Raw genomic sequence first — 56,745 nt, 5'->3', positions numbered from 1 at the left:
TTCAAGAGCCATGGCTCGGCCGACGAAGTGGCTTTCGGACATGCGCTTGATCGCGCTTATGATGCCGCTCGCAACAACCTGCTCGATCGCGTGCGGGCCCGCATCGCTCACGCCGCGCCTTTGCTCGCGCGGCAGGAACCGGCGGTGCCGGTCGACGCGACGGCCCTTCACGTTTGATGACCCCTTTTTCACGCATCACCGGCACCGGCAGCTATCTGCCCCCACGCCGAGTGACCAATGACGATCTCGCCAAGGAATTGGCGTCGCGCGGCATCGAGACCTCCGATCAGTGGATCGTCGAGCGCACCGGCATCCATGCGCGTCACTTTGCTGCCCCCGATATCAGCAGCAGCGATCTCGGGCTCGAGGCCGCGAAGCACGCACTCGAAGCGGCGGGCCGCAAGGCCAGCGATGTCGACCTGATCATCGTCGCGACCTCGACGCCCGATATGGTGTTCCCATCGTCGGCCGCCATTCTCCAGAACAAGCTCGGCATCGCCGGGTGCCCGGCGTTCGATGTCCAGGCGGTGTGCAGCGGCTTCGTTTACGCGCTGACAGTGGCCGACGCCATGATCCGCACCGGTACCGCGCGCTGCGCGTTGGTGATCGGCGCCGAAGTCTTTTCGCGCATCCTCGATTTCAACGATCGCACCACCTGCGTGCTGTTCGGCGACGGCGCCGGTGCCGTGGTCCTCGAGGCCAGCGACGAGCCCGGCATCCTGTCGAGCGACTTGCATGCGGACGGCAAGCATGTCGGCATCCTGTGCGTGCCGGGTCATGTGTCCGGCGGCAACGTGCTGGGCACGCCGCTGCTGCACATGGACGGCCAGGCGGTGTTCAAGCTTGCGGTCCGCGTGCTCGAAGAAGCGGCGCGCACCGCGCTGGCCAAGGCCGGCAAGACCGATGCCGACATCGACTGGCTGATTCCGCACCAGGCCAACATCCGCATCATGGAAGGCACGGCCAAGAAGCTGAAACTGCCGCGCGAAAAGCTGATCGTCACGGTCAACGAGCACGGCAACACCTCGGCCGCCTCGATCCCGCTGGCCCTCGACGAAGCGGTGCGCTCCGGTAAGGTGAAAAAGGGCGAAACCCTCATGCTCGAAGGCGTGGGCGGTGGTTTCACCTGGGGCGCCGTGCTATTGAATCTGTAGCGTATTGCGGTCTCCTGCGGAGGCTGCGATGCGATATGACGCATAGAACAATGAAATCCTTTGCTTTTGTTTTTCCGGGCCAGGGCTCGCAGGCTGTCGGCATGCTCGACGGCTGGGGCGACCATCCAGCGGTGGCCGAGACGCTGCGCGAGGCTTCCGATGCGCTGGGCGAAGACGTCGGCGCCCTGATCAAGAACGGTCCCAAGGAAGATCTGGCGCTCACCACCAACACGCAGCCCGTGATGCTGGTCGCCGGCGTGGCGGCATGGCGCGCCTGGCTGTCCGAAGGCGGCGCAACGCCTTCCGTGGTGGCAGGTCATTCGCTGGGCGAGTACTCGGCGCTGGTGGCTTCCGGCGTGTTGACGCTGGCGCAAGCCGCGCCGCTGGTGCGTTTTCGTGCGCAGGCCATGCAGCAGGCCGTGCCGGTCGGCGTCGGCGCAATGGCTGCCGTGTTGGGCATGGAGTCCGGCAAGGTCGTGGCAGGCTGCGCGGAAGCATCGGCCTCTTTCGGCGCAGGCAGCGCTGAAATCGTCGAAGCCGTGAATTTCAACGATCCCGCGCAGACGGTGATCGCCGGCAGCAAGGCTGCGGTCGATAAAGCCTGCGAACTGCTCAAGGCCAATGGCGCCAAGCGCGCGCTGCTGCTGCCGGTGTCGGCGCCTTTCCATTCAAGCCTGATGAAGCCCGCCGCCGAGGCGCTGCGCGAAAAGCTGGCTTCCCTCACGCTTGCCGCGCCGCAGATTCCGGTGCTGAACAACATCGACGTGGCCGTCGAGACCGACCCGGACCGCATTCGCGACGCCCTGGTGCGTCAGGCGGCCGGCCCGGTTCGCTGGGTCGAAAGCGTGCAGGCCTTGAAACTGCGCGGTGTAGCCGCCATCATCGAGTGCGGGCCTGGCAAGGTGCTGGCCGGCATGGTCAAGCGCATCGCCCCCGATCTCGAAGCTGCGTCGGTGTACGACCCCGCAACGCTTGCGGACACCCGACAATCGCTCGCCGGCTGAACGGCGCAAGGCCCCGATACTTTTTATATGAGCATTCCCAAATTCGAAGGGCAAGTCGCCCTGGTCACCGGCGCGTCGCGCGGCATCGGCGCGGCGATTGCCCTCGAGCTGGCGCAGCGCGGCTTGAAGGTTGTCGGCACCGGCACCACCGAAGACAGCGCCGCGAAGATCACTTCGGCCCTGAGCGCGTTCGACGGCCGTGGCCGTGCACTCAATGTGAACGACGCTGGTGCCGTCGAGGCACTGATCGACGAGATCGTCCAGGCCTACGGCGCGATCCACGTGCTGGTCAACAATGCCGGCATCACGCGCGACACGCTTGCCATGCGCATGAAGGACGACGACTGGGATGCGGTGCTCGACACCAATCTCAAGGCCGTGTTTCGTCTCTCGCGCGCGGTGATCCGCCCGATGATGAAACAGCGCTACGGCCGCATCATCAGCATCACGAGCGTGGTGGGCGCCTCCGGCAATGCCGGGCAGGCCAACTACGCGGCCGCCAAGGCCGGCGTTGCGGGCATGACCCGCGCGCTCGCCCGCGAACTGGGCAGCCGCAACATCACCGTCAACTGCGTCGCGCCGGGCTTCATCGAAACCGACATGACAGCGAGCCTGCCCGAGGCGCAGCAACAAGCACTCCTGCAACAGATCCCGCTGGGCCACCTGGGCAAGCCGGCCGACATCGCGCATGCGGTGGCGTACCTGGCATCGCCCCAGGCGTCCTATGTGACCGGGCAGGAGTTGCATGTGAATGGCGGCATGCACATGTAGCCGCAAGGCGCAATCTTTTCCCGTACCGGGGGTGAGGCAAATGCCACTATCCGCCCGGCTAAAATCCACCGATTACCTACAACCCTCAGAGGGAACCAAATGAGCGATATCGAAGCACGTGTCAAGAAAATCATCGCCGAGCAACTCGGCGTGGAAGAGTCCCAAGTGACGAACGAAAAGGCTTTCGTGGCCGACCTCGGCGCTGACTCGCTCGACACGGTCGAACTCGTGATGGCACTCGAAGACGAGTTCGGCATCGAGATCCCCGATGAAGATGCCGAGAAGATCACCACGGTGCAAAACGCCGTCGACTACGCCACCAAGAATCAAAAGGCCTGATTGGCCAGCTGACATTGCGACTGCGGCCGGCGGCTTTTTCCTGAACCGCACGCGCCGACCAGCAACTGTTCAGCGCTTCCAGAAAGGTTTGCCGGCATGACCAAACGCCGCGTCGTCGTGACCGGACTCGGTTGCATCGCTCCTGTCGGAAACACCGCAACCGAATCCTGGGCCAACTTGTTGGCCGGGAAGTCGGGCATTGCGAACATCACCGCGTTCGATGCAAGCGCCTTCGCTTGCAAGTTCGCCGGTGAGGTGAAGGGTTTCGACATCACCCAATACATCTCGGAGAAAGAGGCGCGTCACATGGACCGCTTCATTCATCTGGGGCTCGCCGCCGCCATCCAGGCGGTGCAGGACAGCGGACTGCCGACCGGCGAAGCGCTGTCCTATGAAGAGGCCGTTCGCATCGGCTGCAACATCGGCTCGGGCATCGGCGGCCTGCCGATGATCGAAGAAACGCACGGCGAATACGCGAGCCGCGGCCCACGCCGCATTTCGCCGTTCTTCGTTCCTGCATCGATCATCAACATGATCTCCGGCCACGTGTCGATCAAGTACGGTTTCAAGGGCCCGAACATCGCCGTGGTGACCGCCTGCACCACGGGTCTGCATGCCATTGGCACGTCCGCACGAATGATCGAGTACGGCGATGCCGACGTCATGATCGCGGGCGGCGCCGAGTCGACCATTTCTCCGCTCGGCATCGGCGGCTTCACCGCGCCTCGTGCGCTGAGCACGCGCAACGATGATCCCGCCACGGCCTCGCGCCCGTGGGACAAGGACCGCGATGGCTTCGTGCTGGGCGAGGGCGCCGGCGTGCTGGTGCTCGAGGAGTACGAACACGCCAAGGCGCGCGGCGCCAAGATCTACGCGGAAGTCGCGGGCTTCGGCCTGACCGGCGACGCGTACCACATGACCGCGCCCGACGTGGACGGCCCCCGCCGCTCGATGTCGCTGGCGCTGGCAAATGCAGGCGTCAACGCTGACCAGGTCCAGTACCTGAACGCGCATGGCACCTCGACGCAGATCGGCGACCTGAACGAGACCAATGCGGTCAAGCTCGCTTTCGGCGATCACGCGAAGAAGCTGGTCGTGAATTCGACCAAGTCCATGACCGGCCACTTGCTGGGCGGCGCGGGCGGCATCGAATCGGTGTTCACGGTGCTTGCACTGCACGAGCAGAAGAGCCCGCCGACCATCAACATCTTCAACCAGGATCCGGAGTGCGATCTCGACTACTGCGCCAACGAGGCGCGCGATCTGAAGATCGACGTCGCGGTCAAGAACAACTTCGGCTTCGGCGGCACCAACGGCACGCTGGTGTTCAAGCGCGCTTGAGCATTGCTCTCCCATGCACAGCGCGCCGTCGGTGACCTATCCGGTGGGGCGCTCTCGCGGCGCGACCCGGATTCTTGTCGTTCTCTGGACACTGGGCGCCTGCTGCGCCGGCGCCTCCTGCTATCTCTTCGATAGCGCTGGATGGCGTCAGCTGCTGCTGGTTCTCAGCGTCGTTTTCTCTGGCGTGGCTGCAGGCTTCGGCTTGCGGCGCGATGGTTTTGCCACGCTCCATTTCGATGGGCTCCATTGGTCCCTGACAGGGGCCGATCCGACCCGCGGCGTTCATGCGGCGCGGGCCACGGTGGCGCTCGATTTCCAATCGCTCATGCTGGTCAGGCTCTCGGATTCCGGCCGCGCTGCGCGCTGGGTCTGGCTAGAGCAGAGGGCCATGCCGGAACGCTGGCGCGATGTACGCCGGGCAGCCTATTCGCGCGCTCCAGCCGCCGAGGCTGCGGGCGATCCGTGGCGCGCGACGGCACCTGCCGACGCGCCCTGAAACCCCTCGATGACAACTTCTCCCCCGCCTGTGCCACCGGAATCCGGCCTGACCGATGCGTCGGCCGAGGCGCCGCGCCCGGGCGAGGTCGATTTCCAGCTGGTCCAGCGCACTGTCGCGGGTGACCAGAAGGCCTTCGAACTCCTGGTCATCAAGTACCAGCGCCGCATCGAGCGGCTGATCGGCCGGATGGTGCGCGATGTCGACCTGGTCGAGGACATTGCCCAGGAAACCTTCATTCGCGCCTACCGCGCGCTGCACCAGTTCCGCGGCGAGGCGCAGTTCTACACCTGGCTCTACCGGATTGCCGTCAACACCGCCAAGAAGGCGCTGGTGGACATGAAGCGCGATCCGACCATCTCCGAAAGCGCCCTGAGGCCTTCTTCTGAGGACGACGATGAAACTTACCGTCCCGGAAACGAACCAATCAGCGACGAAACCCCCGAATCGGTCATGGCAGCGAATGAAATCGCCAGCGCCGTCGAGGCAGCCATGGAAGCGCTCCCCGCGGAGTTGCGCCAGGCGGTCACGCTGCGCGAGATCGAGGGGATGAGTTACGAAGAGATTGCCGAGGTCATGGATTGCCCTATCGGCACGGTGCGCTCGCGTATTTTCCGGGCGCGCGAAGCCATTTCGGCCAGGGTCAAGCCGCTTCTGGACAACCAGTCCGGCAAGCGTTGGTAAGTAAGCAGGTGAATGAAATGAATCAGACGATGACGGTTCGGGAACAGGTGTCCGCACTTGCGGATGGTCATTTGCAGGGCGAGGCGTTCGCGCAGGCGATCGAAGCGGTCTGCACCGAGGGCGATTCGCGCGCGGCCTGGCACACCTACCACGTGGTGGGCGACGTGTTGCGTTCGGGCTCGCATTCCGCATGCAGCGACAGCTCGGCGTTTCTCGCGCGCTTCCAGCAGCGGCTTGCCGCGGAGCCGGTGGTCGCGATGCCGGCGCTGGTGCCGGTTGCCGCACCGGCCGCCGTCCAGGTCCATCGCAGGGCCGATGCGGCCAATGAGCCGGTCTTCCGCTGGAAGCTGGTGGCAGGCGCCGCTTCGATGGTCGCCGTGGCCGCCATCAGCTGGACGCTGATTGGCAGCGGCACCACCAGTCCTCAGTCCGGCGCGCAGATCGCAGCCCAGCAGCAGCCCGCGGTGAATTCGGTTCTGGCGGCAGCTGCCGTCAACAGCCAGCAGCCGGCGAGCAACACGCTCACGCCTACGCGCGTGATGGTGGGCAACGGCAATCCGCAAGTCATGCTGCGCGATCCGCGCCTCGATCAATTGCTCGAAGCACACCAGCAGGCTGGCGGCGCTTCGCAAATGCCTTCCGGTTTCCTGCGCAACGCCACCTTCGAGGGACCTACGCGCTGATGGCGCGTCCGTAACTGCCCGCAATGACCGTTCAGATGCCGATCTCCGCACGCGCGTTCGTGCTTGTGTTTGCAGCCTTCTGCTTCGTGCAGGTTGCCACCGCACAAAACCGCTCCGGCCCGGCGACCGTCAAGGGCGCGGCTTCGGCGCAAACGGACGAGCCACCGGCGATGAGCGTGGCCGACTGGCTGCAACGCATGCACACCGGCGCGCGGCAACGCAACTACGTGGGCACCTTCGTGGTGTCGGCGCCGGGCGGCGACCTGTCGAGTGCGCGTATCTGGCATGTGCGCGACGGCGATCACCAGATCGAGCGCATCGAGGCCCTCTCGGGCCCGCCGCGCTCGACCTTCCGCCGCAATCGCAACGTCATGACCTTCCTGCCCGAGGCAAAGGTCGTGAAGGTCGAGAAGCGCGAAAACCTCGACCTCTTCCCCAATCTGCCGGACAAGACCGATTCGTCGATCGGCGACTTCTACGACGTGCGCGCGATCGGCAAGGACCGCGTTGCCGGCTTCGACGCCGACGTGGTGCAACTGGTGCCCCACGACGGCCTGCGTTTCGGCTATCGCATCTGGAGCGAACGCCGTTCGGGCCTGGTGGTGAAGCTGCAGACCATCGACGGCGAATCGAGGGTGGTGGAGCAATCGGCGTTTTCCGAGCTGCAGCTCGATGCGCCCGTGAAGGCTCAGGCGCTCGCGCAGATGATGACCAACACCACCGGCTATCGCATTGAAAAGCTGGAGCTCGAGCGCACCACGGCGCAGGACGAGGGCTGGACGCTCAACTCGCCCGTGGCCGGCTTCAAGCCCCGAAGCTTCTTCCGCCGGCCGGCAGCCAGTGCCGATAAGGCCAAGCCGGATGCGACGACCGTTCAGTGGACTTTCTCCGACGGCCTGGCTTCGGTATCGCTTTTCATCGAACGCTACGACGCCGCACGTGCGCCGCGCGACGGCGTGCTGACCATCGGTGCCACCAATGCGATCCGCCGGCGACTGCCCGAGCCCGCGAGCGACTGGTGGCTGACCGCGGTGGGCGAAGTGCCGCAGCAAACGCTCAACGCCTTTGCCCAGAGCCTCGCCCGCACACGCTGATTTGCCCTTGGCGCAGATTGCGCTGAACCAAGTCGTTGATGCTGACTCACAGCCTTTGTTGTTTTCGCCGCTCTCCTCTGTTCTTCTGAAAGAAAACCGATGATGTTCAAAGTCGAGGGACACAAGCTCCGTTCCTATCTCTTCGCATTCGGCATGGCCTGCACGGCCGCCGTGGGTTTCATGCCGGCCACGCCGGTCATTGCACAGACGCGCGGACTGCCCGATTTCGCCGATCTCGTGGAGCAGGTAGGCCCCGCGGTCGTCGGTATCCGCACCGTCGAGAAAGTCTCCACGCGTGGGGGCGGCAGTGGCAGCGGAGAAATGGACGAAGAGATGCAGGAGTTCTTCCGGCGCTTCTTTGGGCAGCCCGCACCGGGCAATCCGCGTCCGGGGCCGCGGCCGAATCGCCCGCAGCAGCCTCAGGAAGAAGAGCGTCCGCGCGGCGTGGGCTCGGGCTTCATCCTGACTGCCGACGGCTATGTCATGACCAATGCCCACGTGATCGAGGATGCGTCTGAAATCATCGTCACGTTGACCGACAAGCGCGAATTCAAGGCCAAGCTGATTGGCGCGGACAAGCGCAGTGACGTCGCTGTCGTCAAGATCGATGCAACGAGCCTGCCGGTGGTGAAGGTGGGCGACATCTCCAAGCTGCGCGTCGGCGAATGGGTGATGGCCATCGGCTCGCCTTTCGGCCTCGAGAACACCGTCACCGCGGGCATCGTGAGCGCAAAACAGCGCGACACGGGCGAACTGGTGCCGCTGATCCAGACGGACGTTGCGATCAACCCGGGCAACTCGGGCGGTCCGCTGATCAACCTGCGCGGCGAAGTGGTCGGCATCAACAGCCAGATCTATTCGCGCTCGGGCGGCTACATGGGCATTTCGTTCTCGATCCCGATCGACGAAGCGATTCGTGTCAGCGACCAACTGCGCGCGACCGGCCGGGTCTCGCGCGGGCTGATCGGCGTTTCCATCGGCTCGGTCTCGAAGGACGTGGCCGAGTCCATCGGCCTGGGCAAGGCGCGAGGCGCGCTGGTGAGCAGCGTGGTGCCGGGTTCTGCGGCCGACAAGGCGGGCGTGCGCGAGGGCGACATCGTCACCAAGTACGGCGACAAGGTCATCGAGACGCCGAGTGATCTCTCGCGTTCGGTGGCCAGCACCAAGCCAGGCGTCAAGAGCACGCTGACCGTGTTCCGCAACGGCAGTTCGCGCGAACTCTCGATCACCGTTGCCGAAGGCGATCCTGAAGCCAAGCCGTCCAAGCGCCAGCCTGACCGCGAAGAGCCGCAACCCAAGCCTTCGGCTGCGGGAAAGTCGCTCGGCCTGGCAGTCAGCGACCTGACCGACGCCCAGAAGAAGGAACTCAAGGTGCGCGGAGTGCGCATCGATGCCGCAAGCGATGCCGCTGCGAAGGCCGGCCTGCGCGAAGGCGATGTGATCCTGTCGGTCGGCAACATCGAAGTCGCGAGCGTCAAGGAGTTCGAGGCCGCGGTCGCCAAGTCCGACAAGAGCAAGGCGCTCAGTGTGCTGTTCCGTCGCGGGGAGTGGGCGCAGTATGCCCTGATCCGTCCCGCACGCTGATCCGGCGCCGCCGTCAAGTGGCCCCACCCGGCAGTCGGGTTTGGGGCCGTTTTTTTGAGGTGTTTACGACGTTCGGGCGCCGGCCCCTAAAAAAATCTGAGGGCGCAAAAGCCGCCAGATTTGTTTGCGAACACTAACTTAGTTGAGGGCTAAGGACGGTTTTCGGTAGAATAGGGCACTCGCGGCGGCCGGTCAGCGCATAAGGAGTGCAACGACCTTCACGATGCGAGATGTCAGACAGCAGTCCACCGGTGCTCCACAGATCGCCCACAAGTTGTTCATAGACTGCTCCACCGATCCTGTTGATAACCTGTTTATATCTTTGATGTTGTGGACCCGCAACGAGCCCTTTGGACCCTGTTCCCGGATGTACGTGCCTCCCTTTTTGCCTACAATGAAGTTCCAACTACTGCAGTTGCCATTGCTTGTTGGTTCAGGGCGCGTCTCCAGAAGACGCGCCCTTTTTTCTTGCCCGCTCACTGCTGGGCACGAGCCAATTCAAGTACTTAAGCGTTCCCGTTGATGAATCACATCAGAAATTTTTCGATCATTGCGCACATCGATCACGGCAAGTCGACGCTCGCAGACCGTTTGATCCAACGTTGCGGCGGCCTCGCGGAACGCGAGATGGAAGCGCAGGTGCTCGACTCGATGGACATCGAAAAAGAGCGTGGGATAACCATCAAGGCACAGACCGCCGCGCTGCACTACAAGGCACTCGATGGACAGGTTTACAACCTCAATCTGATCGACACGCCGGGTCACGTCGACTTCTCTTATGAGGTGAGCCGCTCGCTGTCTGCATGCGAAGGCGCGCTGCTCGTCGTCGATGCATCGCAAGGTGTCGAAGCGCAAACGGTGGCCAACTGCTACACCGCGCTGGACCTCGGCGTCGAAGTGGTGCCGGTGCTCAACAAGATGGATTTGCCGAACGCCGATCCCGACAACGCGCGCACTGAAATCGAAGACGTGATCGGCATCGACGCGACCGATGCGATTCCGTGTTCCGCCAAGACAGGCCTGGGCATCGACGAGATCCTCGAAGCGATCGTGCACAAGATGCCGGCGCCGCGCGGCAACCCCGACGGCCCGCTGCGCGCAATGATCGTGGACAGCTGGTTCGATCCGTATGTGGGCGTGGTCATGCTGGTGCGCGTGGTCGACGGCCGGCTGGTGAAGGGCGAGCGCATCAAGATGATGGCGTCCGGTGCCATGTACAACGCCGACAACATCGGCGTCTTCACGCCGGCCACCCAGCCGCGGGCTTCGCTCGAGGCGGGGGAGGTGGGCTTCATCATCGCGGGGATCAAGGAACTGCAGGCCGCCAAGGTCGGTGACACCGTCACGCTGATCAAGGCGGGCACGGGCGGAGCGGCCGCGACGGCCACCGAGGCGCTGCCGGGCTTCAAGGAAATCCAGCCGCAGGTGTTTGCCGGTCTCTACCCGACCGAAGCGAGCGAGTACGACTCGCTGCGCGACGCGCTCGAAAAGCTCAAGCTCAACGATTCGTCGCTGCGCTACGAGCCCGAAGTGAGCCAGGCGCTGGGCTTCGGTTTCCGCTGCGGCTTCCTCGGCCTCCTGCACATGGAGATCGTGCAGGAGCGCCTGGAGCGCGAGTTCGACCAGGACCTGATCACGACCGCGCCGAGCGTGGTCTACCAGGTGGTGCGCAACGACGGCGAAGTCATCATGGTGGAGAACCCGTCCAAGATGCCCGACGTCGGCAAGATGAGCGAGATCCGCGAGCCGATCGTGACCGTGCATCTCTACATGCCGCAGGAATACGTCGGCGCCGTCATGACGCTGGCCAACCAGAAGCGCGGCGTGCAGATGAACATGGCCTACCACGGTCGCCAGGTCATGCTGACCTACGAGATGCCGCTCGGTGAGATCGTGCTCGATTTCTTCGACAAGCTGAAGTCGGTGAGCCGCGGCTATGCCTCCATGGACTACGAGTTCAAGGAGTACCGCGCCTCCGACGTGGTCAAGGTCGACATCCTGCTGAACGGCGAGAAGGTCGATGCGCTCTCGATCATCGTGCACCGCACCCAGTCGCAGTACCGCGGCCGGGCCGTGGTCTCCAAGATGCGCGAGATCATTTCGCGGCAGATGTTCGACGTCGCCATCCAGGCAGCCATCGGGGTCAACATCATTGCGCGTGAGACAATCAAGGCCCTCCGCAAGAACGTGCTGGCCAAGTGCTACGGCGGCGACATCACCCGCAAGAAGAAGCTGCTCGAGAAGCAGAAGGCGGGCAAGAAAAGAATGAAGCAGATCGGTTCCGTCGAGGTCCCGCAAGAGGCCTTCCTCGCGATTCTGCAAGTCGAAGACTGATCAAAAAATGGCACTCATCACTTCCCTGGTCCTCGCGGCGTTCGCCAGCTATGTCGGCGCCTGGTATTTCGGCGCGATCGAGGGCAACTTCGCATTGCTGCTGTTCGTGGCCACGGTGGTCACCGGCCTCTATTGGCTGGCAGAGCGCTTCTATTTCCTGCCCCGACGCGAGCAAGCGGCCGCCAGGCTCGAAGCCTCGATGACCGAGCGCAATGCGCGGCTGGCCGGCCAGGGCATCACGCAGGTCGACACCGTCGACGCCAAGGCCAGCGAGCGCCTGTTGATGCAGCCCTGGTGGCTCGACTGGACCGCGGGACTCTTTCCCGTGATCCTGGTGGTGTTCCTGCTGCGCTCGTTTCTCTACGAGCCCTTCAAGATTCCCTCGGGCTCGATGATGCCCACGCTCCTGACCGGCGACCTGATCCTGGTCAACAAGTTCACCTATGGCCTGCGCCTGCCGGTCGTCAACACGAAGATCACCGATGGCACGCCGCTCGCGCGCGGCGACGTCGTGGTGTTCCGCTACCCGCCCAAGCCCAGCATGGACTACATCAAGCGCGTGGTCGGCATCCCCGGCGACGAAGTGGCCTACCTGAACAAGAAGCTCACGATCAACGGCCAGCCGGTGTCGAAGGCTCCGGCGCCCGACTACCTGGACGGCGAATCGATGCGCCTGCTCAAGGAGTTCGACGAGAACCTCGGCGGCAAGCAGCACAAGATCCTCAACGACGAAGGTGCGCCTTCATTCGTGCCGGGGGCCAGCGACTTCCCGTTCCGCGAGAACTGCCGCTACTCCGTCGAAGGCGTGGTCTGCAAGGTGCCCGCCGGCCAGTATTTCATGATGGGCGACAACCGCGATAATTCGGCGGATTCGCGCTTCTGGGGCTTCGTCCCCGACAAGAACATCGTGGGCAGGGCATTCTTTGTCTGGATGAACTTCGGCGATTTTGGTCGTATTGGTCCATTTCAATAAGCAGTCAACACTGTTCGAGGGGTAAGAGGGCATGAGAGCAAACCGGTCCATCCGCAGCAGGGCCGCGCATCAGCGCGGCATCTCGTTCATCGGCCTGCTGTTCGTCGCGGTCGTGGTCGGGGGGCTTGGCGTGGTCATCGCGCAAGTCATTCCGACGCTGATCGAGTGGCAAGCCATTGACAAGGCCGCCAACAAGGCCAAGGAGGGCTCCACCGTGCCCGAAGTGCGCGCCATCTTCGATCGCGCCCAGGCCATCGACGACTTCAAGTCGGTCACAGGCAAGGACCTCGACATCAGGAAGGTCGGCGACAAGGTCGTGGTCTCGTATGCGTACGAGCGCGAGATCCCCCTGTTCGGCCCGGCTTACCTGACGCTCAAGTACAAAGGCGAGACCCGCTGAACGCGGCGCTGAAAAAGGTGGACGGCAGCCTCGTCGCGCTGCAGGCGCGCCTCAAGCACTCGTTCTCCGACGCGCGGCTGCTCCAGCTCGCGCTCACGCATCGCAGCTTCTCGGCCGACCACAACGAGCGCCTCGAGTTCCTCGGCGACTCGGTGCTCAACCTGGCGGTATCGCACCTGCTCTACACGCGTCTTTCGGCCCTGCCCGAAGGCGACCTGTCGCGCGTGCGGGCCAACCTGGTCAAGCAAGACACCCTGCATCGCCTGGCGCTCGAACTTCAACTCTCCCCATTGCTGCGGCTCGGGGAAGGCGAGGCCCGTTCGGGCGGCCCCAGCCGGCCTTCGATCCTGGCCGATGCGCTGGAGGCGCTGATCGGCGCGGTCTACCTCGACGCCGGGTTCGCCGCTGCCGAGGCGCTGGTGCGCCGACTCTACGAATCGGTCGAGATCAACCCGCGCATGGAAGCGGCGGCCAAGGATCCGAAAACCGAATTGCAGGAATGGCTGCAGGGCCACAAAATGAGGCTGCCGCTGTACCGCGTGGCGGCGACGCTGGGTGCAGCGCACAAACAGACTTTCGATGTCGAGTGCGAGGTGCCCGAGTTGGGCCTTCGCGAACGCGGCATCGGCGGTTCGCGCCGCGCCGGCGAGCAGGCTGCCGCGGCCGCCATGCTGATCCGGCTCAAGGCACGCGGTGCTGCGTGAAATCACAATGAACGACGCTATCCATCCAGAAGCCGAACCCGAAGACGCCGCAGGCGAAGCGGGCGCCGGCGGACCGCAACACTGCGGTCTCATCGCCATCGTCGGCAAGCCCAATGTGGGCAAGTCGACGCTCCTCAATGCGCTGGTCGGCCAGAAGATCAGCATCACCTCGCGCAAGGCGCAGACCACGCGGCACCGCATCACCGGCATGCGCACGCTGGGCGCGACGCAGTTCGTGTTCGTCGACACGCCGGGTTTCCAGACCCTGCACGCCAACGCGCTGAACAAGTCGCTCAACAAGACCGTGCAGGGCGCGGTCGGCGACGTGGACCTGATCCTCTTCGTGGTCGAGGCCGGCAGCTTCACGCCGGCCGACGAGCGGGTGCTCAAGCTGCTGGGCAAAGGCATTCCGACCGTGCTGCTGGCTAACAAGCTGGACAACGTGCATCGCCGCGGCGACATCGCCCCCTGGCTGCAGACCATGCAGGCGAAGCACGCCTTCGCCGAGTTCGTGCCGATGTCGGCGAAGAATTCGAAGGACGTCGAGCGCCTGTTCGGCATCTGCGAGAAGTATTTGCCCGAGCAGCCCTGGTTCTACGCCGAGGACGAGCTCACCGACCGCAGCGAGAAATTCCTGGCTGGCGAACTGGTGCGCGAAAAGCTTTTCCGCCTCACCGGCGACGAACTGCCCTACACCTCGACCGTCATCATCGACAAGTTCGAGGAAGAGCCGCCCCAGAAGAAGGGCCAGAAGCGCCTCTTGCGCATCGCCGCCACCATCGTGGTCGAGCGCGACGGCCACAAGGCGATGGTGATCGGCGACAAGGGCGAGCGCATCAAGCGCATCGGCATGGAAACGCGCGTCGAGCTCGAGAAGCTGGCCGACGCCAAGGTCTTCCTCGAACTGTGGGTCAAGGTGCGTTCCGGCTGGGCCGACGACGAAGCCCGGGTCCGGTCGTTCGGCTACGAATGAAGTGGCCGCCGCCCACCGCGTTTCGCACGAACCGGCGTACGTGCTCCATCGCTACGACTGGAGCGAGTCGAGCCTGATCCTGGAGGTCTTCACCCGCCACCACGGGCGCATTGCGCTGGTGGCCAAGGGGGCGAAGCGGCCGAGTTCCAATTTCAGGCCGGTGCTGCTGCCGCTGCAGCCGCTGCAGCTCAACTACGGCGGCGACGCCGAGATCCGCACGCTCAAGGGCGCCGAGTGGATGGGCGGCCACGTCATGCCGACCGGCGAGGCGCTGCTATCGGGCTATTACGTCAACGAACTGTTGCTGCGCCTGCTGGCGCGCGACGATGCGCACGAAGCGCTGTTCGACGCCTATGCCGGCGTGGTGCAGGTGCTCGCGGGCGATCACGCCAGCGCCCAGGCAGCAACCCAGGCTGCTGCGCTGCGCGCGTTCGAGTTGATCCTGCTGCGCGAGGTCGGCCTGCTGCCCTCGCTCGACGCGCAGACGCTGACCCTGGAGCCGCTCGACGCCGACCTGCGCTATAGCCTCGTGCCCGAAGCTGGCCTGCGTTCGGCGGCGAACGGGGAGGCTGCGTTGGCCGGTGCCGACTGGCAGGCCCTGCAAGCCGTGCTCGACGACCGCGCGCCCTTCACCGCGACCCTGCGCGAGATCGCCACCATGAACGCCGGCAGCAACAGCGCCCTCAGAAACCAGCTGCGCGCCTTGCTCAACTACCATTGCGGCGTGTCCACGCTGCGCACGCGGCAAATGATGAGAGATCTGCAAGCACTATGAGCACTCCAGGCAACGCCGGCACCTCCACCTCCCTGTCGGTCAACCTCAACAAGGTGGCGCTGGTCCGCAACACGCGCCACCTAGGCATCCCGAGCGTGCTGACTGCCGCCAATGCATGCCTGGCCGCTGGCGCCCAGGGCATCACAGTCCACCCCCGGCCCGACGCGCGCCACATCCGTGCACACGATGTGAGCGACCTGTCGGCACTGCTGGCCAAGGACTGGCCGGGCATCGAATTCAACATCGAGGGCAATCCCTTCCACAACCTGATGGACTTCGTGCGCGAGCTGCGGCCGCACCAGGCCACATTCGTGCCCGACAGCGAATCGCAGTCGACCAGCGACCACGGTTGGAGCTTTCCTGACGACGCGGAGCGCCTGCGTCCGCTGATCGCCGAAGCCAAGGCCCTGGGCGTGCGCGTCAGCCTGTTCATGGACCCGATCCCCGAGATGATGGACGCGGTCAAGGCGGTGGGCGCGGACCGCGTCGAGCTCTACACCGAAGGCTATGCCGCTTCGCGCGGCACCGCCGACGAAAAGGCCGTGCTGCAGCGCTATGTCGAGTCGGCACGGGCCGCCCAGGCTGCGGGCCTCGGCGTCAACGCCGGCCACGACCTGAGCCGAGACAACCTGACCGCGTTCCTGAGCGCCGTGCGCGGCGTCCACGAAGTCTCGATCGGCCACGCCTTCGTGGCCGATGCGCTCGAACTCGGCTACACCGCCACGACGCGGGAATACCTGCGCTGCATCACCGAGGCGCAACAGGCCCGGCCTGCATGATCTACGGCATCGGCACCGACATCTGCGACCTGCGTCGCATCGCCGCGACCTTCGAGCGCCAGGGCGAGCGCTTCGCGCGCAAGGTGCTGAGCGATGCCGAATTCGCGGTCTGGCAGGCCCGCAGCGCGCGCTGGCCCAAGCGGGGCTTGAGCTACCTGGCCACCCGCTTTTCCGCCAAGGAGGCCTTCAGCAAGGCCGTCGGCCTGGGCATGCGGATGCCGATGACCTGGCGTTCGTGCGAGATCGCCAACCTGCGCAGCGGCAAGCCCGTCATCGTGCTGCACGGCGAGCTCAAGGACTGGTTCGAGGCCAAGGGCCTCATCGCCCACGTCACGGTGACCGACGAAACCGAATATGCCGCGAGCTTCGTCGTGGTGGAACACAAAGACAGCAAGAACGACGCATGACCGCGACGACAGGCAGCCCCATCCACGCACCGCTCATCATCGATGTGGCGGGCACCGAACTCAACGACGCCGACCGCCGGCGCCTGGCCAACCCCCTGGTGGGCGGCGTGATCCATTTCACCCGCAACTGGCAAAACCGCGCGCAGATGACCGCGCTCAATGCCGAGATCAAGGCGATCCGCCCGGACCTGCTGATCTGCATCGACCATGAAGGCGGGCGCGTGCAGCGCTTTCGCACGGATGGATTCACGCGGCTGCCGTCGATGCGTTCGCTGGGCGAGTTGTGGATGCGGGACGCCATGCGCGCCACGCAGGTCGCGACGGCCGCGGGGCAGGTGCTCGCCGGTGAGTTGCGCGCCTGCGGTCTCGATTTCAGCTTTGCGCCCGTGCTCGACCTGGACTACGGCGGCAGCAGCGTGATCGGCGATCGGAGCTTTCATCGCGACCCGCGCGTGGTGGCGCTGCTGGCCAAGAGCGTGATGCACGGCATGCTGCAGATGGGGATGCGCAACTGCGGGAAGCATTTTCCGGGGCATGGTTTCGTGAAGGCGGATTCGCATGTCGAGATCCCGGTCGACAAGCGCGGCCTGAAGGTGATCCTGGCCGACGATGCCAAGCCTTACGACTGGCTCGCCGGCACGCTGGCCGCCGTGATGCCCGCGCACGTCATCTATCCCAAGGTCGATGCGCGGCCCGCAGGCTTTTCGCCAACGTGGCTGCAGGACGTTTTGCGGACGCAGCTCGCATTCGATGGCGCGATCTTCAGCGACGACCTGAGCATGGAAGCGGGGCGGTACATCGATGGTGAGCTGCTGAGCTTTGCCGATGCGGCCTTGGCGGCGCTGGAGGCAGGATGCGACCTGGCGATGGTCTGCAACCAGAGCGTGGGCGACGGCGTGCTGCTGGACGAGTTGCTCGACAGTTTCGGCGCCGCTGCGAATGCAGGGCGGTGGCAAGGCCGGCCGGCCAGCGAGGTGCGCCGCGAGTCGCTGTTGCCCCAGGCGCCCGCCTTGAATTGGGCCGCGCTGACGACCTCGGCGGCATACTGCGGCGCCAGGCGTCTGATCCCTTCCTCCGACTCCCAGTAAAGCGCGCTGTCGCGAGGAGATAGACCATGCCCTTGTGCCTCAGCTTCTTCCAGCGCAAGGACGATGCAGTGCTGCGCAACCATGCGCACTACTGCCGCTCGTTCGGGTATGACCATCAGTGGACCGACACCGATCACATCCTCCACCCTGCATTGCGCGCCGGAGCCAAATACAGCGAGATCCTTCGGCGCCTGCGTGCACTGGCCGAGGGCGACTGGCTGCTGTTTCTCGACGGCGATTCGGTGGTTTTTCACCCCGTTGCCATCGAGACCCTGATGGAGGGCCGCGATCTTCTGGTGCTGGAGAGCCCGGCCGTGGGAGACCATTCGGGCCTGGCGATGGTCAACATGATGGTGCTGCGCAACACGCCGGCCAACCGGGCCATGCTGCATCAGCTGATCGAGGATTGCAGCAGGGTGATCGCGCTGGTAGCCGATCGGGTCGACGAGGCGGCCCGGCTGCGGCCGGCTGGCATGTTGGCGTGCAACGCCACGATCGGAGACATCTATGTGAATGTTTCCTGGCGCATCAGCCAGTGGTTCCATGCCCGCATCTTCGTGGTGAACCTGGGACCGTTGCCCATCGCGTCGCCGGGCGGATTGCGCGAAGACATGCTGCACGATCTCAACCTGCAGCGACTGCTGGTAGACCAGGTCAATGACGCACTGATGCACGGGCGTCCCGTGCTGCAGCCTGCCGCCTATCCGGAGCTTTCCTGCGAGCCGCTCACCACCTACAACCCAGGCGGGCGCATCGCGTTCCTTACCCTGTACACCCACCACATCAACAGCTACGCACGCGTCTCCGAGCACAACGCGAAGCGCTATTGCGATCGGCACGGATACACCTATCACGTGTACCGGTCCGTTCCAGAAGAGATCGGGCCGGGCATCAACGGCTCGTGGGTGCGGACATGGTTGCTGCAAAAGCACCTCGCGCAGCACGAATGGATCATCTGGATCGATGCGGACACCCTGTTCTTCAACCAGACCCGGCGCATCGATGAGTTGCTGCAGGGCCGCGATCTCCTGCTGGGCAAGGACGTCGGGGCCTGGTCGTTCAACTCGGGTGTGATGGGGTTCCGGAATACCGCCCGCAACGCTGAACTGCTGGCGCGCATCTGGGCGCGGATCGGCAGCGTCGACGACAAGTCGACCGTATACGCGAGCCAAGGCGACCAGTACTACACGAACGAGGTGTTGTTCGCCGAGGGGCTGGTCGGCGTGGAGAGCGTGCTCGACAACCTGAGCATCAACACCCCGCCGCACCTGGCGACGGACGAAACGCTGCTCGTGCATTTCATCAATCTCGGCGAGCCCTATCGCTCCGCGTACATGGCCGCGCGTGACGCGGCCTCCCAGCGCATCCGCTGACGGTAGCCCTTGCCGGGGTCAGGGCCTGAAGACCCTGGCGGGCAACTGATTCGCCGCAGGTGCCAGGAAGGCTGCGACCTCGTCGCGCGCGAACTGGCGTTCCAGCCAGGCCTTGTCCGCCAGGCCCGCATTGAAGAACACGCGAAGCAGCCGCAACGCCTCGTGCCGCAACGCGCGCGTCAGCGTCTCGTGCGCCACCTGTTGCTGCTCCGGCGCGCTGGAGGGCCTGATGCAGGCGTTCGCCAACGTGCCGAGCAAGTGCTCGGCGAACGCGAGCGTAGGCGGCCACAGGTGCGCGTAGAGCCTGGCGATCTCGGTCACGTCCTCGCCGCTGCTTTTGGGCAACAGGTGTGCCAACACCAAGGCGCGGGCGCGCATGGCAAGCGTTGCCGCCCGAACGGGGTCGGAAGCTGCAGGCGACGCTCCGGGGGTGTGAAGCACCTCTGGGACGACCGCGAAGCGCCCACCGGCCGCGGTGCTCTTGCAAAGCATGTGCAAGTCGTCGTGGACGGTGAACTCCGGGTCGTGCCGCACGCCGCTGCGCTCGAGGAAGCTTCGCCGCACCATGCATGCCGACAGCAGCAGGGGGCGAGGTCCCAGGAATTCAGCGACGATGTCCTGGTGCCTCTCCGCAAAATGCAGGGGCCCCTCGTCCGTCTCGCACCAGCATCCCGCGATTTCGATCTCGGGACAAGTTTCCAGCAGCGCCGCTTGGCGCTGCAGGCGTTCGGGGACCGCAACATCCCCGGCATCCAGGAACACGACGTAGTCGCCCGTGGATTGCGCCAGCGCCATGTTGCGGGCGGTGGCCCGGTCGAGTGCCAAGGGCAGCTGGATCAGGCGAAGATCGGGAAGAGCGGCTTTTTCAAGGACGGCTTCGAGTTCCTTCGAGTCGGCAACTGCGACCAGCACCACTTCGAGCTGGATGTCGCGCTGCGATGCCAGGCTCTGCAGGCTGCGCGAGATGGCCTCCGGCGATGCGCCGAGGGCAAGGCAGACGCTCACGCGCGGCAACGCGGTGGCCACGAACCGGTCGGCTTGCTGGGCGCGCCAGTCGAGAAATCGCTCGATCGCGGGCCCGACGAGCGGCGGTGTCCATGGGCGGGTGAATCTCTCGAGTCCCTCCCGCTCCAGCACGGCGCGACGCGGGGCGTCCGCGAGCAGCTCTTCCACGGCTTCGACCAGCCGCTCGTAGGGCGCGCCGACGACGGCATCGCGCATCCATGGCTCGATTTCGCTGTCGGGGTAGAGCTCGCAGACCACCGCCTTGCGGTGCCGCATCAGGATGGAGAGCCGCGGGACTTCGACGATGCGCGAGTCTTCCCAGTTATGAAAATTGAGGACGACCTTGGCGCGGCGCACGTAGTCGTTGCGTTCTTCCAGCGTCCAATGGCGGCCGCGGTTGAGCTCGACGCGCAGGCCGCGCGCAATCAGCTTTTCTAGAAGGACGATCCTGCGCTGCGTGAGCGAGCCGAAGAACACGACGTCGATGTCCTGCCGTGCGTCCGGCAGGATGTCCGCGAGCGGCACGACCTCTGCAGCTGCGGGCTCCCAGCCAAGGGCGACATAGTCTGCGTTGCTGTAGCCCAGTTCGAGATTCCGCTGGAAGTTCGACTTGCTGTATTCCCAGACGTAGCTGCGTTTCAGGACTTCGAGGTATTTCTCGGACCACGCGTGCGTTCCGGGCACCATCGGCTCGAAGTTGACGATGATGCAATCCGGGTGGTATGGCTGGATTTCGCTCCACGGCATATCCCAGAAAAAGAACAGGATGTTGATGACACCCGGTTCGATGTGGCAGTGGGTGTAGGTGGTCGGATAGCCGAGCCTCTCGATCGCCAACCTGAAGGTTTCGACGATGTCGCCACAAACTTCTTCCTGCGACAGCGAGGTGAGGTGAAGTCTGGGCCGGGTCATGGGGGTGTGAGGGAGGCCTCGTGCGACCAGAGGCGCTTGCCGCCCAGGTCCAGATGCGTCAGGTACAGCCGAAGATCGAACTCGAATCGATGATAGTCCGGCTCCATGTACGTGCATAGCGCGTAGAAGGCCTTGTCATGCGCCTTTTCCTTCATGTGCGCCAACTCGTGCACGACGATCATGCGCAGCAAGTCTAGAGGCACTTCCTTAAACAGGCTGGCCACACGTATCTCCCGCTTGGCCTTCAACTTGCCACCCTGCACGCGCGAGACCGTCGTGTGCGTCCCCAGCGCATTGCGGATCACGTGCAGCTTGTTGTCGAACATCACCTTGGCCAGCGGCTCGGCCTTGCGCATGAAGTCGTTCTTCAGTCCGCTCACGTAGTCGTAGAGCGCCCGGTCGGACTGGATGTCGTGCGTTCCGCTGGGGTAGCGCTGGTTGAGCAGTGCCGCGAGCTTGTCTTGCGCGATCAACTGGCTGACCTGTTCCTGCAGGCCCGCCGGATAGCCCGCAAGGTATTTCATGGCCGGCGCCGTTGCGGCGTTGCACAGGCCAGCCCGGCTGCCACGCCGCCGAACAGGTCGCCCTCGACGAGGTTCACGCCCGCGAAGCTCTTCCGCAATGCGTGCTGGAACGGACGCAGGGCCGACGAGCCGCCGGTGAGGTAGATCGCATCGAGGTTGCTGCTGCGCAGGCCCGCGCGCTTGACGCAGGCATGCGCGCTCGCGATCACGTTCTCCAGCTGGCCCGAGAGCTGTTGCGCCATGTCGGCGGGCGAGAGCGTGGCCATGAGCCCCGGCTCGGCGCACGACAGATCGATCGAGGTGAGCGCATCGGTCACCGAGGCATCGATCTTTGCCTGCTCGACGGCGGCGGCGATCCGGTGGCCGTGGCGCTCTTCCAGCACCGTCATCAACCGGTCGTGCAGCTGCGTGTCGGCGTAGCTCGTGCGCAGTTCCTTCGCCTGGCGAACCGCCTTGGCGGCATAAAGCCAGTTGATCAAGTGCCACGACGACAGCTCGAAGAACACCTTGCTCGGCACTTCGCGGCCCTGCGGCCCGTGGTGGCGAAAGCCGAACTGCGGCATCACGCGGTCCAGGTTCAGGCGCTGGTCGAAATCGGTGCCGCCGATGTGCACGCCGCTGGTGGCCAGCACGTCGTCGCTGCGGTCGGTGCGCGTGGCCCGGTCGGGGCCCACGCGCACGACGGTGAAGTCCGAGGTGCCGCCGCCGATGTCGACGATCAGCACCACCGACTCCTTGGTGATGCGCTGCTCGTAGTCGAAGGCGGCCGCGATCGGCTCGAGCTGGAAGGCCACGTCGCGGAAACCCGCGGCGCGGGCCGCATGGCGCAGGCTTTCTTCGGCGCGTTCGTCGCGCTTGGAATCGTCGTCCACGAAATGAACGGGCCGCCCGATCACGACCTGCTCGGGGATCCGGCCGAGCTCGCGCCCGGCGCGCACCGCCAGCTCGCGCAGGAAGCGCGCGATGATGTCCTCGAAGCTCACGAGCCCGTCGTAGACGGCCGTCTTCTCCTGCATCAACGCACTGCCGAGCAGGCTCTTGAGCGATCGCATCAGGCGCCCCTCGACGCCCGAGAGGTACAGGGCCACGGCCTCGCGACCGAAGTGCGTGGTGCGGTCTTCGGCGTTGAAGAAGATCGCGGTCGGCAGCGTGGTGGCCGTGCCCTCGATGGGCAACAGGCGGGCGACGCCGTCGACACGGCAGGCCACTGCGGAATTGGAGGTGCCGAAGTCGATGCCGATCGTCGGCAGCGACGACGGGGAGGGCACGCTCAAGACTCCCTGCGCAGCGCCGGGAACAGGATCACGTCGCGGATGCTCGGCGAATCCGTCAGCAGCATCATCAGCCGGTCGATGCCGATGCCGCAGCCGCCGGTGGGCGGCATGCCGTATTCGAGCGCGCGCACGAAGTCGTGGTCGTAGTACATGGCTTCGTCGTCGCCGCTGTCCTTGGCGGCCACCTGCGCGTTGAAGCGCGCGGCCTGGTCTTCGGCGTCGTTCAGCTCGCTGAAGCCGTTGCCGAACTCGCGGCCGGTGATGTAGAGCTCGAAGCGCTCGGTGACCTCGGGGCGCTCGTCGTTGGCACGCGCCAGCGGCGAGATTTCGGTCGGGTGCTCCATGATGAAGGTCGGCTGCCAGAGCTTCTCTTCGACGGTCTCTTCGAAATACATCACCTGCAGGCTCGCGAGGCTGCGCTGCGAGAGCTTGTCTTTTTCTTCGCTCAGGCCGAGCTTGCGCAGGGCGTTGATGAGCCAGGCGGTGTCGTCCACGCCATCGCCTGCGTCGGTGTGCTTCAGGATCGCTTCGCGGATCGTCAGGCGCTCGAAGGGCTGGGTCAGGTCAACCGGCTTGCCTTGGTAGGTGAGCTGCTGCGTGCCCACGGCCTTGTCGGCGATGGTGCGGATCAGCGTCTCGGTGAAGTCCATCAGGTCGCGGTAGTTCCAGTAGGCCGCGTAGAACTCCATCATCGTGAACTCGGGGTTGTGCCGCACCGAGATGCCCTCGTTGCGGTAGCTCCGGTTGATCTCGAACACGCGCTCGAAACCGCCGACGATCAGGCGCTTGAGGTACAGCTCGGGCGCGATGCGCAGGAACATCTCCTGGTCGAGCGCGTTGTGGTGCGTCTTGAAGGGCTTGGCGTTCGCGCCGCCCGGAATGGGGTGCAGCATGGGCGTCTCGACTTCGAGGAAGTCGTTGGCCACCATGAATTCGCGCAGGGCGCTCACGGCGTTGCTGCGTGCGGTGAAGCGGGTGCGTGCGGCTTCGTCGGTGATCAGGTCGACATAGCGCTGGCGGTACTTCTGCTCCTGGTCGGCCATGCCGTAGAAGTCGCCGGGCAGCGGCCGCAGGCTCTTGGTGAGGAGGCGCAGCTTGGTCACCTTGACCGAGAGTTCGCCGGTCTTGGTCTTCATCAGCGTGCCTTCGGCACCCAGGATGTCGCCGAGGTCCCAGCGCTTGAACTCTGCGTACGCTTCTTCGCCGACGGCGTCGCGCGTCACGTAGAGCTGGATGCGGCCGGTGGCGTCCTGAAGCGTCGCGAAGCTCGCCTTGCCCATCACGCGCTTGAGCATCATCCGGCCGGCCACGCTGACAGGAACGGCTTGCGCCTCGAGCGCTTCGGCTTCGACCGCGTCGTGCGCCGCAACGAGCGCCGCGGCGCGATGGCCCGGCTTGAAGTCGTTGGGGAATGCAACGCCCTTGCCCTCGACCTGCGCGGCGCGCAGCAGCTTGAGCTTTTCGCGGCGTTCGGCGATGAGCTTGTTGTCATCGACGGCGGGGGCTGCGACGGGGGCTGCAGCGGGCGTGGGGATGGGAGGGGTCAGGTGATCGGACATGGGAGCGGGTGGGGACGCGCAGGATAGAGAAGGAAAGCGTGCGCAACCGGGCATTTTAGACCATCGAGTGCGAGTGAAACCGAGCCCCACTGCCCGTCGATTCTGCGCGATGCGCTATGAAAAAAAGAGCAACAGTTCGTTTGCCGGTCGCGTCGCCCGGGGCATCTGCAGCTTTGGCCTGGCGCGCCTTATCCGGGATGGCCGAACGTGCGGTACTCGCCGTTTTCGCTCAACGTGCACATGTAGCCGATGTTCTGCGGCGGCAACTCCCAGTCGCTGCCGTCCGCGTTGGCCCCCGAAACGGGCCAACCCAGTTCCTTGAGCAGCAGGTAGCTGGTGAGGCGCTCCGCAAAGAACGAAAGCGCACGCCGCTGGTACCCATGGTGCGGTTCGACCGGGAGGTGCCGGGCCAGGAATTCGTCCAGGATCGGACGCAGCCGCTCCAGGATGCCGATGTAGAGGATGCAAGGAAAGACGCCGAACTCGATCCCGCCTGGAACGAAGAGCCGCGTGCCGAAGAAGGTCGTGATTTCGGACGCGTGCAACACCTGCCTGTCGATGGCGATGCGTGTCAGCAGGAGAAAGTCCGCGATGTGGTGGTGGGCAGCGTACTGGGCGAGCATCCCTTCGCCCATGATGAAGGGGTGGGGCAGCAACAGGTCCGTCGCGTAGCCTGCGAGAACTTCAGCCACCTGCTCCTTGCCGAAGGGCATGCCCAGCATGCGCATGAACGGGTAGTTGGTCGCGGGCGTGCCGATGGCGGTCGAGGAAATGAGCTTGCGGTACTGGAAAACGCAGACCGAGCGCCCTTCCGTCGGGCGACCCTGGAGCAATTCGCTGATATAGAGCGAACCTGCAGTTCCGGTGAGATAGGGATAGAAGTTGTCGCCGTTCAGGCTGCCCGCACCGATGGTGCGTTGCGAGTCGCGGATGTTCAAGCGGCCATCGGCCTGGTATTTGCCCGTGGCAACGACTTCAACGTGGTCCGGCAGTTCGAACCAAGGTGGTTCGTGTGCGATGCAAAAGAAATAGTCGGGCCCTGGCATGGCGGATGTTCGTGATCACGATTCGTAGGGCGGCGCATGAGGCGCCGGAATCTTGAGCTTAACTTGGCGCTGCGCACTGCCGGCTCCGCAGGTCAGCCGGAAATCCCCGTGCGCGCCAGCAGATCGCTCACAAGCTCGAGCCGCATCAACGGGCTGTCGAGCTCCATCAGCCGTTGCCGCAGTTCGAGCTGCATCGGCACCAGCTCGCACCAGCGGTTGGCCACCCAGCCGCAATCGTTGAAGCGGTAGGGCTCTCCGATGGGCAACCGCACGGTCTGCGCGCCTTGCCCACCCTGTGCGCTTTGCGCGCGGCGGCGTTCTTCGAGCGTGTCGACCAGGCGCCGCAGCGCGGTGGCCGTGTGCTGAAGGTCCTCGGGGATTTCGAGCGCGACGTCTTCGATCACCGCCGCCACCTCGGCGACCCACAGGCCGTGCTTCTGCAGTTCGGTGTGGCGAACGCGAAAGCGCTGCGTGCCGACGCACTCGATCTGGAGCAGGCCGCTCTGCGGCGATTCAAACTCGCGGATGACAGCCAGGGTGCCGATGGCGGCGAAGCTTTCCGTATCGGCGCCGGCCTTGCGCACCTCGCTGCCGCTGGTGAGGCTGACCACGCCGAACGGCGCATCGGCCTTGCGGCACTTGCCGATCATGTCGAGATAACGTACTTCGAAAATACGCAACGGAAGCAGGCCGTCCGGGAACAGGACCGTGCCGAGCGGGAACAATGGCAGTGAATGCAGAAGGGGCTGTGTCGTCATCGAAAAACCTTGCATGGCTATCATCGCATTCCGCTCACGACCGCGCCCCATGCTCTACCAGATTCCTTCGTTTCTTCTTGACGTGATCGTCGGCCTGCTCGGCGGCGCCTGCCTGCTGCGCCTCTACATGCAGTACCACCGGGTGCCGTTCGGCAATCCGCTCGGGCGATTCGTGTTCGCGATCACCGACTGGATCGTGCTGCCGCTGCGGCGCATCGTGCCCTCGGTCAAGCGCTGGGACCTGGCGAGCCTGATCGCCGCCTGGCTGCTGGTGCTGCTGAAGTTCCTGCTGCTGTGGCTCCTGATCGGCAACCTGGGGCGCATCGCCACCTTGCCGCTGGTGTCGCTGGTGGGGTTGCTGCAGCTCGCGATTTCAGGGCTGACTGCATTGCTGGTGGTCTATGCCGTGCTGTCGTGGGTGCCAGGGGCATCGCCGATGCTGCTCGACCTCATCTCCCGCCTGGCCGAACCGCTGGTGCGGCCATTCCGCCGCTTCATTCCGCTGATCGGCGGTGTGGACCTGTCGCCCCTGGCCGCCATCGTGGTGCTGCAGGTGATTGCGATCGTGCTGAGCAATCTGCTGGTGTTTGCCTACCAACTGACTTTCTAGCGTCGCCGCCGACAAACAAAAAGGGCCCGGGTGCATCGCACCCGGGCCCTTTTGTTTTGGCTCGCGGCGTTTCGTCGCTCGCTCAGCTCACCGCATCGGCCGGCTGGCGCAGCAGCATCGCGAGCGTGCTCGCAATCGTCTTCCGCAACTCGCGGCGATCGCTGATGAAGTCGATCGCGCCCTTGGTCTGCAGGAACTCCGCACGCTGGAAGCCTTCGGGCAGCGTCACTCGCACGGTCGACTCGATCACGCGCGGGCCGGCAAAGCCGATCAGCGCCTTGGGTTCGGCGATGACCACGTCGCCCACGAAGGCGAAGCCGGCGCTCACCCCACCCATGGTCGGGTCGGTCAGCACGCTGATGTAGGGCAGGCCCTTCTTCGCCAGGCGCGTGAGAGCGGCGTTGGTCTTGGCCATCTGCATGAGGGAGAGGAGGCCCTCCTGCATGCGTGCGCCGCCGGTGGCGGTGAAGCAGATGAAGGGCACCTTCTGCTCGATCGCGGTCTCCACGCCGCGCACGAAGCGCTCGCCGACCACGCTGCCCATGCTGCCGCCCATGAACTCGAATTCGAAGCAGGCCACGACCACGTTGATGCTGTGGACCGAGCCGCCGATGACGACCAGGGCGTCGGTTTCGCCGGTGTTTTCCAGCGCTTCCTTCAGCCGCTCGGGGTACTTGCGGCTGTCCTTGAACTTCAGGGCGTCGACCGGGAGCACTTCCTGGCCGACTTCGTAGCGGCCTTCGGCGTCGAGAAAGGCATCCAGGCGCGCACGGGCGCCGATGCGGTGGTGGTGGCTGCAGCTCGGGCAGACGTTCTGGTTGTGCTCCAGGTCGGTCTTGTAGAGCACCGTCTCGCAGGCCGGGCATTTGATCCACAGGCCCTCAGGCACCTGGCGGCGCTCGGAAGGGTCGGTTTGTGCGATCTTGGCGGGTAGCAGTTTTTCAAGCCAGCTCATAGGGACTCCGGAATTAGCTCCCCTCTCCTTTGGGGGAGAGGGGCTGGGGTGAGGGCAACCGAGATTATCGGCCAGCCGCATTCTTGGGGGTAGCCGCCGGCAGGGCGTCCAGCGCCTCGCGGATGCCGGCGAGGAATTCGCGCACCGCGGGCACCACCTTCTCGCGCGGCTGCCCGTCGATCAGCTGGATGATCTTGGTGCCGATCACGACGGCGTCCGCCGCCGAACCGACCGCCTGCGCGGTGCGGGCGTCGCGGATGCCGAAGCCCACGCCGACCGGGATGCTCACGTGCTGGCGGATGCGCGGAATCATCTGGCCGACCGCCTCGGTGTCCAGGTGGCCCGCGCCGGTCACCCCCTTGAGCGACACGTAGTAGACGTAGCCGCTCGCGATGCGCGCGACCTGCGCCATGCGCTCGTCGGTGCTCGTGGGTGCCAGCAGGAAGATCAGGTCGATGTTCGCCGCCTTCAGATCGGCGGCGAAGGCCTCGCATTCCTCGGGCGGGTAATCGACCACCAGCAATCCGTCGACGCCGGCGGCCGATGCGTCGCGGATGAAGGCTTGCTTGCCGTGTACGAGGTCATAGCGCTCGACCGGGTTCGCATAGCCCATCAGCACCACCGGCGTGGTCGCGTCCTTTTCGCGGAAGGCGGCCACGATGGCGAGCACCTGCTTCATGCCCACGCCCAGCGCCAGCGCGGCTTCGCCGGCCTTCTGGATCACGGGGCCGTCGGCCATCGGGTCGGAGAAGGGCACGCCCAGCTCGATCACGTCGGCGCCTGCCTCGACCATGCCGTGCATCAGCTCGGGCGTGATGTCGGCGAAGGGGAAGCCAGCGGTGACGTAGGGAATCAACGCCTTGCGGCCTTGTGCCTGGAGTGTCTTGAAGGTGGCGGCAATGCGGCTCATCACTTGCCTCCCTTCACGCTCAGACCGCGCATTGACGGGCGGTCGTAGAAGTCGACGCCCGACAGGTCGGCCACCGTGCCGATGTCCTTGTCGCCGCGGCCCGAAAGGTTCACCAGGATCGACTGGTCGGGTCGCATGGTTTTCGCAAGCTTCAGCGCGTAGGCCACGGCGTGGCTGGATTCGAGCGCGGGAATGATGCCCTCCGTTCGGCACAGGTAATGGAAGGCCTCGAGCGCCTCGACGTCGGTGATGCCGACGTATTCGGCGCGTCCGATGTCGGCCAGGTGCGCATGCTCGGGGCCGACGCCGGGGTAGTCGAGGCCGGCGCTGATGCTGTGCGTCTCGGTGATCTGGCCGTCTTCGTTCTGCAGCAGGTAGGTGCGGTTGCCGTGCAGCACGCCCGGGCTGCCGCGCAGGATGGAGGCCGCGTGCTTGCCGCTGTCCAGGCCTTCGCCTGCTGCCTCCACGCCGATGAGGCGGGTGCCGGCGAACGGAATGTAGGGGTGGAAGATGCCGATGGCATTGCTGCCGCCACCCACGCATGCGACCACCACGTCGGGCTGCCTGCCCTCGGCCTCGCCCGTGATGCCGTCTGCCGCGAGCATGGCGGGCATCTGGTCGATGCACTCGGTGCCGATCACGCTCTGGAAGTCGCGCACCATCGTTGGATAGGGGTGCGGGCCGGCCACGGTGCCGATGATGTAGAAGGTGTTTTCCACGTTGGTGACCCAGTCGCGCATGGCCTCGTTGAGCGCGTCCTTCAGCGTCTTGCTGCCCGATTCGACCGGGACCACGGTCGCGCCGAGCAGGTTCATGCGGTAGACGTTGGGACTCTGGCGCTTCACGTCCTGGCTGCCCATGTAGACCACGCATTCGAGGCCGTAGCGCGCGCAGATCGTGGCGGTGGCCACGCCGTGCTGCCCGGCGCCGGTCTCGGCGATGACGCGGGGCTTGCCCATGCGGCGCGCGAGCATCGCCTGGCCGATCACGTTGTTGATCTTGTGGGCGCCCGTGTGGTTGAGGTCTTCGCGCTTGAGGTAGATCTGCGCGCCGCCCATCTCGCGGCTGGTGCGCGCTGCGTGGTAGATCGGCGAAGGCCGGCCCACGAAGTGCTTCAGCTCGTAGTGGAATTCGGCGAGGAACGCCGAATCGTCCTTGAACTTCGCATACGCGTCGCGCAGCTCGTTGATCGCGTGGGTGAGCGTTTCGCTCGCGAAGGTGCCGCCGTAGTTGCCGAAGTGGCCGGTGGCATCGGGTTGCTGATAGTTGCTTTGCATGATTTCCGATCGATGGGCCGCAGCCCGAATCGGTCGGCTGCGGCGGCTAACTGGAGAAGGACGCGTCGGCAGCTCTGACTGCTGCGACGAATTGCCGGATTTTTTCGGCGTCCTTGAGGCCCTTGTTCCCGGGACCGTCGATTTCGACGCCCGAGCTCACATCAACGGACAGCGTCTTGCAGCGCGTCCGCAGGATGCGAATGCCATCGCTCACGTTTGCAGGTGTGAGCCCACCACTCAAGACGAGGTGAGCGTCGACGGCGGGTGGAAGAAGTGACCAATCGAAAGCCTTGCCGCCACCGCCATAACCTTCGACATGGGCGTCGAGCAGGATGGCCTGGGCGTGGGAGTAATCGGACGCGTATTTTACGAGGTCGAAGCCGGCGCCGGCAGCCCCCAGTGGAATCCGGGCGGCGCGCATGTAGCGAAAGCGCCCCGGGCCGCTGGCTTCCTCGCACTGATCGGGCGTTTCCTCGCCGTGGAACTGGGCGATGGCCCCCTTCACGCGGGCAAGCGATGCTATGACTTTGGAAGCATCCTCGTTCACGAAGAGCAGGACCGGCGTGATGAACGGCGGCAGCCGCGAGGCCAGTTCGGCGGCGCGCTCGGCCGTGACGGCACGAGGGCTTTTGGCGTAGAGCACGAAACCGACCGCATCGGCGCCGGCCTCGACCGCGGCATCCACGTCGGCCTCACGCGTGAGGCCACAGATCTTGATGCGGGTGCGGGGAGGCGGTGACGTCATGGCGGGCCATCATAAGGAGCGCCACCGGCCTGCAGCGTCGCCTCGGCCGGCAGACCCCACCTGGCGTCGTACAACGGGCCGAGGAAGTACAGGCCGTCCGCAGAGAAGGTGGGCGCGGCCACTTTGCGGCTGCGGGCCTCCAGCACCTCGGCAATCCATTCGGGCTGCTCGTCGCCGCGGCCGATACGCACCAGGCAGCCCATCAGGTTGCGGATCATGTGGTGCAGGAAGGCGTCGGCCTCGAACTCGAAATGCCAGCGGCAGCGCTCGCCTTCGCCGACCCGCGTGATCTCGATGCGGCGCAGATTCTTCACCGGCGACTTGGCCTGGCAGGCCGAGGCGCGGAACGAGCTGAAGTCGTGCGTGCCGACCAGAAGGGCGGCGGCCTTGCGCATCGCGTCGCCATCGAGCGGATGCATCGACCAGCCGACCCGGCCCGAATCCAGGCTCGGGCGTACCGGCGATTGCGAGAGCACGTAGAGGTAGCGGCGGGCGAGGGCACTGGCGCGGCAATGGAATTCGTCGGGCACCGGCTGGGCCCACTGCACTGCGATGTCGTCGGGCAGGAAACGGTTGGTACCGCGCATCCAGGAGAAGGGTTCGCGTTCGACCTCGGTGTCGAAATGCACCACCTGCATCAGCGCGTGCACGCCGGCATCGGTGCGGCCGGCGCAGAGCGTACCGATGCGCCCGGACGGGTCAGCGGCGAACTTCGCGAGGGCCGCCTCGAGCCTGTCCTGAACCGTGCGGCCCGAGCGCTGGCTCTGCCAGCCCTCGTACGCCTGGCCGTTGTAGCGAATGCCGAGCGCCAGCCTCACGAATTCAGGAACGGAAACAGCAAGGGCTCAGCGCAGTTCCGCGAGCAGTTGCTTGGCTTGCGTCTTGAGATCGCCAGCGCTTTCGGCTTCGACTTCCTCGACCAGCGAGCGGGCGCCTTCGACGTCGCCGATGGCCTGCAGTTCGCGAGCGAGCGAGAGCTTGACGGCGTGGGGGCTGTCGTCGCCTTCGTCGTCGAGCGCGCTGGAGGCACGTGCCGGTTCGGCGCCGCCGTTGGAGCGGGCCGGCAGGCCTGCCAGTGCGCTCATGTCGAACTCGATGAAGCCCGAGTCGGCAGGCAGCGCGTTGCGCAGCATGGCCGGACGCGTGTTGTGCTCCGCATCGCTCAGGCTCGAGGGCACGGTGTTGGGCGTCAGCGCGCCGGGGGCCGTGTCGAAATCGTTCTCGAGATCGACCGGCGTTGCCACGTGGCCGTTGGACAGCGGCGCAGCGGGGCGTGCCGTCGTCGGCGCAGGTGCATAGGCCGACTTGGGCAGGCTGGCGCCGACCGGTGCGTGGCTCGGTGCCGGTGCGAGCGGCACCGGCTGGCTCAGGTCCAGGTCGAAGTCCAGCGGTGCCACCGAGGGCACGAAGGCCGGCGGTGCCGAGGCGATCGGCGGCGGTGCGACGGGCGTCGGCACGGCGGCGACCGGCGGCTTGGCGGCGGATGCCAGCGCGCCAGCGAAGGCGGCCGTTTCGGCCTGGCTCGCGCTGCGGGGAGCGCCCGATTCGTACAGCGGATTGCCCGGATCGAGGTCCTTGCCCATGTCGACCACGCGGTTCCAGTCGGAGCCCGCGCCGCCGGTCAGCTTGTGCACTTCGGTGGCGAGGCCTTCATAGGCCCGCACGTCGCGGCGCTTGGCGTGGATCTCGAGCAGCTTCAGGTGGATGGCCGTGCGGTCCGGGTTGAGGCGGAGCGCTTCGCGCAGGATTTCCTCGGCCTGCAGGTCACGGCCGTAAGCCAGGTAGACGTCGGCTTCGGCGACGGGGTCGACGTCGCCCGCGTCGAGCTGGCTCGGCGAGTACGACAGCGACGACACGGTGGAGTCGCCGCGGTGCTTGGTGTCGACCGATTCGCCGCCGCTGGCGCCGAAAAACGAGTCTTTCGGAATGCGGCTCTCGAGGAACACGCTCTCGCTCATTTCCTCGCGCCGGCGACCCAGCACGCGGTACAGCAGGAAGCCGACCAGCAGCGCGATCAGCGCGGCGCCGGCGAGCATCAGCGGGTTGTCGAGCAGTTCGTCGAAGAAGCTGCGTTCCGGCGGGGGCGGCGGAGCGGCCTTGACCACGGGTTTCGGCGCGGGAGCCGGTGCAGGCGCTGCGACCGCGGCGCTGGCTGCTGCTGCGGGAACGGCGGCAGCCTCGGTTGCGGATGGCGTGACAGCGGGTTCGGCGGCAGCGGGCGCAGCTGTTGCTTCTGGCGTCGGCGCGGCTGGTGCGGCGGCTGCCACCGCGGGAGCGGGAGCGGGCGCAGGCGCCGGAACCGGCGCTGCTGCCACTGGCGCCGGAGCAGCGGCGGGCGGCGACGTCGTCGCGCTGGTGGAAGGCGTGGGAACGGGAATGCCCGGTGCTGCAGGCGCAGGTGCTGCGGCGGCTGCGGGTGCCGACGATCCGGCGCCGGCCTTGAGCTTGTTCAGCTCGTTGATGTTCTTGGACAGCTCCGCCACGCGGTTGCTGTTTTCCTGCGCCTGGCGGGTCTGCGCGACCTTTTCGTCGGCGGCGCGGGTGGAGGCGCTGCCTTGCGAGATCGTGAGCTTGTCGGGTGCGCTGGCGGCTGCGTTGCGGTCTTCGACGTTGGCTTGCAGCTTGCCCGAGGCCTTGCGGCTGGCGGCGGCGACGTTCGACGTCGGCGCGTTCTCGGCCAGGCGCTGGCGGTAGCTGCCGAAGTCGCGGCTTTGCGCGGTGACGGTGCGGCGTGCCTCCGCGGCTGGCACGGCATTCGCCTCGGTCGAGCCCGGCAGATCGAGCACCGCGCCGGCCTTCATGCGGTTGATGTTGCCGCCAACGAAGGCATCGGGGTTGGCGAGCAACAGGGCGACCAGCATCTGGTCGAGGGACACGTCGGCCGGCTTGTGGGCGCCGGCTATCTTGCTGGCGGTATCGCCGCGCTGCACGGTGACCTGTTCGCCGCCACCGCTGGCGCGGGGGGCGGCGGATGCGGTTGCTGCAGGCGCAGCGGGCGCTGCTGCAGGGGTTGCCGGTGTCGGCGCAGTGGCGACCGGCGGCGCTGCAGAAGCTGCGGCTGCAGCGCGTTCACGGCGCGCGCGGGCTGCCGCGACGGCCGGGCGCTCGACCGGAGTGCTGATCTGGGGTGCCACGGGGGCGATCGGCGTGCTGGAGGCCGCCTGGGCCTGGCGCGTGACCGGCGGATCGAGCAGCACGGTGTAGTCGCGCACGATGCGGCCCGAGGAGCCGTTGGCTTCGAGCAACAGGTCGATGAACGGGTCGCTCAGCGGGCGGCTGCCGCTCAGGCGCACCACGTACTGGCCGCCTGCACGTCGTTGCAGCGTCGCCTTCACGTCGCTGAGCGCCGAGTTGTAGGGAACGCCCGCGTTCTTGAAGGCCTCGGCGGTGGCGATGTTGATCTTCAGACCGTCCGCCTCAGCAGCGGCGATTTCGGTCACGTCGATCTCGGCGCGAAGCGGTTCGCCCAGCGCGGATTGCACCTTCAACTGTCCCAGCGTGAAAGCGCTGGCGTCGGTGCCGGCCATCCCCAGGGCCACGGCGGCTGCCGCTCCCAGGATGGAGAGGCGCCAACCGCTGGAGGACGGGGAGGGGCGAACGGCCGATGGGCGGGCCGCGGGCAACAGATGTCTTGTCATGCTGATAGGGGCGGCTCAGGCCCAGAATTTGTAAGAGGACGTTAGCACCATCACCCCGGACTGACAAGGCAATGCGCCAGTTCTACCCAGTGCGCGCATACTTACGAACACACTTTTCGTTGCCAAATTGCAACAATTCGGGGTTCAAGGGCCTGAGCAGCCCGCATCAGGCTTCGAGCAGGATGCGCAACATGCGGCGCAGCGGCTCTGCAGCACCCCACAGCAGCTGGTCGCCGATCGTGAAGGCGCCAACGTATTCGGGGCCCATCGCCAACTTGCGGATGCGGCCGACCGGGATGTTCATGGTGCCCGTCACCGCCACCGGCGTCAGGTCCTTCAGGGTGGCTTCGCGGGTGTTCGGCACCACGCGGGCCCACGGGTTGTCCGCGGCGATCATCGCTTCGATGTCGGCCACGGGCACGTCCTTCTTGAGCTTGAAGGTCAGCGCCTGGCTGTGGCAGCGCATGGCGCCGATGCGTACGCAGAAACCATCGACCGGCACGGCCGCGGTGCCGAAGCCTGCGCCCTGGCCGAGGATCTTGTTGGTCTCGGCGCCGGCCTTCCATTCTTCCTTGGACATGCCGTCGCCCAGGTCCTTGTCGATCCAGGGAATCAGCGAGCCGCCCAGCGGGGCCCCGAAATTGGCGGTTTCGGCCGCGCTCAGGCTCTGCTGCTTGTGCAGCACCTTGCGGTCGATCTCGAGGATGGCCGACTTGGGGTCGTCCAGGAGGGCGCGCACTTCGGTGTTCAGGGTGCCGAACTGGGTCAGCAACTCGCGCATGTGCTGCGCGCCGCCGCCCGAGGCTGCCTGGTAGGTCATGCTGGTCATCCACTCGACCAGGCCGGCCTTGTAGAGGGCGCCCACGCCCATGAGCATGCAGCTGACGGTGCAGTTGCCGCCGATCCAGTTCTTGCCGCCGTTGTTGAGGGCGTTCTGGATCACCGGGAGGTTGACCGGGTCCAGCACGATCACTGCGTCGTCCTGCATGCGCAGGGTGGAGGCGGCGTCGATCCAGTGGCCGGTCCAGCCGGCAGCGCGCAGCTTGGGGAAGACTTCGCTGGTGTAGTCGCCGCCTTGGCAGGTGATGACGATGTCGCACTTCTTCAGTGCTTCGATGTCATTCGCATCCTTCAGCGCGGTTTCGTTCTTGGCCATCGCCGGGGCCTTGCCGCCGGCGTTGGAAGTCGAGAAGAAGACAGGCTCGATGAGCCCGAAGTCGCCTTCGGCCTGCATGCGGTCCATCAGGACCGAGCCGACCATGCCGCGCCAGCCTACGAGGCCGACCAGAGGTTGAGATGCGTTCGCCATTTCAGTTTGCCCTTATGAAAAAAGAAAGTTGTCTTTTTTGCCCCCGACTCGTCGAGCCGGGGAGGGGCGTGACGAAGCGGGCTGCGGTTAGCCGGTAATCGTCTTTTTGGTGATTGCTGCAACGACCGCGTCGCCCATTTCGCGGGTGCCGACACGCTTCGTACCTTCTGACCAGATGTCACCCGTGCGGAGGCCAGAGGCAAGCACGTCCTTGACCGCCGACTCGATACGGTCGGCAGCTTCGGGTTGGTTGAGTGAAAAGCGGAGCATCATGGCAGCGGACAGGATTGTAGCCAAAGGATTGGCAACCCCTTTGCCGGCAATGTCTGGCGCGCTGCCGTGGCTAGGTTCGTACAGGCCCTGGTTGCTCGAATTGAGCGAGGCCGAGGGCAGCATGCCGATCGAGCCGGTGAGCATCGCGGCCTCGTCCGAGAGGATGTCGCCGAACATGTTGCCGGTGACCACCACGTCGAACTTCTTGGGCGCCTTCACGAGCTGCATGGCGGCGTTGTCGACGTACATGTGGTCGAGCTCGACGTCCGGGTACTCCTTGCCGATCTCGGTGACGATGTCCTTCCAGAACTGGAAGGTCTCCAGCACGTTGGCCTTGTCCACGCTGGTCACGCGCTTGCTGCGCTTGCGGGCGGCCTCGAAGGCGACGCGGGCAATGCGCTCGACCTCGGGGCGCGAGTAGCGCATCGTGTCGAAGGCTTCCTCGGCGCCCGGGAAATGCCCGTCGACCGCGGTGCGGCGGCCGCGCGGCTGGCCGAAGTAGATGTCGCCGGTCAGTTCGCGAATGATGAGGATGTCCAGCCCCGCAATCAGTTCGGGCTTCAGGCTCGAAGCGTCCACCAGTTGCTCGTAGCAGATTGCCGGGCGAAAGTTCGCGAAGAGCCCCAGGTTCTTGCGCAGCCCCAGGATGGCTTGTTCCGGACGCAGCGGCCGGTCGAGCTTGTCGTACTTCCAGTCGCCGACCGCGCCGAACAGCACCGCGTCCGATTCCTTGGCGAGCTTGAGCGTCGATTCGGGCAGCGGGTGGCCGTGCGCCTCGTAGGCCGCGCCGCCGACCAGCGCCGACTCCATCTCGAACTTCAGGTCGAGCACGTCGAGCACCTTGACGGCTTCCGCCACGATTTCGGTGCCGATGCCGTCACCCGGGAGAACTGCGATTTTCATAAGTTGGTCTGAGGTTTGAATGCGGAAGGAATGCCGAAGAGTTGCGGTCGATCACGAGATCATCGTGTGAGCGAGCCAGGGCTTCTGCGCCAGGCGCTCGGTCTCGAAGGCCTTGATCTTGTCCTTGTGGCGCAACGTGAGGCCGATGTCGTCCAGACCGTTGATCAGGCAGTACTTGCGGAAGGCCTGCACGTCGAACGCGAGCTCGCCGCCGTCGGGCTTCACGACCACCTGGCGCTCCAGGTCGATGGTCAGCGAATAGCCCGGGAAGGCGAAGGCCTCGTCGAACAGCTGCGCCACCTGCGCCTCGCTCAGCACGATCGGCAGCAGGCCGTTCTTGAAGCTGTTGTTGAAGAAGATGTCCGCGTAGCTCGGCGCGATGATCGCGCGAAAGCCGAACTGGTCCAGCGCCCACGGCGCGTGCTCGCGCGATGAGCCGCAGCCGAAGTTCTTGCGCGCCAGCAACACCGAGGCGCCCGCGTAGCGCGGCTGGTTCAACACGAAGTCGGGATTCGGCTTGCGGCTGGCCGGGTCCTGGCCGGGGAAGCCGGCGTCCAGGTAGCGCCATTCGTCGAACAGGTTCACGCCGAAGCCGGTCTTCTTGATCGACTTGAGGAACTGCTTGGGAATGATCGCGTCGGTGTCGACGTTCTCGCGGTCCATGGGGGCCACGAGGCCCTTGTGCACGGTGAATTTCTGCATGTGGATCTCTCTGGGTTCAGGCGAACGTACGGACGTCGACGAAGTGGCCGTGCACGGCGGCGGCGGCGGCCATCGCCGGGCTCACGAGATGGGTGCGGCCACCGGCGCCCTGGCGGCCTTCGAAGTTGCGGTTCGAGGTCGATGCGCAGCGTTCGCCGGGCTCCAGCCGGTCGGCGTTCATTGCCAGGCACATCGAGCAGCCGGGCTCGCGCCATTCGAAGCCCGCGGCCTTGAAGATCACATCGAGCCCTTCGCGCTCGGCCTGTTCCTTCACCACGCCCGAGCCGGGCACGACCATCGCGAGCTTCACGTTCTTGGCCACCTTCTGGCCGAGCTTCTTCACCACCGCGGCGGCTTCGCGCATGTCCTCGATGCGGCTGTTGGTGCACGAGCCGATGAAGACCTTGTCGATGAAGATGTCGTTCATCGCCTTGTTTGGCTCCAGGCCCATGTAGACCAGCGCGCGCTCGATGGCGCCGCGCTTGTTGGCGTCTTTTTCCTTGTCGGGATCGGGCACGCGGCCGTTGATGTCGACCACCATTTCGGGCGAGGTGCCCCAGGTGACCTGCGGCGGGATCTGCGCGGCGTCGAGCTCGACCACGGCGTCGAAGTTCGCGCCGGGGTCCGACTGCAGGGTGCGCCAGTAGGCGGCGGCCTGCTCCCACTCCACACCCGTGGGCGCGAGCGGGCGGCCCTTGATGTAGCTGACGGTCTTTTCGTCGACCGCCACGAGCCCGGCGCGCGCGCCGGCCTCGATGGCCATGTTGCAGACCGTCATGCGGCCTTCCATGCTCAGGTCGCGAATGGCAGAGCCCGCGAATTCGATCGTGTAGCCCGTGCCGCCGGCGGTGCCGATCTTGCCGATGATGGCCAGCACGATGTCCTTGGCGGTGCAGCCCAGGGGCAGCTTGCCTTCGACCTTTACGAGCATGTTCTTCGCCTTCTTGCCCAGCAGCGTCTGCGTGGCCATGACGTGCTCGACCTCGCTGGTGCCGATGCCGTGCGCGAGCGCGCCGAACGCGCCGTGCGTGGAGGTGTGCGAGTCACCGCAGACGACGGTCATGCCCGGCAGCGTCGCGCCCGACTCGGGGCCGATCACGTGGACGATGCCCTGGCGCTTGCTCAGGAACGGAAAGAAGGCGGCGGCGCCGAATTCGGCGATGTTCTTGTCCAGCGTGGTGACCTGCTCCTTGCTGGTCGGGTCGGCAATGCCTTCGTAGCCGCGCTCCCAGCCGGTGGTCGGCGTGTTGTGGTCGGCCGTGGCCACCACCGAGCTGATGCGCCAGAGCTTGCGGCCGGCTTCGCGCAGGCCCTCGAAGGCTTGCGGGCTGGTCACTTCGTGCACCAGGTGGCGGTCGATGTAGAGGATGGCGGTGCCGTCTTCCTCGGTGTGGACGACGTGTTCGTCCCAGATCTTGTCGTAGAGCGTGCGTGCCATGTCGGTCTCTTGTCTTTCGTGGGGAATGGATTGTCTGTCTATGCGGCCCGGGCCGCGAGGCGTTCGGTGTTGCCGGCGGGATCGGCCGGATCGGCTGAGTCGGCCGCCGCGTGCAGGTGGTTCACCAGCGTGCGCGCCGCCACCGGCAGGGTGGAGAAGTCGCGCGCCACCAGGCGGATCTCGCGTGCCGCCCAGGCGTCGTTGAGCACGACGTTCACGAGACCGCGGCCGATACCGTTCTGCATGAGTTCGAATGCGCGGTGCGGCATCACGCCGATGCCCAGGCCGTTTTCGATCATCCGGCACATGGCATCCAGGCCCGTGACGTGGATGCGCAGCTTGACGCTGCGGCCGGCGCCCAGCGCCGCCTCGTGCATCGCGACGTAGATCGAGCTGTTGGTGTGCAGGCCGACGTGGTCGAAGTCCAGCGAGTCGATGAAGTCGACGGCGCTGCGCGATGCCAGCGCGTGGCCCGTGGGAACGATCAGCGCGAGGCGGTCGTGCCGGTACGACAGGCTCTGCAGTTCGCCCGCGCCGCCCGCCACGTGGCACACGCCCAGGTCCGCCGCGCCTTCCTGCACCGCGCGGATCACCTCGCTGCTCAGGTGCTCCTCCAGGTCGATCTTGATGGCCTCGTGCGCCCGGGTGAAGACGCCCAGGTCCTCGGGCAGGAACTGCACGATGGCCGAGATGTTGGCGTGCACCCGCACATGGCCGCGCACGCCGTCGGCGTATTCGCTCAGCTCGCCCTGCATCTTCTCCAGGCTGTAGAGCACCGAGCGGGCGTGGTGCAGGAGGCTCTCGCCGGCCGGCGTGAGATCGACGCCGCGCGCATGGCGATAGAGCAGGGTGGTGCCGAGCGTGGCCTCCAGGTCGGACAGCCGCTTGCTGATGGCCGAGGCCGCGATGAATTCGCGCTCGGCCGCGCGCCCGATGCTCCCCAGCTCGCAAACGGCCACGAACAGCTGCAGCGACGTGAGGTCGATGCGGCGGGCGAAGTTGCGTTCGGATGTGCTCATGGGGCGTGGGCATCGCGTTTCGCGATGAGTTGGTTATTTTCTTATTGTTTTTGTGCTGCCGCCATCGTCATCTGAGATGGCCTTGCTGCCAGCCTGCGAAGAGGGAGGCATACCGAGCGAGCAATAAAAAAGCTGCCCGAAGGCAGCTTTTTGAGGGGCGAGGGTTCCGCGAACCGATCAGCGTGCCGAAATCGGCTTCACATCGCGCTTGGGCGAGCCTTCGAACAGCTGGCGCGGGCGGCCGATCTTGTACTCGGGGTCGCCGATCATTTCGTTCAGCTGGGCGATCCAGCCGACCGTGCGGGCCAGCGCGAAGATCGCGGTGAACAGCGGCACCGGGATGCCGATGGCGCGCTGCACGATGCCCGAGTAGAAGTCGACGTTCGGATAGAGCTTGCGCGAGACGAAGTATTCGTCTTCGAGGGCGATCTTTTCCAGCTCCTTGGCCAGCTTGAACAGCGGGTCTTGCTCCAGGCCCAGCTCGGTCAGCACTTCGTTGCAGGTTTCCTGCATCAGCTTGGCGCGCGGGTCGTAGTTCTTGTACACGCGGTGGCCGAAGCCCATGAGCTTGACGTTCGAGTTCTTGTCCTTGACCTTCTTGATGAACTCGCCGATCTTCTCCACGCCACCTTCCTTCTGGATGTCGTAGAGCATGTTGAGCGCCGCTTCGTTGGCGCCACCGTGGGCGGGGCCCCAGAGACAGGCCACGCCGGCCGCGATGGCCGCGAAGGGGTTGGTGCCGGAGGAGCCGCACAGGCGCACGGTCGAGGTCGATGCGTTCTGCTCGTGGTCTGCGTGCAGGATGAAGATGCGGTCGAGCGCGCGCTCGAGCACCGGGTTCACCTTGTACTCTTCGCACGGCGTGGCAAACATCATGTGCAGGAAGTTGCCCGCGTAGCTCAGGTCGTTCTTCGGGTACATGTACGGCTGGCCGATCGTGTACTTGTAGGCCATGGCCACGAGCGTGGGCATCTTCGCGATCAGGCGGATCGCGGCGATCTCGCGGTGCTCGGGATTGTTGATGTCCGTGCTGTCGTGATAGAAGGCCGAAAGCGCGCCCACCAGGCCGGTCATGATGGCCATCGGATGGGCATCACGGCGGAAACCGCGCAGGAAGAACTGCATCTGCTCGTTCACCATCGTGTGGTTCGTCACGAGCTTGGTGAAGTTGGCCTTCTTGGCCGTGTCCGGCAGCTCGCCGTAGAGCAGCAGGTGGCAGGTTTCCAGGAAGTCGCAGTTGGTCGCGAGCTGCTCGATGGGGTAGCCGCGGTACAGCAGCTCGCCCTTGTCGCCATCGATGTACGTGATGGCCGACTGGCAGGCGGCGGTCGACATGAAGCCCGGGTCATAGGTGAACATGCCGGTCTGTGCGTACAGCTTGCGGATGTCGATCACGTCGGGGCCAACGGTGCCCTTGTAGATCGGCAGTTCGACGCTATCGCCGCCGTTGCTGAACGACAGCGTGGCCTTGGTATCGGATGCTTTCATTTCGATTTACTTTCAGAGGAGGATTCAGGACGAAGGAGAGATTGCGGGGCGCTGGGCGCCGTCGGTGCGCATCAATTGCAGCAATGCGACCACCTCGGCACCGGCCCATTCGGGCTCGGGCTCCTTCCTGCGCAGCAAAAGGTCGAGGAGATCGTTGTCCGACAGGTCCATCAATGTCTCCATCGCTCCCGCTTGACCGTTGGTCATGTGGGATTCGTGCCGCTCGAAGAAGCGGGCGATGAACAGGTCGTTTTCGAGCAGCCCGCGCCGGCAACGCCATTTCAGCTTGCTCAGCGCACGTTCGCTGAGCGGCTGGTCGAGGTCGGCGGCGGTAGGCATGGTGCGTGTCTTTGCGAGAAGGTCAGATGGCGCGGCGCACCATCAATTCCTTGATCTTGCCGATGGCCTTGGTGGGGTTCAGGCTCTTGGGGCACACGTCGACGCAATTCATGATCGTGTGGCAGCGGAACAGGCGGTATGGGTCTTCCAGGTTGTCCAGGCGCTCGGCGGTGGCTTCGTCGCGGCTGTCGGCGATGAAGCGGTAGGCCTGCAGGAGGCCGGCCGGGCCGACGAACTTGTCGGGGTTCCACCAGAAGCTCGGGCAGCTCGTGGAGCAGCTCGCGCACAGGATGCACTCGTACAGGCCGTTGAGCTCTTCGCGCTCTTCGGGCGACTGCAGGCGCTCCTTCTCGGGCGGCACGTTGTCGTTCTGCAGGTACGGCTTGATCGAGTTGTACTGCTTGAAGAACTGCGTCATGTCCACGATCAGGTCGCGGATGACCGGCAGGCCCGGCAGCGGCTTCAACACGATCGTGCCCTTGAGCGTGAGCATGTTGGTGAGGCAGGCGAGGCCGTTCTTGCCGTTGATGTTCATCGCGTCCGAGCCGCAGACGCCTTCGCGGCACGAGCGCCGGAACGACAGCGTCGGGTCTTGCGCCTTGAGTTTCATCAGGGCGTCCAGCAGCATGCGTTCGTGGCCGTCGAGTTCGATCTCGACCGTCTGCATGTAGGGCTTGGCGTCCTTGTCCGGGTCGTAGCGGTAGATCTGGAATGTGCGCTTCATCGTAGTGACCTTGTGAATGCTTTTATTGGCTGACTGTTAGCCGTGACTTAGAACGTGCGGACCTTCGGCGGAACCGAGGCCACCGTGAGCGGCTGCAGCTTGACCGGCTTGTACGAGAGGCGGTTGTCCTGGCTGTACCAGAGCGTGTGCTTCATCCAGTTGGCGTCGTCGCGGCCCAGCGGCGCGACCGGATCGTCCGCGGGACGCTCGTAGTCTTCGACCGTGTGGGCGCCGCGGCATTCCTTGCGGGCGGCCGCCGAGACCATCGTGGCCTGCGCCACTTCGATCAGGTTGTCGACTTCCAGCGCTTCGATGCGGGCGGTGTTGAACACCTTGGACTTGTCCTTCAGGCCGATCGAATTGACGCGCTCGCGCACGGCGGCGATCTTGACCACGCCTTCGTCCATCGAGGCTTGCTTGCGGAACACGGCGGCGTGCTGTTGCATGACGGCGCGAATCTCGCCGGCCACGTCCTGCGCGTACTCGCCGGTGGTGGTCGATTCGAGACGGTTCAGGCGCTCCAGCGTGCGGTCGGCCGCATCCTTGGGCAGGTCCTTGTGTTCCTTCAGCTTGTCGTTGAACTCGACGATGTGGTTGCCGGCCGCGCGGCCGAACACCAGCAAGTCGAGCAGCGAGTTGGTGCCCAGGCGGTTCGCGCCGTGCACGCTCACGCAGGAGCATTCGCCCACGGCGTAGAGGCCGTTCACCACGGCGCTGTTGTCCTCGCCCTTCTGGATGACGACCTGGCCGTTGATGTTGGTCGGGATGCCGCCCATCTGGTAGTGGATGGTCGGCACCACGGGAATCGGCTCCTTGGTGATGTCGACGTTGGCGAAGTTGACGCCGATTTCGTACACCGAGGGCAGGCGCTTGTGGATGGTGTCGGCGCCCAGGTGATCGAGCTTGAGCAGCACGTAGTCCTTGTTGGGACCGCAGCCTCGGCCTTCCTTGATTTCCTGGTCCATCGAGCGCGAGACGAAGTCGCGCGGTGCCAGGTCCTTCAGCGTGGGCGCATAGCGCTCCATGAAGCGTTCGCCGTTGCTGTTCAGCAGGATGGCGCCTTCGCCTCGGCAGCCTTCGGTCAGCAGCACGCCCGCGCCGGCCACGCCGGTCGGGTGGAACTGCCAGAACTCCATGTCCTGCAGCGGAATGCCCGAGCGTGCGGCCATGCCCAGGCCGTCGCCGGTGTTGATGAACGCATTGGTCGAGGCCTGGAAGATGCGGCCCGCGCCGCCGGTGGCCAGCAGCACGGTCTTGGCCTGCAGGATGTGCAGGTCGCCGGTTTCCATTTCGAGTGCGGTCACGCCGACCACGTCGCCTTCGTCATCGCGGATGAGGTCCAGCGCCATCCATTCGACGAAGAACTGCGTGCGGGCTTCGACGTTCTTTTGATAGAGCGTGTGCAGCATCGCGTGGCCGGTGCGGTCGGCCGCGGCGCAGGCGCGCTGCACGGGCTTCTCGCCGTAGTTGGCCGTGTGGCCGCCGAACGGACGCTGGTAGATCGTGCCGTCGGGGTTGCGGTCGAACGGCATGCCGAAGTGTTCGAGCTCGTACACGACCTTGGGGGCTTCGCGGCACATGAACTCGATCGCGTCCTGGTCACCGAGCCAGTCGGAGCCCTTGATCGTGTCGTAGAAGTGGTAGTGCCAGTTGTCCTCGCTCATGTTGCCGAGCGACGCGCCCACGCCGCCTTGTGCAGCGACGGTGTGCGAACGGGTCGGGAACACCTTGGAGAGCACGGCCACGTTGAGGCCGGCGCGTGCCAGCTGCAGCGATGCGCGCATGCCGGAGCCGCCGGCGCCGACGATCACGACGTCGAACTTGCGCTTGGTGATTTGTTCTTTTGTGTAGGTCATGGTGGGGTCAGATCTTCCAAAGCACTTGAATGGCCCAACCCGCACAACCGACAAGCCAGACGATGGTGAAAATTTGCAGCACGAGACGGATGGCAACGGGCTGGACGTAGTCCATCCACACGTCGCGCATGCCGACCCACACGTGATAGAGCAAGGCAACGATCACGGAGAAGGTCAGCACCTTCATCCACTGCGCGGCGAAGATGCCGGCCCAGAGGTCGTAGCCGATGGGGCCGCGCGTGAAGATCAGCTGTGCGAGCAGGATGATCGTGAAGAGCGCCATCAGGCCGCCCGTGATGCGCTGGCTGAGCCAGTCGCGCAAACCGTAGTGAGCACCGACGACGATGCGCTTGGAGCCGTAATTCACAGACATGGTTGGCTCCTTCTCAGTACAGGCCGAACAGCTTGGCGCCGAGCACCACGGTGAGCAGGACGCTCAGTGCCAGCGTGACGACAGCCGAGGTGTGGCCGAATTCCTTGGTCACCGCCGCATGGCTCACGTCCATCCAGAGGTGGCGCAGGCCCGCGATGAAGTGGTGCAGGTAGGCCCAGATCAGCGCGAGTGCGACGAGCTTGAAGAACCATCCCGGAACGAAACCAAGGCCGCTGTTGAAGGCGGCCTTGAACCTGGCGAACGAATAGTCCGAAGAGAGCGAGGTGTCGAACATCCAGATGATGAACGGCAGCAGCAGGAACATGATCACGCCGCTGACGCGGTGCAGGATCGACACGATGCCGGCCGGCGGGAGCCGGTACGTCGTGAGATCGGTGAACGCATTGATGTTTCGGAATTCGCGACGCGGTGGCCGGGGGGGAGTTGCAAGCTCTGTCATTGAGGGGATGCTTTCGTGGCTTTGTGACTTGTTGGCTTGTTCTGAGAGCGAACGCTTTTGTTTCTTCTGCGGAAATGCAAACAACGCAAAATTCTATTGCAATGCACCATCGCGCATCGGCGCTGCCCGAGTCGGCGCACTGCGGCAGTGGGTTGCTATTGACTTCGTAGCATGTTGCGCGCGGTGTGCGGGCGATGCAAGGCGATTGAATCGATGTTCCATGTCGATGCGCTCTCAGCCCAGCTGATTGCGATAGTGGTGCGTGTCGGTGCGATAGAGGCCGCGGCGCAGCTCCATCGGCATGTCGTGGTACGTGTGCGCCACGCGCTCGACGCTCAAGAGCGGCATCTGCGGCGCCACGTCGAGCAGCAGGGCCTGCTCCGCATCGGGCAGCACGGCGCGGATCTTTTCTTCGGCGCGCACCATGCGCACGCCGAACTCGGTTTCGAAGAGCGAATACATCGGGCCGGGCCATGCGCGCAGCCGCTCGGCCGTGAGTCCCTTGAAGGGCGTGCCGGGGAGCCAGAGATCTTCGAGGATGGTCGGCACGCCCGCGTAGGCGAGCACGCGGCGCACCTGCAGCACGGCGTCGCCGGTGCGAAGGCCGAGCGCGCGCGCCACATCGGCCGACGCGCGCAGGCGCTTGCAGTCGACGATGGTGCGTTCGGCCGGGCCTTCGGTGTTCGGATCGCCCGCATCGGGCACCAGCTTGAGGAAGCGGTACTGCACATGCTGCTCGGCATGCGTGGCGACGAACGTGCCCTTGCCCTGGCGGCGCACCACCAGGTTTTCGGCCGCGAGTTCGTCGATGGCCTTGCGCACCGTGCCCTGGCTCACGCGATAGCGCACGGCCAGGTCCATCTCGCTGGGAATGGGTTCGCCCGGCTTCCACTCGCCCGCCTGCAGGCTCTGCAGGATCAAGGTCTTGATCTGCTGGTAGAGCGGACTGAAGGACGGCGTAGACGGCGCAGACGGTGTAGATGGCTCGTCGAGGGCGTTGGGGGTGTTCATGGCAGCGGTGGGTGCGCCGTGGCGGTGCCCCCGAGGATATCTTATATAAGACATAAGACGAGGCTCATTGAATCGGCTTAAAATGCGGGCCGGTCTCGCGCCGCGGGACACTGTTCCCCCGTCGGACCTTGGCGCCCCACGAGAGCGCCGACACCGTTTCATCACCTTCTGGAGTCTTCCCATGAGCAAAAAGCCCGTCCGCGTTGCCGTCACCGGTGCCGCCGGTCAAATCGGTTACGCCCTGTTGTTCCGTATCGCATCCGGCGAAATGCTCGGCAAAGACCAGCCGGTCATCCTGCAACTGCTCGAAATCCCCGACGAGAAGGCCCAGAAGGCGCTCAAGGGCGTGATGATGGAGTTGGACGACTGCGCCTTCCCGCTGCTGGCCGGCATGGAAGCCCACGGCGACCCGATGACCGCATTCAAGGACGCCGACTACGCCCTGCTGGTCGGCTCGCGTCCCCGCGGCCCCGGCATGGAGCGTGCCGAACTGCTGGCCGTGAACGGCGCCATCTTCACCGCGCAAGGCAAGGCACTGAACGCCGTCGCCAGCCGCAACGTCAAGGTTCTGGTGGTCGGCAACCCCGCCAACACCAACGCCTACATCGCCATGAAGAGCGCCCCTGACCTGCCGCGCAAGAACTTCACCGCCATGCTGCGCCTGGACCACAACCGCGCTGCCAGCCAGATCGCCGCCAAGACCGGCAAGGCCGTGGCCGACATCGAGAAGCTCACCGTCTGGGGCAACCACTCGCCCACGATGTACGCCGACTACCGCTTCGCCACCATCAACGGCGAAAGCGTCGCCAAGATGATCAACGACCAGGAATGGAACGCCAACACCTTCCTGCCGACCGTCGGCAAGCGCGGTGCGGCCATCATCGAAGCACGCGGCCTGTCGTCGGCTGCCTCGGCCGCCAACGCCGCCATCGACCACATGCGCGACTGGGCCCTGGGCACCAACGGCAAGTGGGTCACGATGGGCATCCCGTCGGATGGCCAGTACGGCATTCCGAAGGACGTGATGTTCGGCTTCCCGGTCACCTGCGAAAACGGTGAATACAAGCTGGTCGAAGGCCTGGAGATCGATGCATTCAGCCAGGAACGCATCAACAAGACCCTCGAAGAGCTCGAAGGCGAACGCGCCGGCGTCGCTCATCTGCTGTAAGCGCAATCCGCCGCATGCTCGACTGGAACCCCGCGCTCTACCGTCGCTACGAGGACGAGCGCACACGACCCGCACAGGAACTTCTGGCGCGGGTGCCATTGGCCGAAGCCGACCGCGTGGTCGACCTCGGCTGCGGGCCGGGCAACTCCACCGAGCTGCTGGTCAACCGGTTCCCGAAGGCACAAGCCCTCGGGACCGACAACTCCGAAGCCATGCTGGTCAGCGCGCGCGAGCGCCTGCCCGGCGCGCGCTTCGCGTTGAGCGACATCGCGACCTGGGCGCCGCAAGACCAAGCGCCCGACCTCATCTACGCCAACGCTTCCCTGCAATGGGTGCCGGATCACGAAACGCTGATCCCCCGCCTGTTCGACGCGCTGGCCCCGGGCGGCGTGCTCGCCGTCCAGATGCCCGACAACCGCCAGGAGCCGACGCACCGCCTGATGCGTGCGCTCGCGGCCGAAGCGCCCTGGGCAGAACCCATCGGCGATGCCGACCGGCTGCGCACCAAGCTGCTGCCGCTCGGCGGTTATTACGACCTGCTGGCCCCGCATGCGGCCAACGTCGATGTGTGGCACACGATCTACCAGCACCGCATGGCCGATGCGGCGTCCATCGTCGAATGGGTTCGCGGCACGGGCCTGAAGCCCTTCGTCGACCGGCTGCCGCCCGACCTGCAGGCGAGCTACCTCGCCGAATACGAGCGTCGCGTGAACGAGGCCTACCCGGCGCGCACCGACGGCAAGCGGCTGCTCGCGTTCCCGCGCATGTTCATCGTGGCTCAGAAAAAAGCATGACCAAAACGGTACACCCGGGTGAAGTGCTGCTCGGCGCGCAAGCCGGTGCGGTGACGCTGCCCGTGTGCGACCACTACAGCGGCGTCGAAGCGCGCATGAAGAAGAGCCTCGCGCTCCAGGCCGAGATGGCCGAGGAGTTCGGTGCCTGCGTGTTCGACGTCACCCTCGATTGCGAAGACGGCGCCCCGGTGGGCGGCGAGGCCGAGCATGCCGCGCTCGTCACCGAGCTGGCCCTCGCGGCCAAGCCCGGCATGCGTGTCGGCGTACGCGTCCACCCGGTCGACCATCCGGCCTTTGCCGGCGACGTGATCACCATCGCCGGACGTGCCGGCCAGCGGCTGAGCCACGTGATGGTGCCCAAGGTCGAATCGGTGGCCGACGTGCTGCAGGCCGTCGCCGCGCTCGAGGCGGCCGATGCCGATGCACTGCCGTTGCACGTGTTGATCGAATCGCCCTTGGCGGTGCACAACGCGTTTGAAATCGCCGCGCACCCGCGCGTGCAATCGCTCAGCTTCGGCCTCATGGATTTCGTGTCGGCGCACGCCGGCGCCATTCCCGCCGATGGAATGGGCGCGGCCGGGCAGTTCACCCATCCGCTGGTGGTGCGCGCCAAGCTGGCCATCGCCTCGGCGGCGCATGCCTACGGCAAGGTGCCCTCGCATTGCGTGGTGACCGAGTTCAACGACACCGATGCGATGCGCGTCGCTGCCCGCAAGGCGGCCACCGAATTCGGCTACACGCGCATGTGGAGCATCCACCCGAACCAGATCCGCCCGATCCTCGAGGCGTTTGCGCCCGACGAGGCGCAAATCCAGATTGCTACACAAATCATTGCAAAAGCCGCAGACGCGGATTGGGCGCCGACACAAATTGATGGCACATTGCACGACCGCGCGAGCTACCGCCACTTTTGGCAGGTTCTGACGCGCGCCCACGCAACAGGGCGCGCGTTGCCCCCCGAGGTGAAAGCCTGGTTTGCATTCGCGGCCTCCTGAAACGAAACCTTCGAACCCAGCCTCAAGGAAACCCACACATGAAGAAAATTGCCCTGATCGCCGCACTGGCCCTGGCTCTGCCGTTCGGTGCCATGGCACAGACGGCGGCGCCCGCCAAGCCGGCCACCAAGCCGGCCGCCAAGTCCACCGAAGCCAAGAAGGCGCCGCCCAAGCGCCAGGTCACCCGCAAGGCGGCCAAGGCTGTCGAGGAAGTCACGCCGATCGCCGACGAGACCAACGTCGTCCTCACCGACGCCGACCTGGAAGTTGCCAAGCGCGTGTCCACCGGCAAGGCCCAGTGCGAACTCGGCGCCGACGTGACCGTGACCGAAGACGAGAAGAAGCCCGGCTTCTTCAACGTGACCACCAAGGGCCTGAAGTACCGCATGCACCCGGTCGAAAGCCGCACCGGTGCCATCCGCCTCGAAGACCCGCGTGCCGGCGCCATGTGGCTCCAGCTGGGCAACAAGTCGATGCTGATGAACCAGAAGGCGGGCCTGCGCATCGCTGACGAATGCCAGACGGCAGCCCAGGTCGCCTTTGCCGAAGAGATGAAGAAGAACCCGCCGAAGAGCCTTTTCGAAGGCGCCGACCCGGCCAAGAAGTAAGAGCCCCCACCAGGGATGCGGCGCGGCTCTTGCTTGGCCGCCTGCATCCCGCCAGCCCAGTTTCCGGAGAAAAGAAGATGTTGCAAGCCTACGTTGACCATGTTGCCGAACGCGCCGCGCTCGGTATCCCGCCGCTACCCCTGAGCGCCAAGCAGACCTCTGAGGCGATCGAGCTCCTCAAGAGCGCGAACGAAAAGGACGGCGCCTTCCTGCTGGACCTGCTCACCTATCGCGTGCCTGCCGGCGTGGACGACGCGGCCAAGGTCAAGGCGAGCTACCTCGCAGCCGTGGCGCATGGCACCGAGAAGAGCGCGTTTCTCTCGCGCGCTCGCGCTACCGAATTGCTCGGCACCATGCTCGGCGGCTACAACATCAGCCCGATGATCGACCTGCTGGACGACGCCGAAGTCGGCGCCGTGGCGGCCGAGGGCCTGAAGAAAACCCTGTTGATGTTCGACCAGTTCCACGACGTCAAGGAAAAGGCCGACAAGGGCAATGCCAACGCCAAGGGCGTGCTGCAAAGCTGGGCCGATGCCGAGTGGTTCACCAGCCGCCCCGAAGTGCCCGAGAGCATCACCGTCAGCATCTTCAAGGTGGCTGGCGAAATCAACACCGACGACCTGTCGCCCGCACCCGATGCGACGACGCGTCCCGACATCCCGATGCACGCGCTCGCGATGCACAAGAACGCCCGCCCCGGCATCGTTCCCGAAGAAGACGGCAAGCGCGGCCCGGTGAAGTTCATCGAAGACCTGCGCGCGCGCGGCCATCTCGTGGCCTACGCCGGCGACGTGGTCGGCACGGGTTCGTCGCGCAAGAGCGCCACCAACTCGGTGCTGTGGTTCACCGGTGAAGACATCCCGTTCGTGCCGAACAAGCGTTTCGGCGGCGTGTGCCTCGGCGGCAAGATCGCGCCGATCTTCTACAACACGATGGAAGACTCGGGCGCACTGCCGATCGAGCTCGACGTGACGCAGATGAACATGGGCGACGTGGTCGAGCTGCGTCCCTACGAAGGCAAGGCGCTGAAAGACGGCAAGGTCATCGCTGAATTCGCCGTGAAGAGCGACGTGCTCTTCGACGAAGTGCGCGCCGGCGGCCGCATTCCTTTGATCATCGGCCGCGGCCTCACGGCCAAGGCGCGCGAAGCGCTGGGCCTGCCGGTCTCCACGCTGTTCCGCCTGCCGACCAGCCCCGTCGACACCAAGAAGGGCTACTCGCTGGCGCAGAAGATGGTCGGCCGCGCCTGCGGCCTGCCCGAAGGCACCGGCGTGCGCCCGGGCACCTACTGCGAACCCAAGATGACCTCGGTCGGCTCGCAGGACACCACCGGCCCGATGACGCGCGACGAACTGAAGGACCTGGCTTGCCTGGGCTTCTCGGCCGACCTCGTGATGCAGTCGTTCTGCCACACGGCGGCGTACCCGAAGAAGGTCGACGTCAAGATGCACCACGAACTCCCCGAGTTCATGGCCAACCGCGGCGGTGTGTCGCTGCGCCCGGGCGACGGCGTGATCCACAGCTGGCTCAACCGCCTGCTGACCCCCGACACCGTGGGCACCGGCGGCGACAGCCACACCCGCTTCCCGATCGGCATCAGCTTCCCCGCGGGCTCCGGCCTCGTGGCCTTCGCGGCCGCCACCGGCGTGATGCCGCTGGACATGCCCGAATCGGTGCTGGTGCGCTTCAAGGGCAAGATGCAGCCGGGCGTCACGCTGCGTGACCTGGTCAACGCGATTCCGCTGTACGCCATCAAGTCGGGGCTGCTGACCGTGGCCAAGCAGGGCAAGAAGAACATCTTCTCGGGCCGCATCCTGGAGATCGAAGGCCTGCCCGACCTGAAGGTGGAGCAAGCCTTCGAGCTGAGCGATGCCTCGGCCGAACGCTCGGCCGCCGGCTGCACGGTGCACCTGAACAAGGAACCGATCATCGAATACATCAACAGCAACATCACGCTGATGAAGTGGATGATTGCCGAAGGCTATGCCGATGCCCGCACGCTGTCACGCCGCATCGCCGCGCAGGAAGCCTGGCTTGCGGACCCGCAACTGCTCAAGGGCGACGACGACGCCGACTACGCCGCCGTCATCGAGATCGACCTGGCCGAGATCCACGAACCCATCGTGGCCTGCCCGAACGACCCCGACGACGTGAAGACGCTGAGCGACGTGGCCGGTGCCGTGATCGACGAAGTGTTCATCGGTTCGTGCATGACCAACATCGGCCACTTCCGCGCCGCATCGAAGCTGCTCGAAGGCAAGCGCGACATCCCGGTCAAGCTGTGGATCGCCCCGCCAACCAAGATGGACGCGCAGCAGCTCACCGAAGAAGGCCACTACGGGGTGTTCGGCAATGCCGGCGCCCGCACCGAAATGCCGGGCTGCTCGCTGTGCATGGGCAACCAGGCGCAGGTGCGCGAAGGCGCGACGGTGATGTCGACTAGCACCCGCAACTTCCCCAACCGCCTGGGCAAGAACACCAACGTGTACCTCGGCTCCGCCGAGCTGGCCGCGATTTGCTCGCGCCTGGGCCGCATCCCGACGCGCGAGGAATACATGGCCGCGACGGGCGTGCTCGATGCGTCGAGCAGCCAGATCTACCAGTACCTGAACTTCGACAAGATCGACGACTACAAGGTGGCGGAGACGGCCGCCGCCTGATCTTCTTCGGGCCAAGTCCAACGAAAAAGCCCCGCTTCGGCGGGGCTTTTTCTTGGGCGCTGCGTCTGCCGTCTGCCATGTCTATCCCGGCAGGTTCGGCTTGAGGTATTCCTCGCCCTTGAGCACCATCGTCGCGCCGGCCGGGCCACCCACGGCGTGGGGCAGCGACGTCAGCAGCGAGCTCGCGAAATCGCCGCGGTACATCTTGGCGCCCTGGTGGGTCAGGTTGGAGTTCGCGTCGATGTAGATCGATTCGCCCAGCCCCGACCACAGGCGGCAGAAGCCGTAGTCTTCCGAGAGGTAGCGGCGCGTCTCGGGATCGACCATCACGTCGAAGAACCGGTAGTGCAGGCCGTGGTCGGTCTCGCCGATGCTGTCAGGCACGTAGTTCAGGTCGGGGTAACTCGCCACAAGGCGCTCGAACACGGCTCGCTTGATCACCATGAAGCCGGTCGGTGCCTCTGTCATCTTCATGAAGCCGTCGGGCTGCACTTCGAGCTCGACCTGCGACGTGACCTCGGACGCCTTGGCGTTCACCGTGTAGCGGGTGAAGGTGGCCTCGAACTGCTGCTGCGTCGTGCCGGCGGGTACGCCTTCGGCGGGCCAGTTCTCGCGCTTGAGCGGGTAGACGCCGGCTGCGATGTCGTAGCCAGACAGCAGCAGCCGGAAAGCCGCCTGTGCGGAGAAGCCGATGTCGGCGTCGATCCAGAAAAGGTGTGTCCAGGCCGGATTGGCCAGGAACTGCGCCACGCAGTTGTTTCGTGCGCGCGTCACCAGGCTTTCGCCCTGGTGGAACAGCACCTGCATGCGCATGCCGGCGCGCTCCGATTCGATGGCGAAGTTCAGCAGCGAGGTCACGTAGTTCTGGAAGAACTTGCCGTCGTGGCTGGGCGACACGACCACGGGAAAAAACTGCCTAAGCTCGGAGGGGTCAAGCATGGAGGTCTCCGTTCATCGGGCGGGGCGCTGCATCAGGCCGAGCAGCAGGTTGTTGTAGACCTCGGTCGCTGCCGGGTTACCGGGGAGGTAGCGGTCGATCAGGCCGCGCTGGCGATCGCGATAGGCAACGGCCTGCGCATCGTGGGTGTCGATGGCCCCGAGCACCCTGGCGCTTCCGGCGGCCACGTCGTTGCCTTGGTAGTAGTAGCCCAGGTCCGCGCACAGGTGCGCGTTGTGCACCAGCGGGTAGCCCTGCCAGCAGGTCTCCAGGTAGAAGTAGTTGAGCGGGTTTTCCCATTGGTGGGAGACCACGATGTCGGTGTTCTGCGCGAGGAACACGGGTGTTTCATGCCGGCCAAGGAACACCGCCTTGTGCTGGCGGACCAGGTCGAGCTGGTTCATCAAAGTGATGAACTCCATGTTCTCCTTGGCCATCCGCTCGGCGTTGGTGACCTGCAGCAGCGCGATGGCGTCGGGTCGCGCGCGGTAGGACAGCTCGGCCACCAGGATCGGATAGAGGCAGAACTTCACGACGTTGATGTTCGGCTCCATCACGCTGAGCCGCCGCGGCCCGGCGTGGGGTCGGTACACGCCGGCGTCGGGCAGGGCGCGGGTGCGCTCGTCAAGGAACACCGGGCTCCAGACGAACGGGACGGCGCGCGCCTCGGTGCGGCGCAGCACTTCGAAGTAAGGCTGGCTGATGTTGGCGACCTGCGGAACCATCCAGATGTCGTCGTAGCGCTGGTTGACGTACAGGTTCTGTCCCCAGAGCGGCTTGTTGAACAGCATCGACTCCATGGCATGGACGTACTCGAAGCCGCAGCAATACGACACGAGGCGCGCGCCGCGCTGCTTGAGGTAGTCGGTCTGGGCCCCGTCGATCTGGCCGCCGAGCTCGATCAGAACGTCGACGCTGTCCTTGGCCGCCTCGAAGGTCACCGTGGGCCAGCGGGACTGGTCCCAGGGCAGGGCGGGGGTGATCGGGGTGGACGTGGTGTTGACCAGCACCACCGAGGCGACGTTAGGGCAGTGCTTGAGGGCTTCGGCCAGGAAGACGGCGTTTTGCTTGATGCCGTTGTTCCAGAGGGTCTCGGCCTCGTGGTGGAGGCCGATGGTGATGCCGATGCGCAGACCGGTGCTGGAGGACATAGGGATTTGCGAGGAATGCAGCCTGTTGGGGCGTCCTCGGTGAATGCCAAGGCAGGGGCCGCAATTTTATGGGGGTGCAACTTCCGCTGTCTCTTGGCGACAACAGCCGCGGCATGGGTGAAACAGCCTGCGTTGTATTTTGTGAACTAAATCATCCATTAAGAGGTTTCGACTGCTGCGCCGCATCAGGAATGTAAACGAATGCGTACATTTCAACATTCTTGTAAGTACCCGCGCGTGCTGCGCATGGCCTTGGCGATGGATTGCTAACCATCTTCCAGGCTCCGAACTGTCCTTTCCTCCGCGAACCGAGCTCGAATTCATGAACAAGTCGTATAGAAGTATCTGGAACGAATCCCTTGGCGCCTGGGTGGCGGTGAGCGAGCTCGAGAAAAGCAAGGGCAAAGCGAGCAAGCGCGGGCGTGTCGGGAGCATTCTTCAATGGACCCTGCTGTCTGTCTCGATCGCAATCGGCATGTATGGGGGGGTGGCAAATGCGCAGACTCTGAACTGTATCAATGCCACCAACGGCATCGATTGCCGACCCGGCAGCCAGGCCGGCCTGACGTTCACCTCGAACCCTGACAGCAATGCGGCCAATGAGGATCTTGTCCTGCGTGGCGGCGGCAATGGCGGCCAGGCGGTCAGAAACTTTTTCGTCGGCGCCGCCGACATCGCCAATCAGGCGAATATCACGATTGGTGACGCGGCGTACACCAACTCCACCACTTCGATCCTTGCCAACCACTTCCAGGTCGGCAACAGCGCTACCAGCGCCTCCGGCGCCAACAGTGCGGCCATCGGCATCAACGCCAAGGCGACCCAAGCGGACACCGTGGCGATCGGCAGCTCGGCCAACGCGCTGGCAGCGTCGGCGGTGGCTCTGGGCAATGGCGCGGCCGTTAGGGCGGGCGCGACCTCAGGCCTCGCGTTCGGAACCAATGCCAATGTCACCGGTGTCAATGCAGTGGCCATCGGCACTTCCGCCAACGCGCTGGCCGCCTCGGCGGTAGCGCTCGGTAACGCGGCGAATGCGTATGGGACGGAAGCGGTCGCCATCGGCTCGGGCGCACGGGCCAACAACCTCGGCACTGCGATCGGCTCCGGCTCCAATGCGGCCTACGCCAACAGCGTCGCGCTTGGCACGGGCAGCGTGACCGGCGCCGCGGCGCCCACGGGCAATGGCTTCCTCACCGGCACCGGTGCGCCGGCGTCCGAAGTGTCGGTGGGTTCGGCTTCCGCTCAGCGGCGCATCACGAACGTGGCCGACGGCTCGGCGCCCCAGGACGCAGTGACGGTCGCGCAGTTGAGCACGGGCATGAGCACGACGGCCAGCAACATCAATAGCCTGTCCACCTCGACGTCGTCTGGCCTGAGCACTGCTTCCAGCGGAATCTCGAGTCTGTCCACGGGTCTGAGTTCGACCACCAGCAGCGTCCGCAGCCTGTCCACTTCAACCTCGAGTGGTCTGAGTACGGCCACCAGCAGCGTCAGCAGCCTTTCGACCTCCACGTCATCAGGTCTGAGCACCGCCACCAGCGGCATTTCTAGCCTCTCGACCGGCCTGAGCACCGCCAACAGCAGCGTGAGCAGCCTTTCGACTTCGACGTCGTCGGGTTTGAGCACGGCCAACAGCAGCGTGAGCAGCCTGTCGACCTCGACGTCGTCGGGTCTGAGCACGGCTACCAGTGGCATTTCGAGCCTCTCTACCGGTCTGAGCTCGACCAACAGCAGCGTCAGCAGCCTTTCCACGGGCTTGAGCACCACGAACAGCAGCGCGAGCAGCCTGTCGACTTCGACGTCGAGTGGTCTGAGCACGGCCACAAGCAGCATTGGCAGCCTGTCGACTTCCACATCGTCGGGCTTGAGCACGGCCACCAGCGGTATCTCCAGCTTGTCCACGGGGCTGAGCACGACGAACAGCAGTATCGGCAGCCTGTCGACTTCGACGTCCAGCGGTTTGAGCACCGCCACGAGCAGGATCGGCAGCCTGTCGACCTCCACGTCTTCTGGCTTGAGCACGGCGACCAGCGGTATCTCCAGCTTGTCCACGGGTTTGAGCACGACGAATAGCAGCGTGAGCAGCCTGTCGACTTCGACTTCGAGTGGCTTGAGCACGGCCAGCAGCAGTATCAGCAGCCTGTCGACCTCCACCTCGTCGGGTCTGAGCACGGCGACGAGTGGCATCTCGAGCCTCTCGACCGGCCTGAGCTCGACCAACAGCAGCGTCAGCAGCCTCTCCACAGGGTTGAGTTCCTCCGCCAGCGGCATCTCCAGCCTGTCGACTTCGACGTCGTCGGGTCTGAGCACCGCTACGAGCAGCATCAGCAGCCTCTCGACCTCGACCTCGTCCGGCCTGAGCACCGCC

The 56,745-nt window shown here is 65.3% G+C and carries 54 protein-coding genes (1 of these 54 only partly in view); 28 read left to right on the top strand and 26 right to left on the bottom strand.

All coding sequences use genetic code 11. The annotated features are described in order from the left end of the window. The 21 genes from plsX to RT97_RS07140 all read left to right on the top strand — a co-directional run. A protein-coding gene (gene plsX / locus RT97_RS07240; RefSeq protein ID WP_080898216.1) for a phosphate acyltransferase PlsX crosses the window boundary here: on the top strand, positions 1–177 show its 3' end. It extends 921 nt beyond the left edge of the window; 177 of the gene's 1,098 nt are visible here — the last part of the coding sequence; its start codon lies beyond the left edge, outside the window; it ends in the stop codon at positions 175–177. Then, the gene (locus RT97_RS07235; protein ID WP_042578115.1) at positions 177–1,154 is read left to right on the top strand and encodes a beta-ketoacyl-ACP synthase III; all 978 of its coding nucleotides are present in this window, start codon (positions 177–179) and stop codon (positions 1,152–1,154) included. Before plsX ends, RT97_RS07235 begins: the two co-directional genes overlap by 1 nt. Before the next feature lie 50 nt (positions 1,155–1,204). Then, the gene (gene fabD / locus RT97_RS07230; protein WP_042578114.1) at positions 1,205–2,158 is read left to right on the top strand and encodes an ACP S-malonyltransferase; all 954 of its coding nucleotides are present in this window, start codon (positions 1,205–1,207) and stop codon (positions 2,156–2,158) included. A gap of 27 nt (positions 2,159–2,185) precedes the next feature. Then, positions 2,186–2,929: a 3-oxoacyl-ACP reductase FabG gene (fabG, locus tag RT97_RS07225; protein ID WP_042578113.1), complete on the top strand. Its 744-nt coding sequence runs from the start codon at positions 2,186–2,188 to the stop codon at positions 2,927–2,929. A gap of 99 nt (positions 2,930–3,028) precedes the next feature. Further along, entirely contained in the window at positions 3,029–3,268 is a 240-nt protein-coding gene (gene acpP, locus RT97_RS07220) for an acyl carrier protein (RefSeq protein ID WP_007830471.1), read from the top strand. Between the two features lie 96 nt (positions 3,269–3,364). Further along, on the top strand, positions 3,365–4,609 hold the full coding sequence (gene fabF / locus RT97_RS07215; RefSeq protein WP_042578112.1) for a beta-ketoacyl-ACP synthase II: 1,245 nt from the start codon (positions 3,365–3,367) through the stop codon (positions 4,607–4,609). Between the two features lie 13 nt (positions 4,610–4,622). Beyond that, the gene (locus RT97_RS07210) at positions 4,623–5,105 is read left to right on the top strand and encodes a hypothetical protein (protein WP_042578111.1); all 483 of its coding nucleotides are present in this window, start codon (positions 4,623–4,625) and stop codon (positions 5,103–5,105) included. 9 nt (positions 5,106–5,114) lie between these two features. After that, complete coding sequence (gene rpoE, locus RT97_RS07205) at positions 5,115–5,789, top strand: RNA polymerase sigma factor RpoE (RefSeq protein ID WP_080898215.1); 675 nt, start codon at positions 5,115–5,117, stop codon at positions 5,787–5,789. Between the two features lie 17 nt (positions 5,790–5,806). After that, positions 5,807–6,472, top strand: a complete 666-nt coding sequence (locus RT97_RS07200; RefSeq protein ID WP_042578110.1) for a sigma-E factor negative regulatory protein — start codon at positions 5,807–5,809, stop codon at positions 6,470–6,472. Positions 6,473–6,495: 23 nt separating this feature from the next. Beyond that, positions 6,496–7,566: a MucB/RseB C-terminal domain-containing protein gene (locus tag RT97_RS07195; RefSeq protein ID WP_042578109.1), complete on the top strand. Its 1,071-nt coding sequence runs from the start codon at positions 6,496–6,498 to the stop codon at positions 7,564–7,566. Positions 7,567–7,665: 99 nt separating this feature from the next. Beyond that, positions 7,666–9,150 (top strand): DegQ family serine endoprotease, encoded by a 1,485-nt coding sequence (locus RT97_RS07190; RefSeq protein ID WP_042578108.1) that lies wholly within the window; start codon positions 7,666–7,668, stop codon positions 9,148–9,150. A 522-nt stretch (positions 9,151–9,672) separates the two neighbouring features. Continuing rightward, entirely contained in the window at positions 9,673–11,484 is a 1,812-nt protein-coding gene (lepA, locus tag RT97_RS07185) for a translation elongation factor 4 (protein WP_042578107.1), read from the top strand. 7 nt (positions 11,485–11,491) lie between these two features. After that, positions 11,492–12,457 (top strand): signal peptidase I, encoded by a 966-nt coding sequence (gene lepB, locus RT97_RS07180; RefSeq protein WP_042578106.1) that lies wholly within the window; start codon positions 11,492–11,494, stop codon positions 12,455–12,457. Positions 12,458–12,488: 31 nt separating this feature from the next. Continuing rightward, complete coding sequence (locus tag RT97_RS07175) at positions 12,489–12,857, top strand: DUF4845 domain-containing protein (RefSeq protein ID WP_042578105.1); 369 nt, start codon at positions 12,489–12,491, stop codon at positions 12,855–12,857. Positions 12,858–12,874: 17 nt separating this feature from the next. Beyond that, on the top strand, positions 12,875–13,561 hold the full coding sequence (gene rnc, locus RT97_RS07170; protein WP_042578104.1) for a ribonuclease III: 687 nt from the start codon (positions 12,875–12,877) through the stop codon (positions 13,559–13,561). 7 nt (positions 13,562–13,568) lie between these two features. Further along, on the top strand, positions 13,569–14,534 hold the full coding sequence (gene era / locus RT97_RS07165; RefSeq protein ID WP_042578103.1) for a GTPase Era: 966 nt from the start codon (positions 13,569–13,571) through the stop codon (positions 14,532–14,534). 1 nt (position 14,535) lies between these two features. After that, a complete protein-coding gene (recO, locus tag RT97_RS07160) occupies positions 14,536–15,309 on the top strand; it encodes a DNA repair protein RecO (RefSeq protein ID WP_042578102.1) in 774 nt (257 codons plus the stop codon). Continuing rightward, a complete protein-coding gene (locus RT97_RS07155) occupies positions 15,306–16,088 on the top strand; it encodes a pyridoxine 5'-phosphate synthase (protein WP_042578101.1) in 783 nt (260 codons plus the stop codon). Before recO ends, RT97_RS07155 begins: the two co-directional genes overlap by 4 nt. Next, a complete protein-coding gene (gene acpS, locus RT97_RS07150; protein WP_042578100.1) occupies positions 16,085–16,495 on the top strand; it encodes a holo-ACP synthase in 411 nt (136 codons plus the stop codon). The genes RT97_RS07155 and acpS overlap by 4 nt, the downstream gene beginning before the upstream one ends. After that, entirely contained in the window at positions 16,492–17,583 is a 1,092-nt protein-coding gene (gene nagZ, locus RT97_RS07145; RefSeq protein ID WP_042578099.1) for a beta-N-acetylhexosaminidase, read from the top strand. The genes acpS and nagZ overlap by 4 nt, the downstream gene beginning before the upstream one ends. 26 nt (positions 17,584–17,609) lie before the next feature. Then, positions 17,610–18,956, top strand: a complete 1,347-nt coding sequence (locus tag RT97_RS07140) for a galactosyl transferase GMA12/MNN10 family protein (protein WP_042578098.1) — start codon at positions 17,610–17,612, stop codon at positions 18,954–18,956. Between the two features lie 18 nt (positions 18,957–18,974). Here RT97_RS07140 and RT97_RS07135 read toward each other — a convergent pair whose 3' ends face one another. From RT97_RS07135 to RT97_RS07110, 6 genes are all read right to left on the bottom strand, one after another. Beyond that, entirely contained in the window at positions 18,975–20,798 is a 1,824-nt protein-coding gene (locus tag RT97_RS07135; RefSeq protein WP_253278171.1) for a glycosyltransferase, read from the bottom strand. Between the two features lie 71 nt (positions 20,799–20,869). Further along, positions 20,870–21,397 (bottom strand): YgjP-like metallopeptidase domain-containing protein, encoded by a 528-nt coding sequence (locus RT97_RS07130; protein ID WP_042578096.1) that lies wholly within the window; start codon positions 21,395–21,397, stop codon positions 20,870–20,872. Continuing rightward, positions 21,394–22,671, bottom strand: coding sequence for an Hsp70 family protein (locus RT97_RS07125; RefSeq protein ID WP_437184094.1), 1,278 nt, complete (start codon positions 22,669–22,671; stop codon positions 21,394–21,396). Before RT97_RS07125 ends, RT97_RS07130 begins: the two co-directional genes overlap by 4 nt. Continuing rightward, entirely contained in the window at positions 22,668–24,230 is a 1,563-nt protein-coding gene (lysS, locus tag RT97_RS07120) for a lysine--tRNA ligase (RefSeq protein WP_042578094.1), read from the bottom strand. Before lysS ends, RT97_RS07125 begins: the two co-directional genes overlap by 4 nt. Before the next feature lie 188 nt (positions 24,231–24,418). Continuing rightward, positions 24,419–25,276: a hypothetical protein gene (locus tag RT97_RS07115; protein WP_042578093.1), complete on the bottom strand. Its 858-nt coding sequence runs from the start codon at positions 25,274–25,276 to the stop codon at positions 24,419–24,421. 92 nt (positions 25,277–25,368) lie between these two features. Beyond that, complete coding sequence (locus RT97_RS07110) at positions 25,369–26,058, bottom strand: LON peptidase substrate-binding domain-containing protein (protein WP_042578092.1); 690 nt, start codon at positions 26,056–26,058, stop codon at positions 25,369–25,371. A gap of 25 nt (positions 26,059–26,083) precedes the next feature. Here RT97_RS07110 and RT97_RS07105 point away from each other — a divergent pair, with 25 nt between their 5' ends. Continuing rightward, positions 26,084–26,644, top strand: coding sequence for a YggT family protein (locus RT97_RS07105; protein WP_042578091.1), 561 nt, complete (start codon positions 26,084–26,086; stop codon positions 26,642–26,644). Between the two features lie 82 nt (positions 26,645–26,726). On the opposite strand, the gene accD is transcribed toward RT97_RS07105, so the two are convergent. The 18 genes from accD to RT97_RS07015 all read right to left on the bottom strand — a co-directional run bounded on the left by accD (position 26,727) and on the right by RT97_RS07015 (position 46,064). Further along, entirely contained in the window at positions 26,727–27,599 is an 873-nt protein-coding gene (gene accD, locus RT97_RS07100) for an acetyl-CoA carboxylase, carboxyltransferase subunit beta (protein WP_042578090.1), read from the bottom strand. Positions 27,600–27,663: 64 nt separating this feature from the next. Further along, positions 27,664–28,509, bottom strand: coding sequence for a tryptophan synthase subunit alpha (gene trpA / locus RT97_RS07095; protein ID WP_042578089.1), 846 nt, complete (start codon positions 28,507–28,509; stop codon positions 27,664–27,666). Beyond that, positions 28,509–29,786, bottom strand: a complete 1,278-nt coding sequence (trpB, locus tag RT97_RS07090) for a tryptophan synthase subunit beta (protein ID WP_042578088.1) — start codon at positions 29,784–29,786, stop codon at positions 28,509–28,511. The genes trpA and trpB overlap by 1 nt, the downstream gene beginning before the upstream one ends. A gap of 46 nt (positions 29,787–29,832) precedes the next feature. After that, positions 29,833–30,531: a phosphoribosylanthranilate isomerase gene (locus tag RT97_RS07085; protein WP_042578087.1), complete on the bottom strand. Its 699-nt coding sequence runs from the start codon at positions 30,529–30,531 to the stop codon at positions 29,833–29,835. After that, on the bottom strand, positions 30,528–31,349 hold the full coding sequence (gene truA, locus RT97_RS07080; protein ID WP_042578086.1) for a tRNA pseudouridine(38-40) synthase TruA: 822 nt from the start codon (positions 31,347–31,349) through the stop codon (positions 30,528–30,530). Before truA ends, RT97_RS07085 begins: the two co-directional genes overlap by 4 nt. Positions 31,350–31,376: 27 nt before the next feature. Next, a complete protein-coding gene (locus RT97_RS07075) occupies positions 31,377–34,070 on the bottom strand; it encodes a FimV/HubP family polar landmark protein (protein ID WP_437184093.1) in 2,694 nt (897 codons plus the stop codon). A 265-nt stretch (positions 34,071–34,335) separates the two neighbouring features. Continuing rightward, positions 34,336–35,478 (bottom strand): aspartate-semialdehyde dehydrogenase, encoded by a 1,143-nt coding sequence (gene asd, locus RT97_RS07070; RefSeq protein WP_042578084.1) that lies wholly within the window; start codon positions 35,476–35,478, stop codon positions 34,336–34,338. Between the two features lie 87 nt (positions 35,479–35,565). After that, a complete protein-coding gene (leuB, locus tag RT97_RS07065) occupies positions 35,566–36,654 on the bottom strand; it encodes a 3-isopropylmalate dehydrogenase (RefSeq protein ID WP_042578083.1) in 1,089 nt (362 codons plus the stop codon). A 51-nt stretch (positions 36,655–36,705) separates the two neighbouring features. Next, entirely contained in the window at positions 36,706–37,356 is a 651-nt protein-coding gene (leuD, locus tag RT97_RS07060) for a 3-isopropylmalate dehydratase small subunit (protein ID WP_042578082.1), read from the bottom strand. Positions 37,357–37,372: 16 nt separating this feature from the next. Then, positions 37,373–38,794, bottom strand: a complete 1,422-nt coding sequence (gene leuC / locus RT97_RS07055) for a 3-isopropylmalate dehydratase large subunit (protein ID WP_042578081.1) — start codon at positions 38,792–38,794, stop codon at positions 37,373–37,375. Positions 38,795–38,832: 38 nt separating this feature from the next. Continuing rightward, positions 38,833–39,813, bottom strand: a complete 981-nt coding sequence (locus tag RT97_RS07050; RefSeq protein WP_042578080.1) for a LysR substrate-binding domain-containing protein — start codon at positions 39,811–39,813, stop codon at positions 38,833–38,835. A gap of 177 nt (positions 39,814–39,990) precedes the next feature. Then, the gene (gene gltA, locus RT97_RS07045) at positions 39,991–41,301 is read right to left on the bottom strand and encodes a citrate synthase (protein ID WP_042578079.1); all 1,311 of its coding nucleotides are present in this window, start codon (positions 41,299–41,301) and stop codon (positions 39,991–39,993) included. A gap of 24 nt (positions 41,302–41,325) precedes the next feature. Next, on the bottom strand, positions 41,326–41,640 hold the full coding sequence (locus RT97_RS07040; RefSeq protein ID WP_042578078.1) for a succinate dehydrogenase assembly factor 2: 315 nt from the start codon (positions 41,638–41,640) through the stop codon (positions 41,326–41,328). 22 nt (positions 41,641–41,662) lie between these two features. Further along, complete coding sequence (locus RT97_RS07035) at positions 41,663–42,364, bottom strand: succinate dehydrogenase iron-sulfur subunit (RefSeq protein ID WP_042578077.1); 702 nt, start codon at positions 42,362–42,364, stop codon at positions 41,663–41,665. Positions 42,365–42,411: 47 nt separating this feature from the next. Next, a complete protein-coding gene (gene sdhA / locus RT97_RS07030) occupies positions 42,412–44,220 on the bottom strand; it encodes a succinate dehydrogenase flavoprotein subunit (protein WP_042578076.1) in 1,809 nt (602 codons plus the stop codon). Positions 44,221–44,227: 7 nt separating this feature from the next. Then, the gene (gene sdhD / locus RT97_RS07025) at positions 44,228–44,593 is read right to left on the bottom strand and encodes a succinate dehydrogenase, hydrophobic membrane anchor protein (protein WP_042578075.1); all 366 of its coding nucleotides are present in this window, start codon (positions 44,591–44,593) and stop codon (positions 44,228–44,230) included. A 13-nt stretch (positions 44,594–44,606) separates the two neighbouring features. Further along, on the bottom strand, positions 44,607–45,053 hold the full coding sequence (gene sdhC / locus RT97_RS07020; RefSeq protein ID WP_042578074.1) for a succinate dehydrogenase, cytochrome b556 subunit: 447 nt from the start codon (positions 45,051–45,053) through the stop codon (positions 44,607–44,609). Positions 45,054–45,287: 234 nt separating this feature from the next. After that, positions 45,288–46,064 (bottom strand): GntR family transcriptional regulator, encoded by a 777-nt coding sequence (locus RT97_RS07015; RefSeq protein WP_042578073.1) that lies wholly within the window; start codon positions 46,062–46,064, stop codon positions 45,288–45,290. Between the two features lie 181 nt (positions 46,065–46,245). Here RT97_RS07015 and RT97_RS07010 point away from each other — a divergent pair, with 181 nt between their 5' ends. The 5 genes from RT97_RS07010 to RT97_RS06990 all read left to right on the top strand — a co-directional run bounded on the left by RT97_RS07010 (position 46,246) and on the right by RT97_RS06990 (position 52,289). Further along, on the top strand, positions 46,246–47,232 hold the full coding sequence (locus tag RT97_RS07010; RefSeq protein ID WP_042578072.1) for a malate dehydrogenase: 987 nt from the start codon (positions 46,246–46,248) through the stop codon (positions 47,230–47,232). Between the two features lie 14 nt (positions 47,233–47,246). Beyond that, entirely contained in the window at positions 47,247–48,026 is a 780-nt protein-coding gene (gene tam, locus RT97_RS07005; protein ID WP_042578071.1) for a trans-aconitate 2-methyltransferase, read from the top strand. Next, positions 48,023–49,021 carry an HpcH/HpaI aldolase/citrate lyase family protein gene (locus tag RT97_RS07000; protein ID WP_042578070.1) on the top strand — a complete coding sequence of 333 codons (999 nt, stop codon included), beginning with the start codon at positions 48,023–48,025 and terminating at the stop codon, positions 49,019–49,021. Before tam ends, RT97_RS07000 begins: the two co-directional genes overlap by 4 nt. A gap of 38 nt (positions 49,022–49,059) precedes the next feature. Next, positions 49,060–49,629 (top strand): hypothetical protein, encoded by a 570-nt coding sequence (locus RT97_RS06995; protein WP_042578069.1) that lies wholly within the window; start codon positions 49,060–49,062, stop codon positions 49,627–49,629. Positions 49,630–49,706: 77 nt separating this feature from the next. Further along, complete coding sequence (locus RT97_RS06990) at positions 49,707–52,289, top strand: bifunctional aconitate hydratase 2/2-methylisocitrate dehydratase (RefSeq protein ID WP_042578068.1); 2,583 nt, start codon at positions 49,707–49,709, stop codon at positions 52,287–52,289. An 81-nt stretch (positions 52,290–52,370) separates the two neighbouring features. On the opposite strand, the gene RT97_RS06985 is transcribed toward RT97_RS06990, so the two are convergent. Then, positions 52,371–53,228 (bottom strand): hypothetical protein, encoded by an 858-nt coding sequence (locus tag RT97_RS06985; protein WP_042578067.1) that lies wholly within the window; start codon positions 53,226–53,228, stop codon positions 52,371–52,373. A 12-nt stretch (positions 53,229–53,240) separates the two neighbouring features. Then, complete coding sequence (locus RT97_RS06980) at positions 53,241–54,377, bottom strand: DUF2827 domain-containing protein (RefSeq protein WP_042578066.1); 1,137 nt, start codon at positions 54,375–54,377, stop codon at positions 53,241–53,243. Positions 54,378–54,699: 322 nt separating this feature from the next. Here RT97_RS06980 and RT97_RS32420 point away from each other — a divergent pair. Next, positions 54,700–56,745 (top strand): ESPR-type extended signal peptide-containing protein (locus RT97_RS32420; RefSeq protein WP_367379258.1); only part of this gene is annotated, 2,046 nt, incomplete at its 3' end.

The sequence above is a fragment of the Variovorax paradoxus genome, assembly GCF_000834655.1.
Taxonomy (GTDB): domain Bacteria; phylum Pseudomonadota; class Gammaproteobacteria; order Burkholderiales; family Burkholderiaceae_C; genus Variovorax; species Variovorax paradoxus_F.
The sequence above is the reverse complement of the archived record's forward strand: the minus strand, read 5'-3'. Positions and strand labels throughout refer to the sequence as shown.

What these genes read in the sequence shown, in the direction of transcription:
- sdhC (WP_042578074.1), bottom strand. Translation starts at nt 45,053, where the DNA reads ATGACAGAGCTTGCAACTCCCCCCCGGCCACCGCGTCGCGAATTCCGA.
- gltA (WP_042578079.1), bottom strand. Translation starts at nt 41,301, where the DNA reads ATGAAAGCATCCGATACCAAGGCCACGCTGTCGTTCAGCAACGGCGGC.
- RT97_RS07000 (WP_042578070.1), top strand. Translation starts at nt 48,023, where the DNA reads ATGACCAAAACGGTACACCCGGGTGAAGTGCTGCTCGGCGCGCAAGCC.
- RT97_RS06980 (WP_042578066.1), bottom strand. Translation starts at nt 54,377, where the DNA reads ATGTCCTCCAGCACCGGTCTGCGCATCGGCATCACCATCGGCCTCCAC.
- RT97_RS07110 (WP_042578092.1), bottom strand. Translation starts at nt 26,058, where the DNA reads ATGATAGCCATGCAAGGTTTTTCGATGACGACACAGCCCCTTCTGCAT.
- lepA (WP_042578107.1), top strand. Translation starts at nt 9,673, where the DNA reads ATGAATCACATCAGAAATTTTTCGATCATTGCGCACATCGATCACGGC.
- rpoE (WP_080898215.1), top strand. Translation starts at nt 5,115, where the DNA reads ATGACAACTTCTCCCCCGCCTGTGCCACCGGAATCCGGCCTGACCGAT.
- RT97_RS07035 (WP_042578077.1), bottom strand. Translation starts at nt 42,364, where the DNA reads ATGAAGCGCACATTCCAGATCTACCGCTACGACCCGGACAAGGACGCC.
- RT97_RS06985 (WP_042578067.1), bottom strand. Translation starts at nt 53,228, where the DNA reads ATGCTTGACCCCTCCGAGCTTAGGCAGTTTTTTCCCGTGGTCGTGTCG.
- asd (WP_042578084.1), bottom strand. Translation starts at nt 35,478, where the DNA reads ATGGCGAACGCATCTCAACCTCTGGTCGGCCTCGTAGGCTGGCGCGGC.
- trpA (WP_042578089.1), bottom strand. Translation starts at nt 28,509, where the DNA reads ATGAGCCGCATTGCCGCCACCTTCAAGACACTCCAGGCACAAGGCCGC.
- RT97_RS06990 (WP_042578068.1), top strand. Translation starts at nt 49,707, where the DNA reads ATGTTGCAAGCCTACGTTGACCATGTTGCCGAACGCGCCGCGCTCGGT.
- fabD (WP_042578114.1), top strand. Translation starts at nt 1,205, where the DNA reads ATGAAATCCTTTGCTTTTGTTTTTCCGGGCCAGGGCTCGCAGGCTGTC.
- RT97_RS07115 (WP_042578093.1), bottom strand. Translation starts at nt 25,276, where the DNA reads ATGCCAGGGCCCGACTATTTCTTTTGCATCGCACACGAACCACCTTGG.
- tam (WP_042578071.1), top strand. Translation starts at nt 47,247, where the DNA reads ATGCTCGACTGGAACCCCGCGCTCTACCGTCGCTACGAGGACGAGCGC.
- leuD (WP_042578082.1), bottom strand. Translation starts at nt 37,356, where the DNA reads ATGCAGAAATTCACCGTGCACAAGGGCCTCGTGGCCCCCATGGACCGC.
- RT97_RS07210 (WP_042578111.1), top strand. Translation starts at nt 4,623, where the DNA reads ATGCACAGCGCGCCGTCGGTGACCTATCCGGTGGGGCGCTCTCGCGGC.
- RT97_RS07130 (WP_042578096.1), bottom strand. Translation starts at nt 21,397, where the DNA reads ATGAAATACCTTGCGGGCTATCCGGCGGGCCTGCAGGAACAGGTCAGC.
- RT97_RS07200 (WP_042578110.1), top strand. Translation starts at nt 5,807, where the DNA reads ATGAATCAGACGATGACGGTTCGGGAACAGGTGTCCGCACTTGCGGAT.
- RT97_RS07040 (WP_042578078.1), bottom strand. Translation starts at nt 41,640, where the DNA reads ATGCCTACCGCCGCCGACCTCGACCAGCCGCTCAGCGAACGTGCGCTG.
- lysS (WP_042578094.1), bottom strand. Translation starts at nt 24,230, where the DNA reads ATGTCCGATCACCTGACCCCTCCCATCCCCACGCCCGCTGCAGCCCCC.
- sdhD (WP_042578075.1), bottom strand. Translation starts at nt 44,593, where the DNA reads ATGTCTGTGAATTACGGCTCCAAGCGCATCGTCGTCGGTGCTCACTAC.
- RT97_RS07050 (WP_042578080.1), bottom strand. Translation starts at nt 39,813, where the DNA reads ATGAGCACATCCGAACGCAACTTCGCCCGCCGCATCGACCTCACGTCG.
- RT97_RS07085 (WP_042578087.1), bottom strand. Translation starts at nt 30,531, where the DNA reads ATGACGTCACCGCCTCCCCGCACCCGCATCAAGATCTGTGGCCTCACG.
- RT97_RS07010 (WP_042578072.1), top strand. Translation starts at nt 46,246, where the DNA reads ATGAGCAAAAAGCCCGTCCGCGTTGCCGTCACCGGTGCCGCCGGTCAA.
- RT97_RS07155 (WP_042578101.1), top strand. Translation starts at nt 15,306, where the DNA reads ATGAGCACTCCAGGCAACGCCGGCACCTCCACCTCCCTGTCGGTCAAC.
- fabG (WP_042578113.1), top strand. Translation starts at nt 2,186, where the DNA reads ATGAGCATTCCCAAATTCGAAGGGCAAGTCGCCCTGGTCACCGGCGCG.
- accD (WP_042578090.1), bottom strand. Translation starts at nt 27,599, where the DNA reads ATGAGCTGGCTTGAAAAACTGCTACCCGCCAAGATCGCACAAACCGAC.
- era (WP_042578103.1), top strand. Translation starts at nt 13,569, where the DNA reads ATGAACGACGCTATCCATCCAGAAGCCGAACCCGAAGACGCCGCAGGC.
- leuB (WP_042578083.1), bottom strand. Translation starts at nt 36,654, where the DNA reads ATGAAAATCGCAGTTCTCCCGGGTGACGGCATCGGCACCGAAATCGTG.
- RT97_RS07105 (WP_042578091.1), top strand. Translation starts at nt 26,084, where the DNA reads ATGCTCTACCAGATTCCTTCGTTTCTTCTTGACGTGATCGTCGGCCTG.
- RT97_RS07175 (WP_042578105.1), top strand. Translation starts at nt 12,489, where the DNA reads ATGAGAGCAAACCGGTCCATCCGCAGCAGGGCCGCGCATCAGCGCGGC.
- acpS (WP_042578100.1), top strand. Translation starts at nt 16,085, where the DNA reads ATGATCTACGGCATCGGCACCGACATCTGCGACCTGCGTCGCATCGCC.
- leuC (WP_042578081.1), bottom strand. Translation starts at nt 38,794, where the DNA reads ATGGCACGCACGCTCTACGACAAGATCTGGGACGAACACGTCGTCCAC.
- acpP (WP_007830471.1), top strand. Translation starts at nt 3,029, where the DNA reads ATGAGCGATATCGAAGCACGTGTCAAGAAAATCATCGCCGAGCAACTC.
- fabF (WP_042578112.1), top strand. Translation starts at nt 3,365, where the DNA reads ATGACCAAACGCCGCGTCGTCGTGACCGGACTCGGTTGCATCGCTCCT.
- sdhA (WP_042578076.1), bottom strand. Translation starts at nt 44,220, where the DNA reads ATGACCTACACAAAAGAACAAATCACCAAGCGCAAGTTCGACGTCGTG.
- nagZ (WP_042578099.1), top strand. Translation starts at nt 16,492, where the DNA reads ATGACCGCGACGACAGGCAGCCCCATCCACGCACCGCTCATCATCGAT.
- RT97_RS07015 (WP_042578073.1), bottom strand. Translation starts at nt 46,064, where the DNA reads ATGAACACCCCCAACGCCCTCGACGAGCCATCTACACCGTCTGCGCCG.
- lepB (WP_042578106.1), top strand. Translation starts at nt 11,492, where the DNA reads ATGGCACTCATCACTTCCCTGGTCCTCGCGGCGTTCGCCAGCTATGTC.
- RT97_RS07140 (WP_042578098.1), top strand. Translation starts at nt 17,610, where the DNA reads ATGCCCTTGTGCCTCAGCTTCTTCCAGCGCAAGGACGATGCAGTGCTG.
- RT97_RS07195 (WP_042578109.1), top strand. Translation starts at nt 6,496, where the DNA reads ATGACCGTTCAGATGCCGATCTCCGCACGCGCGTTCGTGCTTGTGTTT.
- RT97_RS07235 (WP_042578115.1), top strand. Translation starts at nt 177, where the DNA reads ATGACCCCTTTTTCACGCATCACCGGCACCGGCAGCTATCTGCCCCCA.
- RT97_RS07190 (WP_042578108.1), top strand. Translation starts at nt 7,666, where the DNA reads ATGATGTTCAAAGTCGAGGGACACAAGCTCCGTTCCTATCTCTTCGCA.
- RT97_RS06995 (WP_042578069.1), top strand. Translation starts at nt 49,060, where the DNA reads ATGAAGAAAATTGCCCTGATCGCCGCACTGGCCCTGGCTCTGCCGTTC.
- trpB (WP_042578088.1), bottom strand. Translation starts at nt 29,786, where the DNA reads ATGCAAAGCAACTATCAGCAACCCGATGCCACCGGCCACTTCGGCAAC.